A 50,500-nucleotide genomic window follows, 5' to 3' on the forward strand; every position below is an offset into this window, starting at 1 on the left:
TTACTGCGATGTTTGCCATTCGGCATTCCTTTCAGGGTTTGATCAAACCTGAAGCGACGAGATATTCGCCCCCTCCGGAAACTGTTCCATCACGCATTAGCGCCTCACACGGATCAGCGGCTTTTCGCCACGCGCCTTCACGTTGCAGGATCAAGGTATTCTTGCTGCAGCTGCAAAACAGTCGGGAGAAACCCTCTTTGTGTCAGGATTGCGCTTATTTTTTGTGGTAACTTTTCCCACAAAAGCTCCATTTTCCTGACGTCGTGGCGAAATCATGTCAGGAAAATCCTTAGGCGGGAACTTTCCTACATCTGGCGTGTTTAGTGACATTTCACGCCGACGCAGGCACAAAAAAAGACGCCTCTGGCGTCTTTCTTCAGATCAATATTTTCGGCTGGTGGCCCTACTGCTGTGTCACCCATCCCGAACGGAGCGCATGTCCGACGATATCCTTGCGCGTCCGCAGGCCCAGTTTCGAAGCGCCCCTGGCCTTGTAGGTCTCCACCGTCTTGGAGGAGAGGTCCAACTCGTGACCAATCTCTTTCATACTTTTGCCGAACGCGACGGCGCGCAGGACAAAAGCTTCTCGTTCCGTCAGTTCCGCCTCCATCGGGGCCTTCCGGACCCGGTCGATGAGGATCGGATCAGCGTCGACATCCGGACCGGCTTGAAACATTGCCTCTGCAAAGGCCTGTTCGACATGAACCAGCCCATGGCGCACCGAGGCCACCGCGATCCTGACCACCTGCAGGTCGACCTGCTTTGACACCACCCCGCTGAAACCGAGCGTCAGCAGCGCCCGCACGGTCTCCTGATCACCTGCTTTCATCACGCCGCAATAGGCAATGTACCTGGGCTTCTTCGAGAGCCCGGCGCCGATGATGTCCATCGCAGCTTCCAGCTGGTCACCGAACTGGCATGGATCGATGATGATCAGATCGGTTTCGGGATCGATGTTTGCGGCAAGCAGGTCACCGAGCATGGACTGACCTGTGGACACAGTCAGCGCCTTGGCAGCCACACTTCCGTCTTCCTGGAGCAGCATCGAGATCCCGGCAACCAACACCGGGTTTGTGTCCATAATGAGCACATTATGGATCGTATTGTATTCGTTCATAAAAGTATGACCCCTGAAGATGGCAGCAGCTTAGAAGTCACCAAGAGCATGTCGTATATCGCAGGGGGACGATGTGATTTCGCACCTGCAGAAATCAAGGAACAGAATCGTGATCTTTCCCCACGCCATTGTTAAACTTAGGTTAAATTTTGAAGATTTTTCACATTTCTACCACCGGTTGCACATACCGCAGCATACTCTCCCTAATTTGATGATTTATCGCGAAAAATTCCACTTATAGGTGTACGGGAAGCCCGCAAGACACCTCCGATCAAGGCGGAGATATGGCGGGCATCCCCTGCATTTATGTAAGAAATAGGCACTCTGCTCACGCCGGCGTCAGAGCGATGAGGCGTGGCGGGGACGGGTCCGACAATCGAGACCTGTGGGCGCCGGGCTGCAAGGGGCGTACGCCACCAGCGCCTCCGGAAGCGCCGGACCGCTCACCGTCCGCGTTTGCCCCGAACCTCTCACCAAGGTCGGCTCAAACGCTCATGTCGGGCGCGTTCTGCATGGGTGCCGCTGGTTGGCGAGCAGCGCAGCGCGCTGCTCGCCTTCCCGTCAGCCGAGTTCGTACCAGTCTGCGACGTAGTCGACGGTTACATCCTCCAGGAAGAGGCTCCCAGCTTCGGCAGTGACCGTCAGACCACCATCCGAAACGGAGAACCGGAAACCAGTGGCGCTTTCACCGGTTTCGAACCAGCGATAGAGACTCTCCAGGATCTGGCTATCCGATTGATTTTCAAAGTAGAAAGCATCGCCCTCACCAGCGTCGAAGTCGGTGATGACGTTTTTGCCCTCAATAATGACAAATTTGTCGGAACCACCTCCGCCTTCAAGCGTATTGTCTCCAGAGCCGCCGTTGAGCTTGTCGTCGCCATCGCCCCCTACAACCGTATCGTTACCAGCGTTGCCATAGATGGTGTCGTTGCCAGATCCGCCAAGAAGGTAATCGTCACCGTTATTGCCACGCAGGTTGTCGGCGCCCTCCCCACCAAGGAGGGTGTCGGCGCCATTGCGCCCCAGCCCGCGATCATCGCCGGCACCAAGGTCGATCCATGTCGAAACATTGGATGCAGACACCGTGTCGTCGCCGCCAAGCGCGAACACGACCGTCTGGTCGCCGTTGGCAACCAGCCGCTCGGCCTTGCCCGTGCCCGTGAGGTCACTTGTCGGAACCTCGGTCGGAGCCTCGGGTCTCTCCGCCCCTTTGGTCGGCGAACTTTCGATCGCCTCGCCATCGCCATCGGTTGATGGGCCTGAAAGCTGTGCACCGCTTTCGGACGAGGCGCCGGTCTCGGAGCCACTCGCGGTGATCAGAGAGTCGAGATCATTGGACACTCGGTACTCCTTCCCACCCAACTCGATGAATTCCACGCGGTCATCTATCAGCAGAGACCCGGTATCATACTCAAGCAGAATTCCTGCCGAGGTCTCGGAGACCGAGATCGGCCCCAGGTCCGGCCCGACGGACACCGTGTCGTTTCCATAGCCGCCGAAAACGCTATCGTTGCCGGCCGCTGCCTCGAAACGATCATGCCCGGACCCCAGGACGACATAGTCATCCCCCGCTCCGCCAGTGACCGTGTCGGAACCGCTCTGTGCATCGACCTCGGTCGCAGCACCGGACAGCACCAAGGTGTCGCGGCTCGAGGTTCCGGTGAAGACCGCAACTGCCCCCTCATCGGGCGCACCGACCGGCTCGTCTACGGCCTCTTTGTCGCTGTCAGTGTCGCCGGAGCCGTCCGACGGCGATTGACCCTCGCCTTCCGCCGCATCCTCGTCCGCAGGTAGACTTTCGGAGCCCTCTTCGGGCACTTCATCATCGACAGAAGCGTGATCATCGGCACGGTCTTCCGACCACCCGCCGTTTCCGATCAGCCAGTCGAGCTTGTCGGCAAGCGAGTAGCTCTTCCCGCCAAGCTGAAGCACCTCCACGCCATCCAGAAGCATCGATCCGTCCGAATGCGTGATGAGCACCCTCGCGCCCTTAGAAGAGACGGAAATGTCGTCGATGCTGCCGTCAAGAATGACGGTATCGGTGCCCGAGTCTCCGATCAGCGTGTCGTTTCCGCCAGAGGCGTAGATGACATCCGCGCCGGTCCCCATGTCGATCCAATCGTCGCCGGCGCCGCCGGTGACCGTGTCGGCGCTGCCATACGTGTAAGCGACCCCGCCGGCGTCGCTCAGCTCGATCTCTTCGGCCCGCACAGTACCCTGAACGTTGGTAAACAGCACCGTGTTCGCATCCCGATCCGTGGGCGCGCCGTAGCTCTTCCCGCCGTCGTTGACGAAATAGGTCAGGCCCAGGGACCGCTGCTCGGCCTCGGTGTCCCGGATGGAATTGTTAACGGTGACTGTATTGCCCGTGTCGAGACCGCCGTGGAAATTGATGTCGCGATTGGTGTAGGTGACGTGAACATCATTTCCCGACGCCGACGTGTAGGACGCGAACAGCACCGCGTGGCGCGTGTCCATGATTGTCAGGTCGCTGAAACTGCTGTCGTAGACATCCCGGATCCACACCCCGTAGCCGTTCCCGTCCGAGCCCTTGTTGTGGGAGCCCTCGACGGTAAGACCATCGATGTCGGCGTCGACGGATTTGGCGATGACCAGGCCACTGGAGCCGGCCTCGTGCATGGACACATTGCTGAGCGAGAACCCCGACGAGGTGTTGACGAGGATCATCATTCCATCGTCTTCGGCCGAAATCGTATTCGAGAAATCGGTGGGGTCGGAGCTGCCGTAGTCCCCCTCCAGAAACAGGTTCTGGATCGTAACATCGTCGACGGTATGCACGCGCTGCACGGTCGCAGATCTGTCGAAGTCGAAATCAAGCTCGTTGTCGAAGCCGATCTTCCTTCCGTCGACAGAGGTGACCGTCACCATCTGCGTGCGCAGGTCCTTGCTGTCCTTCTGCCACGCGGTGTCCCCGATGTCGTCGTACAGCGCGTCATCGTTGGGCATGGTGATCCAGATCACGTCCCCGACCTGAAGGCCATGATTTGCCTTGGCCAACGTCAGACTGTCCGCACCCTTGCTCGCGGCGGACACCGCAAGCTCGGTGCCAAGCTCCTCTTCGAAGAGGTTCTCGCCGACCTGAAACGCGGGGTCTCCTGCCATCGAGTCGTCCAGAGTGATGACGGTGCCGCCCGCGGCATCGCCCTCGATCGTCACGCCATCGGTGGTGATCTTCACCGTGGACGTGAACCTGTATTCGCCGGCAGCAAGACGTATCACCGTCCCTTCGGAAGCGGAGTCCACTGCGCGCTGTATTTCGGCGGAGGAAGCCCCCGCCTCTATTTTTATGACCATTGCCACTACAATCCTTAGTCATGAGGGTTCTAGGGGTGGTCTTCGCTCGCCGGTGGGGTAGCACATAAAAAGTGAGGAATTTATGGTCTGGCCGTGACAAAAATCGGCGAAAGTGCGGTTGACAGCGGGATTTTGCCTTGATCTTGCGCGCTTTCGGCCTACGAGAGATTTTGTCGATGCTCAGAGCAACAAACTTCAGTGCGAGAACAATCTGACGAGGCTTCTTCTGACACCTGCCGCCGCAGGTTAGCGAAAGCCTGCAGGTTAGTGCGCTGCGCGCCAAGGCTGGCATTTTCCGGCTGTTTCACGATGACGGGCTGACGTCGCAACCTGATCGGTGCCTGGATCGAAAAGACGGAAGCCGGCGACCTAGACGCGGGAGTGGCGGCAGTCGATTTGATGGCCGAGTATGAAAGCCCGCATCGTTGCGCTCGAGGGGCTTGCCGGGCACCAGGCGCTGAAGATCGCGGTTCTGAAGGAGACTCAACGCTCCGGACGCTTGCCGAGAAACGGGCCTAAATCCGGGGCTGCCTGCCTTGGGGACTCTCGATCCGGCGGGGATGCCAACCGATGGACGTCGCGACGTCCGGCTTCTATGGCGACCGCCGGGTGGATGCCGAGTTCCGGCATCGGGGCATGGTCGCGAATTCGAAGTTCAGGACCCGGACCAGCTCTGGATGGCCGACCTGACCTACACCACCATCGCCGGAGGCTTTCTCCATGCCGCGCTTGTACTCGACGCGCGGTCGCGCCGCGATGTCGGCTGCGCCATCGACCGCCGCCCGACAATATCCACCCGCAGGGGCGCGCTCCCATCGGCGTCCGTGTTTGGACGCAGATTGACGTCATCTGCATAGAAACCGAGATGGTTGCATACGCATGCCATTTTTGCGGCTCGATTCGCGCGACGGGGTCCAATGCAGACATCCGAGCCCGCCTTGCATCGATCTTTCGCGCGAAGTGATTGGCACCTCGGAGGGGGCTTCTGGCGCAAGGGTGAGCCCCTACCGGAGTTTTCATGCCATCAAGAAGCGATCAGCCGCGCTCAACAGTGGCCACCCAGCAGGAGCCGAACCGCCCCAATTCTGGCGGGAAGTTCCACAATATACTGTCATATATAGAATAGTTTTGACCCTCAGGACGAGGATGTGGTGTCGCTCGCTCTGGCCACCCCAGTGGATGCGTCCTTGGTGCCGAAGATCGCCATTGGCGCAATTCTTGGGTCCGCCCCGCTCGGTGACTGACCTCTCCTGTCGGCTCTGCGCGTACAGGATCGCGCGTCGCGAAGGACAGGTGCACACAAAAAGATTGCACACGTATTCATTCATGACTACCGTCATGGTTACGTAACGCCAGCCGGCGGAACACATGCCTATCGAAAAGCGCCAAGCCGCCCCTGGAGGCGCGAAAGAGCGCAACCACCTGACGGGAGTTTCACATGACCTTCTTCATCAAGACCTCGGTTGCCGTGTCGGCGCTAATTGCCTCGGCCGGGCTCGCCTCCGCCGACTGCGGCATCGAGAGCGGCTCGGTGCGCATCCTCTCCAACGACTTCACCGCCGCGCGGGTGGTCGCGGACTGGGCCGAGAAATGCGCCTCCGACACCGTCCAAGTGACCCGCAACCAGACGCAGGAGCACAAGAACATCCAAGTGCCGGCGCTCTCGACCAATCCGGCGAAGTACACGGTGGCCATGGTGGCCTCGAACTCCGTGGTGCCGCTGTTGAACGACGACCTGATCCGCCCGCTTGACGACCTCATCGCCAAGTATGGCCAGCAGCTGACCGACAGCCAGAAGATCGTCGTGGACGGCAAGATCATGGCGATCGCCTTCATGGCCAACTCGCAGCAGTTGTTCTACCGTGACGACATCCTTTCCGAGAACGGCATCGAGCCGCCGACCAACTACGCCGAGTTCTTCGCCGCCGCGTCGAAGCTCCAAGAGGCAGGTGTGTTGGCGCATCCGGTCTCGTCGAACCTCAAGCCGGGCTGGAACGTCGCGGCGGAATTCATCAACACCTACCTTGGCACCGGCAAGGACTTCTTCGAACCGGGCAGCGCGAAACTGGCGATGGACCAGGACGCCGCCATTGAAGCGCTCGAGAACATGAAGACCATGACGGACTATATGAGCGCGGATTGGGCAACCTACGATTCCAATGCGCAAAAGCCGGTCTGGGAAGCGGGTGAAGTTGCTCTTTCGATCGGCTGGGGCTCTATCGCGGGCTCTTACATCGCCGAGGACAGCCCCTCGCCGGATATCGCCGCGCATACGTCCTTCGCTGCCGCGCCGAGCCTTGGCGATCACGGCATCCCAGCGGTCGCGCTGTGGTGGGATGGGTTCACCATCGCGAAAAACATCTCGGACGAGGATGCGGAAGCCTCCTTCCGCGCGATGATGAACGGCATCTCCGGCGACATGCTTGCAGAGAACCAAGACGCGGCGGTCTGGCTGATCGATGGCTATACGCCGACGAAGGCCTCCTCGGGCGTTCTGGAAAACCTCAAGGCCGGCGCGCGCCCCTACCCGATGCTGCCCTACATGGGCCTGCTGCACACGGCGCTGGGTGACAACCTCAACGAGTTTCTCCAGGGCAAGGAAAGCGCGCAGCAGGCGCTGGTGGATGTCAATGCCGCCTATACCGCGGCGGCGACCGAAGCCGGTTTCCTGAACTGATCCGACCCTCTGCCCGAAACCCCTTCCGCAAGGAGCCCTGCGCCCCTTGCGGACCCAGGAAACCTGTGCCCGGGGACGCACCCGGCGACACAGCGAGCGAGTTGTCATGAAACACAAGACATTCATGGCCTTTATCTGGCCATCCCTGCTGGCGATGACCCTGTTCATCGCGCTGCCCATTCTTTCTGTCGGCTACCAGTCGCTGTTCGTCGAACATGAACAGATCCTCAAGACGGCCGAGACCTGCGGCCCCTTCGGCTGCAACTCCCAGGTCAGCATCGACGCCGAAGCCATGGCAAAGCAGCGCGCCGAGCAGCCCGCCGGGCGCTACAACGGCCTTGGCACTTACACGAATGCCAGCCATCTGGCCTTCGGCGAGATTTCCGAAATTGTGGCCACCTCGAAAGACTTCAACGAGATCCGCAACCGGATCATGAACCTGCCATTCTACAAGGCGTTGGTTTTCACGCTGGCCTATACGTTCATCGTGACGCCGCTGGTGATCGTCACGGGTTTCTTCATCGCCATCGTGGTCGACTCGATCCCAAAGCTCTTCAAGGGGCCGGTGATCTTCTTTTCGCTGCTGCCCATGCTGGTCACGCCGCTGGTAGGCTCGCTGGTGCTATTCTGGATGATCGACAGTCGCGGGATCATCGGCGCGGCGTTGCAGGCGCTTTTCGACGATCCGGGCCTGTCGCTGAAAGCCTCGCCGACGCTGACATGGATCACGCTGTTTACATATGGTGTTTGGCACAACGCGCCCTTCGCCTTCGTCGTCTTCTACGCCGGTTTGCAGACCGTGCCGAAGGACACGATGGAAAGCGCGATGGTCGACGGTGCCAGCCGCTGGGAGCGCATCCGCTTCGTGACCATCCCCTACCTCATGCCGCTGGCGACCTTCATCGCACTGATGCAGCTGATGGACAATTTCCGCGTCTTCGAGCCGATCATCGGTTTCTCGGCCGCGGCGAGTGCGACGACGCTCAGCTACCTGATCTACAACGATCTGCGTGCCGCTGAATCGCCGCTCTTCGGCTCCGCCGCAGCGACCTCAATGCTGACGATCCTCGGCGTTGTCATTCTGCTGCTGCCGGTGCTGCGCCGCAACTGGCGTGAATTCAACCGCAAGTCCTAAAGGAGGCGCCCATGTCATCTCCCGCATTGCGCAAGCCACCGTCACTGGTGGCGCTCTCCACCGCCTTCGTGCTGTTCTGGCTGATCGTGGCCGCTTTCCCCTTCCTGTGGACCATGTGGGGTTCGTTCAAGGTCGAGGGGGATTTCTTCTCCCGCGCTGATTGGATGAATGCGCTGACCGGCCCGGTTACTCTAAAGCAGCACGGCAGCCCGTTCACGCTGGATGGCTACGAGGGTGCCTGGATCGAACAGGAGTTCTGGAAGGCAGTCATCAACACCGGCATTGTCACATTCTTCGTGGTGACGATCTCGCTGACGCTCGGCACGCTCGGCGGCTACGCGCTTGCCCGCTCAGGCTACAAGTACACCTTCTGGCTACTGATGGCGGCACTGGTGTTCCGCGCCATGCCGCATGTGACGCTGGTCTCCGGCTACCTGCTGCCCTTCTTCCAGATGAATATCTGGGGTTACCTGCCGACGACCATCATCGTGCTCGTGGCGATCAACCAACCCTTCACGCTCTGGATGCTGCATTCATTCTTCCTGTCGATCCCCAAGGATCTTGATGAAGCGGCGATGGTGGACGGCTGTACCCGCTTCCAGGCCTTCCGCCTCGCCATCATCCCGGTGATGTGGCCCGGCGTGATCACCACGGGGCTCTTCAGCTTCCTGCTCGCTTACAACGACTTCACCGTGACATCGATGCTGCTCAGCCAGGACAACCTGACCATGATCCCGAAGCTCAACGGCTTCCTTGGATCGACGCAGGAAGACGGCAAGGTGATGTACGCGGTGGCCGCCGTGGTGTCGGCGATCGTCCCGCTTTTCGTGCTCATTCTCTTCTTCCAGCGCCAGATCGTCAGCGGTCTGACCGCCGGCGCTGTCAAAGGATAAGGAGGCCCCATGGCCAGACTGCAACTCAAAAACGTCCACAAGCGCTGGGGCGCCTACGTCGGTGTGGACGACTTCGACCTGGATATCGCCGACCAGGAGTTTCTCGTGCTGTTGGGGCCGTCGGGCTGCGGCAAGTCCACGACCATGCGGATGATTGCCGGCCTGGAGGACGTGACCGAGGGCGAGATCTGGCTCGGCGACCGGATGGTCAACAAGCTCGAGCCGAAGGATCGCGACATCTCCATGGTGTTCCAATCCTATGGTCTCTACCCGAACCTGACTGTCTACGAGAACATCCGCTTCCCGCTCAGAGTCCGGAAGGTGCCGAAGGAGCAACATCACGAGATGGTCATGCGGGCCATTGAGATGGTGGAACTCAAGGACTTCATGGACCGCCGCCCCGCCGAGCTTTCAGGCGGTCAGCGCCAGCGGGTCGCGCTCGGCCGGGCCATCGTGCGCAAGCCAACGGTCTTTCTCATGGACGAGCCGCTGTCGAACCTCGATGCCAAGCTCCGCGTCTCTACCCGGGCGCAGATCAAGAACCTGCAATCCAAGCTGAAAACGACGACCGTCTACGTGACCCACGACCAGATCGAGGCGATGACCTTGGCCGATCGCGTGGTGGTGATGAACAAGGGACGCATCCAGCAGGTCGGCACGCCGACCGAGATCTACGACAACCCGGCGAATACCTTCGTGGCCAGTTTCATCGGCTCCCCGGCGATGAACCTCGTGGAGGGCCGTCTTGCGGATGGCGTCTTTACCTCCGAGGGTATCCGTGTCGAAGGCCTGCGCCGCGACGTGACGGCCGATGTGACGCTCGGGTTCCGCGCCGAGGACTCGGTGATTGCCGCGACCGGCGGACAGATCGCCGCGCCGATCTACTCGATCGAATTGCTGGGCGAGGCCTCGATGATCTCCTGGCGGCTCGGCGGCTCGCTGATCTCGGTGCGTGCACCGAAGGATTTTCGCGCCGAGATCGGCGAGACCATCTGCGCGTCCGTGCCCGCCGAGATCTGTCACCTCTTTGATACGGCATCGGGTCAGCGTCTGGCCTGAGCTGCTCGCCCCGCGTCCCGCTTCCGGGTGCGGCATCCCTTTCCTACGAAACCACGATCAAGGACCGGATATGACTTCCCGCTTCGCCAACTTGCCCGACTACATCCAGGGCGTGACCTATGAAATATGGGAAGGTCGCCAGATCTCCTCTCTGCACGAGTGCTATGGGACGGACATCATCGTCCGCAACACCACCGGGCTCTCCATCGGCAACGAGTTGGTGATCAAATACACGCTGGCCTCCATGGCAACCTTCCCGGACCGCGAGATCCTTGGAGACGACGTGATCTGGTCGGGCACCGAAGAAGAGGGTTACCTCTCTTCGCATCGCTCGATGATCATCGGCACTCACGCGGGCTGGGGCCCATTCGGCGCGCCGACCGGCAAGAAAATCTACATGCGCTGCATCGCGGATTGCTATGCCAAAGACGACGTGATCACCGACGAATGGTTGTGCTGCGACTACTCCTCCTTGGTGCAGCAGATGGGCCATACCCCTGAAAACTGGGCGCGGATCGCCATCGAGAATGAGGGTGGCCCCGAGACGGCCAAGCGCCCCTTCACGCCCGACCAGGACCGACCCGGTCCCTACCTTGGCCGTGGCAACGATCATGAGGTGGGACACCGGCTGGCGACGATCCTCACCCGGATCATGGATACGGACTTTGCCGTGATCCAGTCGGATTACGACCGCGCCGTGCATGTCTATCATGCGGGGAACAAGAGCGATTGGGGCATTCCCTTCGCTGAAGCCCAGTGGATGCAGTTGCGCACCGCTTTCCCGGATGCGGAGTTCAAGATCGAGCACCAGATCGGCCGCGCCGACGCGGGGCAACCGGACCGCGCCGCCGTACGCTGGAGCCTGACTGGCACGCATTCCGGTTTCGGCGTCTTCGGCAAACCCACCGGCGCTCCGGTGCACATCATGGGCTTCACCCACGCGGAATTCGGGCCTTGGGGCCTGCGCCGCGAGTGGAGCCTCTGGGACGAAGTGGCGATCTGGAAGCAGATCCACCTGCACACGATGATCGCCTGAACAAACGAAGACGCCCGCACGCGGGCATTTCTGACTTTCCGAAGCCATACCGCCCGAAGCGGTGTGGCCTCCCTGCCCCTTTGCCAATCAAGGACCTGACATGACCATTACCTATCTCAAGCGCGGCAAGCCGGAGACCGAGCGCGCCGAGGACGACGCGAAGGTACGTGCCACCGTCGAGACCACCCTTGCCGCAATCGAGCTGCGCGGCGACGCCGCCGTCCGCGAACTCTCCGAGAAGTTCGACAAGTACTCGCCGGAGAGCTTCCGCCTCAGCCAGGAACAGATCGACGCATTGATCGCCGAGGTCTCCCCGTCCGATTTGGCCGACATCAAGTTCGCGCAGCAGCAGGTGCGCGCCTTCGCCCAGGCGCAGCGCGACTCCATGCTCGATATCGAGGTCGAGACCCTTCCCGGCGTTATCCTCGGTCACAAGAACATCCCCGTGCAGTCCGTGGGCTGCTACGTGCCCGCAGGCAAGTTCCCGATGGTGGCGTCGGCACATATGTCCGTCGCCACCGCATCCGTCGCCGGTGTGCCGCGCATAATCGCCTGTACCCCACCGTTCCAAGGCAAGCCCAACGCCGCCGTCATCGCCGCGATGCACCTTGGGGGTGCGCATGAGATCTACGTGATCGGCGGCATCCAGGCCATTGGCGCCATGGCCATCGGTACCGAGACCATCGCGCCGGTCGACATGCTGGTCGGCCCGGGCAATGCTTTCGTCGCGGAGGCTAAGCGCCAGCTTTATGGCCGTGTCGGCATCGACCTCTTCGCCGGTCCGACAGAGACCATGGTGATCGCGGACGAGACCGTGGACGCCGAGATGTGCGCCACCGATTTGCTGGGCCAAGCGGAACACGGCTACAACTCGCCCGCCGTGCTGCTGACCACTACGAAGAAGCTCGCGGAGGAGACGCTCTCCGAAGTCGAGCGCATCCTGACGATCCTGCCGACCGCCGGGACGGCGAGGGTTTCTTGGGAGGATTACGGCGAGGTCATCGTCTGCGACACCTACGATGAGATGCTCGAGGTCGCCAATGACATCGCGTCCGAACACGTGCAGGTCATGACGGATCGCGACGACTGGTTTCTTGAGAACATGCACAGCTACGGAGCGCTCTTCCTCGGCCCGCGCACCAACGTGGCCAATGGCGACAAGGTGATCGGCACCAACCACACTCTGCCGACGAAGAAGGCGGGCCGCTATACCGGCGGGCTCTGGGTTGGCAAGTACCTGAAGACGCACAGCTATCAGAAGGTCATGACCGACGAGGCGGCGGCGATGATTGGTGCCTACGGATCCCGGCTGTGCATGCTGGAGGGTTTTGTCGGTCACGCCGAGCAGTGCAACCTGCGCGTTCGGCGCTACGGCGGCGTGAACGTGCCTTACGGCACCGGCGCCATGCTGCCCACCGCGGCGGAGTGAGACCAGAATGCGCCCTGGCCGCGGCTGACGCCGCCAGGGCGCGATTTCAAGACGGCGAAACCGCGAAGATCAGCCATGCGACCTATGTGAAAGACCGCTGCGCCGGTTTCGACGGCGAAATCCCATGCAATGCGCCCGCCGACCACTAACGACTTCCCGCCTTCCGCGGGCGCATCGCGGACGAGGGCCGCACGCCGCAATACGCGCGTCCGATATGCGTCCCAGAAGTGACCTCCAAGGGCCAGCGCGATTGGGGCAGGATATCGCCAACCTCAAAGTGGCGATGGTGGACCCGTGCCCCGAGCGCGCCATCATGAATGACGCCTCGCCCGGGTGATCTCGCTCTTCCTGCACAACGCCTTCTGTCCGAAGCGAGACGCCAAACTTGGTGCGCTGGCTGAAGGGGCGCGGATGGCCTCTGTCTGCCGCGGCGTCAGGGGTCACGCCTCTTCTTCGCCCTGCGAAGCAGGTCTACCCCTGCCCGTTCCCCTACGGCCAGGGGCACTTTTCAGGCCACGGCCTCGATGGCGGCGCGCAGGGTGCTCATGAGCTGCGCCACCTGCTCCTCGGAGATGATCAGCGGCGGCGACATGACCATGATATCGCCCACCGCGCGGATCAGCGCCCCGTTGGCGAAAGCATGCAGGTGCGCGTCGAAACCACGCTCCCCCGGCTTTCCTTCGCGCGGCGCCAGCTCCACCGCACCGGTGAGACCGATGTTGCGGATGTCGACGACGTTCGGGCAGTCGCGGAGCGCGTGCAGCGCGTCTTCCCAGAGCGGTGCCATGGCGGCGGCGCGCGCGACGAGGCCTTCCTGATCCATGATGTCAAGCACCGCTTCTGCCGCGGCGACACCCGTAGGATGGCCGGAGTAGGTGTAGCCGTGGAACAGGTCGATGCCGTGAACGGCGTCGCCCCTGAAGGCCTGCCGGACCTTGTCGGAGACCAGCGTCGCCCCCATCGGAAAAAGCCCGCCGGTGATGCCCTTGGCCACGCACATGATGTCCGGCGTGACGCCGAACCATTGCGCGGCGAAATTCGTGCCGAGACGCCCGAAGCCAGTCACCACTTCGTCGAAGATCAGGAGGATGCCATGCGCGTCGCAGATTGCGCGAAGACGTTCCAGGTAGCCCTTCGGCGGCACAAGCACGCCAGTCGCACCCGCCACCGGCTCGACGATCACGGCCGCGATGGTCTCCGCGCCATGGAGAGCCACCAGCCGTTCGAGATCATCGGCCAGTTCCGCACCGTGCTCCGGCTGGCCCCTGCTGAAAGCATTCTGCACGAGGTGCGTGTGACAGATATGATCGGTCCCGGGCAGCAACGGGCCGTAGTTCCGCCGGTTGTTGACGATGCCTCCCACGGAAACCCCGCCGAACCCAACGCCATGGAACCCGCGCTCGCGGCCGATCAGCCGGGTGCGGCTGCCCTGGCCGGTCTTCTTGTGCCAGGCGATGGCCATTTTCAACGCGGTATCCACCGCCTCCGAGCCGGAACCGCTGAAGAAGACGTGATCGAGGCCCTCCGGCGCCATGTCAGCCAGCCGGTTCGCCAGACGGAAGGCCGCCGGGTGCCCGGTCTGGAAGGAGGAGGCATAGTCCAGCGTCATCATCTGCGCATGCACCGCGTCCGCCACCCTGCGGCGTCCATGACCGATGTTGCAGCACCACAGGCCGGCCGTGCCGTCGAGCAGCTCTCGCCCTTCGTCGGTGGTATAGAACATGCCCTTGGCGGAGGTGAACATGCGCGGCGCGGCCTTGAAGCGGTCGTTGGCGGTGAACGGCATCCAATAGGCGGTGAGATCGTCTAGGGCAGTCGTCATGATTTGGTCTATCCCTGCGTGTTAACGGGCATCTTCGAGGATCATCTGCGCGCCCTTCTCGGCGATCATGAAGACCGCTGCCTGAGTATTGGCACTGACCATCTCGGGCATGATGGAGGCGTCGACCACGCGCAGGCCGGCAAGGCCGCGCAGCCGCAGACGCGGGTCGACCACGGCGGCGGAGTCGCTGCCCATACGGCACGTACCCGCCATGTGGTAAATCGACTGGCCGTTGGCGCGGACGAACGCATCCCAGTCAGCATCGCTCTCGCAGGCCGGCCCTGGAGTCTGCTCGCGGACCCGGAAGGCATCCATCGGCGCCTGTTCGAGGATGCGGCGCCCGATCTTCATGCCTTCGCGAATGGTGCGGACATCGTCTTGGGCGGCAAGGAAGTTCGGCCGGATCTCCGGTGCCTCCGCAGGATCGGCGCTGCGGATGTGGATGCTGCCGCGCGACTGCGGGCGCAGTCCGGTGACGCCAAGTGTCATGCCGGGATGGGCGTCGAGCTTGCGTGTTGCAGCATTGGCGTAAGAGGCATGCATGAAGAAGAACTGCACGTCCGGGCCGTCGAGCCCCTCGCGCGTCCGCACGAAGCCGTTGGCAAGGCCGGTGCCATAGCTCAGCACTCCCTTGCCCGCCAGCCCGTAGCGCAGCACCTCGCGCACCAGCCGCCAGCCTCGCGTCAGCTCGTTCAGCGTAACCTTCTGCGAAACCTCCCAGTTCATCCGGGTGCAGTAGTGATCGAGGTAATTCTCGCCCACGCCGGGAAGCGCGTGCCTGGTCTCGATGCCTGCATCCCGGAGCACCCCAGGGTTGCCGATGCCGGAGAGTTCGAGGATCTGCGGCGAATGCACGGCACCCGCCGCCAGCACGATCTCGCACCGGGCATGCCAGAGGCGCGCGCCCGCTTTCGTGGCAGCGCGGACGCCGATCGCCCGTCCCTCCCTCGTCTCGATGCCGGTCACCCGAGCGCGGGGCACCACAGCGAGGTTCGACCGGCTGCGCACCGGGGAGAGGTAGGCCTTGGCCGCGCTCACCCGCCGGGAACTGCGCTGGTTGACCTGGTAGATGCCGACGCCGTCCTGCGTCTCGCCGTTGTAATCGTGGTTGAAGGGCACATCCGCAGCGGCGGCGGCGTCGAAGAAGGCGCGGGCAATGGCCGGGGTTTCGTGCACCGGGGAAATGGGGAGCGGCCCGCCCCTGCCGCGCAGACCGTGAGGATCCGGCCCTTGCCAATCCTCGATCGCTCGGAACACCGGCAGGACGTCGTCAAAGGACCAGCCGGGGCAGCCCCGCTGCGCCCAGAGGTCATAGTCCTGCCGTTGGCCGCGCACGTAGATCATGCCATTGATGAGACTAGAGCCACCGAGACCTTTGCCCCGCGGCATGGCGATCACGCGGTTGCCGGTGGCGGGTTCGGCCACACTCCTGAGCGACCAGTTGTAGCGCGGGTTGGTCAGCAGCTTGTAGAAGCCTGCAGGGATGGTGACCCAGGGGCTGCGCGCCTCACCGCCCGCTTCGATCAACAGGACGCGGGTCCGTGGGTTGGCCGAGAGCCGGTTGGCCAGCACGCAGCCAGCCGTGCCGCCTCCGACGATGATGTAGTCGAACCTGTCACCGTCCTGCGGAATCTTGGTGCTGGTCATGGTCTCCTCCCGATCCCCGTCAAACACCCGGTGCGCCCATGTGCCGTGCCATCAGCACGGCCTGCGCTTCCAGCATCGGCAAACCGGGATGCACGCGCGCCCCCGCCTGCCGGGCCGCGGCCATCAGGGCAGTTTCCGCCGGATCCATGATGATCTCGGCTATCGTCATCTCCGGGCGCAGGCGCTCTACAGGCAGCGGCAACGGATCGCCTGCGTGCATACCGAGCGCCGTGGCATTGATCAGCACCTCGCCCTCCGCCACGTCCGGCGTCCCGGTACGGATGTCCAGCGTTGGAAATCGCGCCCTCACGCGGCGGGCCAGGTCTTCGGCATTGGTCGCCGATCGGTTGAAGATGCTGAGCCGCGCAGGACCCTGCGCGGCCACGGCGAAGGCAATGGCCTTCGCGGCTCCCCCAGCGCCGAGCAGGCAGACCTCCTTCTCCTTCAGCACATGACCCGCGCCAAGAAACCCTTCGACGAAGCCGATTCCGTCGAGCATCGCCCCGACGAGCTGCCCATCCGTTTCACGCCGGATGCAGTTCACCGCGCCAATCAGCTCGGCATCCGGCGTCAACCGATCGCAGAGCGTGACCGCAGCGGTCTTGTGCGGCACCGTCACGACGAAGCCCTTGAGATTTTCTATGGCGCGCAGCCCATCCATGGCCTGCGCCAGTCTGCCGGGAGGCACATGCAGCGGCACGAGCACCCCGTCGATACGGCGCTCGACAAAGGTCCTGTTGACGACCTGCGGCGTCTTCACGTGGTGGATGGGGTCGGCAATGATGACATAGAGGCCAGTCCGCCCAGTAATCGCTGTTGTGTGCATGTGGTCCCCTCAGGCGAGCGTGTAGCTGGTTTTCACGGCAGTGTAGAACTCGCGCGCATAGGTGCCCTGCTCACGGGAGCCGTAGCTCGATCCTTTCCGCCCGCCGAAAGGCGCGTGGTAGTCGACGCCAGCGGTTGGCAGGTTCACCATGACCATGCCCGCGGCGGACATCCGGCGGAACGCCTCGGCGTATTTCAGGCTGGTGGTGCAGATTCCCGAGGAGAGACCGAACTCTGTGTCATTGGCCACCGCGACCGCGTCTTCGAACCCGTCCACCGCGATGACGCAGGCCACCGGGCCAAAGATCTCCTCACGGGCGATTGCCATATCGTTCGTGGCCTCGGTGAACAGCGCGGGGCGCAGGAAAAAGCCCTCGGTGTCACGGCTCACGGTCTCACCACCCGCCACGAGCTTCGCGCCTTCGTCAGTGCCGCGCGCGATGTAAGACAGGTCGATCTCCAGCTGGTTGCGGTCCACCACCGGGCCGATCTGGGTCGCCCTGTCCAGTGCGTGGCCGACCGTCAACGCAGTCATGCGCTCGGTGAGTCGGGTGACGAAAGCATCGTAGATGCCCTTCTGCACGAGCAGCCGCGAGGAGGCGGTACAGCGCTGGCCTGTCGAATAGAAGGCACCGCTGAGTGCCGCCTCCACCGCGATGTCGGGATCGGCATCGTCGAGCACCACCAGCGGATTCTTTCCGCCCATTTCCAGCTGCACCTTCTTCAACGGAAAATTGGCCACGCAGTTCTGCGCGATCCGTCGTCCGGTGGCCACCGAGCCGGTGAAGGAGATCGCTGACACCTTCGGGTGCGCTGCAAGCGCCTCGCCGACAACCGAACCCTTGCCCAGAACGAGGTTCAGCACGCCGTTGGGGAGACCCGCCTCGTGCAGGATTTTCACCAGCAGCCAGGCCGAATGCGGCGCACTCTCTGCTGGTTTCAACACCACGCAATTGCCCCAGGCGAGTGCGGGAGCGATCTTCCATGCCGGAATGGCGATCGGGAAATTCCAGGGTGTTATGAGGCCGACGACTCCAAGCGGCTCGCGCGTGACCGTGACGCCGACACCGGGCCGGGTCGAGGGCAAGTGCTCGCCGCCCGCGCGCAGGCATTCGCCGGCGAAGAAGCCCAACACATGACCCGCGCGCGTCGCCTCGCCGATGCCTTCGGCAAGTGTCTTGCCTTCCTCGCGCGAGAGCGCGTGGCCCAATTCGCTGGCGCGCTCCAGCACAAGCTGCGAGGCGCGGGCAAGGATATCGTGTCGCTGCTGAGGCGTGGTGGCGCTCCAGGCCGGGAAGGCAAGGGCGGCTGCCTCGATGGCCGCATCGGTGGTCGCACGATCCGCTCGGGCAAACTCGCCGATGACATCCGAGAGGTCGGAGGGACTGACGTTACAGAGCCGATCGGCGGAGGCAATGTCCTGTCCGTCAAGAATGCTGTCGAAGATCATGGGCGACTCCTTGGCTGGCCGCCAATCTTTATATGTTATTTGTTATAACAAGCAAGCCAGAAAAATGTCACGACGGACGGGTCGCGAAACGGTCCAGTCCCGCGCCCATTCTGAGGATGTCTGCCTGCAGGTGCGCCCTTGCGCGTTCTGCGTCCCCGTGACGGATGGCCTGGATGATCGACAGATGCGGATGTTCGCCGTCATGCGGAGGCAAACCGTCATCATAAAGATGCGACAGGATCGGCCCGCAGCGCACCCAGAGTCCTTCGATGATGTCATAGGTGATTGGAAGTTCCGCGAGCCGACACAGAGACAGGTGGAACGCAGTGTTGAGGTTGACGGCTTCCGCGAAATTGTCCGCCGCCAGAGCGGCGGGGATGCCGTCGTGGATCTCCTTCAGTTCCGTCGCGCCGCGCACTCCGGCCCGGACCGCCGCGCGCGCGGCACAATCGCCCTCAAGCATCAGACGGATGCCGCGGATTTCGTGCAACTCGTCGAGCGTCAGCTCGGGGACGACGGCGGTGCCACGCGCATCGAGATGCAGCGCCTTTTCCTGCACGAGCCGGATGAGGGCTTCGCGCATGGGTGTCGCGCTGATCCCGAACTCCTCGGCCAGCTGCCGCAGGCGCAGCTTCGTACCAGGCAACAATCGGGCATGCATGAGCGCGGTGCGGATCGACTGGTAGGCCGTCTCGCTCAGGTTTTCACGCGAGATTTTGCGAGTCCATGTCCCGGTCGTTGCGCCCTGCTCTGTCATGATCCTGCCTCCGATGCGCGGTGGCTTACAGGTACCCGTCCTGCGCCCTCCCCTCAAGGCAGCAGTGAGAGTGCGCTGCGAAAGGTCTCCATGGCGGGGACGCGGAGGTGGCGTGCGATCTCGAGAAGATCGCGTCACGCGATGAGCGCGATGCCCTGCCCCGCGCCAAGGAGGCAGAGGTTCGCAATGGTGGAGCAGCCCATCACAGGGTTCGACTTGCATGGTGACGGAAGCGTCGGACATTCCGCCCGCTTTCTGTCACTCGCCCCGCTGCTGCACCTGATTTGGCCCCCAGCGCCGACCGTCGCCAGACGGATGTTCGGGCTGGGCGACCTGCTGTTCCAGACCGCCAGCTCGCGGCCGGTGACGGGGCCGTTTCCGGACGATATGTGCGGGTTGAAATCGCTCCGCCACGCACCGCAGCCACTTGAAATGCACCCCCGGTACGCTGGCGATGGATCTCGATGCCCGCGCAGGCCTTGCCCAAATGAGCGAGGCTCCGCTCCACGGGTGGCGCGGGGGCCGGAAGCGCGGTGCGACTGGGGGCAGTCGTCGCGGCCCCCGGACTGACTGCGGCACGCTGGGTCATCAGGCGTTGCGGTCTGGCGCGCATGTTCGGGCGCAAGGCGCGGCATCAGGAAGCCTCGTTGACGCTGTTCGAGACGCCATGACGACAGGCGTTCGCAGGCGCAGGCTACATTGCGCACACGGGATGTTCCCGCCGGTGTCAGTTCCGGCGCACCGCGCAGGTGCCCACCATCATCCGCTGGAAGGAGTCACGGATCGGCCTGCTACTTTGGATACGCATGCAACCCGTCATGATTCACATAGGGCCGTTGCGAAATATCTCTTTTCATCCCTGTGAAATTGCGTCAGATTGATTTTGCAATCGCATGCAACTTTTCTGCGGATCACATGCTCCGCGAGGAAAGCGCTCCGCAACGACCACGACGCGAGGCAAAGATTCAAGTGGATACGCCGATGATCGCCCTTCCTACTCCGCCATCTCTCGACCTAAAAGGCAAACGCGCGCTCGTGACCGGCGCATCGTCCGGGATTGGCCAAGGCTGCGCGGTTTCGCTGGCTGCTGCAGGCGCCCATGTCACCTGCGCTGCGCGTGGTGCCGACCGGCTTGCGGAGACCGTCGACGCCATGACCCGCACCGGCTATGCCGCGAAAGCGCTGGTGCTCGATCAGAACGACCTCGGGGCGCTGGAACCGGTGCTGATGGACGGAGCCTTCGACATCGTGGTGAATTCCGCAGGTCTCGCCCGCCACACCCCCGCTCTGGACACCACGCCCGAGGACTACGACGCGGTGATGAGCGTCAATCTGCGCTCGGCATATTTTCTCTCAGCCTGGGCAGCGAAGGCGATGATTGCGGCTGAGAAGCCCGGCTCGATCATCCACATCTCCAGCCAGATGGGCCATGTCGGAGGACTTGACCGCGCGGTCTACTGCGCCTCCAAGCACGGGCTCGAAGGCATGGTGAAGGCCATGGCGATCGAATGGGGCAAGTCGAACGTTCGGATCAACACGGTGGCTCCAACCTTCATCCGCACCCCGCTCAGTCAGCCGACATTCGACAACCCGGAGCGCGCTGCCTGGATCATGGAAAAGATCAAGCTGCCGCGCCCGGGCGAGGTCGAGGACATCATGGGGGCGGTGCTCTATCTCGCGTCAGGGGCGTCGGCCATGGTCACCGGCACATCGCTGCTGATCGACGGTGGGTGGACCGCGGGATGAACGAGAAGGTCACCTCCCTCCAAGTCGCGGAGCGCGCGGGCGTCAGCCAGTCCGCCGTCAGCCGCTACTTCACGCCCGGCGCCTCAGTCAGCAAGGCCACAGCCGCCAAGGTTCAGAAGGCCGCCGAAGAGCTCGGTTATAGGCCGAACGTGCTGGCGCGGGCGATGGTCTCGGGCCGGTCGCGGATCATCGGGTTGATCATCGCCGACCTGAAGAACCAGTTCTACCCGCTGGCGCTCGAACTGCTCGGGCGCGAGTTGCAGGAACGGGATTACCAGGTTCTGGTCTTCTTCGCCGCCAACTCGACCGAGGGGATCGAACCGGTGGTGCAGAAGCTGCTCGATTATCAGGTCGACGGGATTATCACCGCCTCGGTCGCCATGTCCAACAGCCTGACGGAGCGCTGCGCCGCCGCCGGCATTCCAGTGGTGATGTTCAATCGTGGCCAGGACGATCCCCGCCTGAGCTCCGTGACCACCGACAATGTCGCCGGGGGCCGGATGGCGGCCAATTTCCTTGTCGCGGGCGGGCACGAGCGCATTGCACATATCGCGGGCTGGCAGGGGGCAACCACGGGCCGCGACCGGACGCTTGGCTTCCTGGATGGGCTGAGGGATCTTGGTCGCGAGGTCTTCGCGATGGAGGACGGGATGTACCAGCGCGAGCACGCCGCCGAGGTGGCGCGCGCTATGTTCTCAGGTGCGGAGCGGCCCGATTCCGTCTTTGTCGGCAACGACTATATGGCCACCGCCGTGATGGACGTGCTCCGCTTCGAGTTGGGCCTGTCGATCCCCGAGGATGTCTCGGTGCTGGGCTACGACGACGTGCCGCTGGCCGCCTGGCCCACCTACCAGCTCACCACGATCCGCCAGCCGGTGACCCGCATGGTGACGGCGACGGTCGACACGCTGCTGGACCGGATCGAGGGCAATCCGGAGCCGAAGCAGATCAAGATTACCGGGGCGCTGAAAATCCGCGCCTCCGCCCGCAAACCGAAAGGATTCACCTCATGAAGGGTTTCGATCCGAAATTCAGCGATTTCCCAGATTACATCATTCGGATCACCAAGGAGATCTGGGAAGATCGCGGCATCGAGACGCTGAACCAATACTACGCGCCCGAGATCCCGGTGCGCACGCCGATGGGAGTGAGCGTCGGCAACCAGCCGGTGATCGCCGCAACCATGGCGACCTGCCACGAGTTCCCCGACCGGCAGATTTACACCGAGGACGTGATCTGGTCGCAAGACGAATCCGGTCATTTCCTCTCGTCGCACCGTCTGTGCACCACCTCGACCCACCTGCGCGATGGGCTTTTCGGCCCGGCAACAGGAAAGGCGTTCAAGGTCAACGTGATCGCCGATTGCGCGGCGCGAGAGAATGCCATCGACGACGAATGGCTGGTGCGGGACTATGGCGGCATCGTGGCGCAGCTTGGGATGGAGCCGCGCACCTTCGCGCAGGACTTGATCCGGGCCGAAGGCGGTCCGGAAAAGGCACGGCCCGCCTTCACCCCGGCCATGGACGTGCCGGGCCCCTACAAGAGCACCGGCAACGGCAATGCTTGGGGTCAGCGCTACGCCGACAGCCTCCAGCGCATCATGGGCGCCGATTTCAACCACATCCTCGAAGATTACGACCGCGCGGTGATGGGCCACTACCCCGGTGCGCGCAGCGTGGTCAGCCGCGAGGAGGTCTCTGCCTTTTGGCTCGGGCTGCGCTCATCCTTCCCCTCGGCTACCTTCACGATCCACCACAAAATCGGTATGGACGAAGGCAATCACATGCCGCCGCGCGCCGCGATCCGCTGGTCGCTCGACGGGGTGCATGACGGCTGGGGCACGTTCGGCCGCCCGACGGGCGCGAAGGTCCACGTTATGGGCATGTGCCACGCCGAGTTCGGCCCCTGGGGGCTTCGGCGCGAATGGGCGCTTTACGACGAGATCGCGATCTGGAAGCAGATCCTCATGCAGACCGGAGAGGCCTGAATGCCGCTTCGCCTGTTCCTGAAGCTCGATGCCCGCGAGGCGACCCGCCGGTATCACGCGCATCGCGCAGCACTGCGGGCGCGCAGGCTCAGCAGGCGGCCGCCGCCCGATGGCGCCTGACCGGTCAGTCTGACCGCGCCGCTTTATTTTCGCGAACTTATTCCATGGACTAACAAAATGACCACCCTGACCGAGCGCATCGTCCGATACGGCGAGTTGCGCCCCTGCAAGACTGCCTTCATCGACGCCCACACCCCCGGCTCGAACCAGAAAGAAAACTTCACCATCATTGGCGGTGGCGTCTCCGAGAGCCCCGACCAGCACGTCCACATTCGCGACACGCCCGGATTCAACATCGGCGCGGCGGGCCAGCCGCCGAAATGCCGCAACTCCCTTCATAGCCACACCACGGCAGAGGTTTTCTTCGTCCTCAAGGGCCGCTGGCGGTTTTTCTGGGGCCGCAACGGCGACGCGGGCGAGTTCATCGCCGAGGAAGGCGATATCTTCAACATCCCGACCGGCATCTTCCGTGGTTTCGAGAATGTCGGCACCGATTACGGGATGATCATGGCGATCCTAGGTGGCGACGACGCGGGCGGAGGCGTGACCTGGGCACCCCAGGTGATCCAAGAGGCCGCGGCGCATGGCCTCGTTCTCGGCAACAATGGCGTGCTCTACGATTCAAAAAAGGGCCAAACCCTGCCGCACAACGTCAAGCCGATGCCGGTGCTGACTGAGGAGCAGATGGCGGCCTACCCGGAAGTGCCGGTCGAGGCCGTCGTGCCGCGTTACGTAGCGCGCTACCAGGACCTGATGGCGCTCTCCGGCAAGAAGCCCGCGAAGGTCATCGGCACCGACGCGCTGCTGAAGGACAAGCCCGGCTTCGAGGTCGACTTCCTTTCGCGCAACTCGCTTGGCGAAGACGTCATCACCCCGGAGAAGCACGTTGTCCTGATGCCGATGCGCGGCACTTGGGCGCTCAAGGTCAGTACTTCCGAGACCGTGCTGAACGCGGGCGACACCTGCCTGCTGAAGCCGGGAGAAGCCTACACGCTGGCACCCTCGATGACCGGCGAGGCCAGCCTCTACCGCGTCAGCGAAACCGACGATCCCGCCGGGGCCACCTGGACCGAGGCGTGAAACAGCAGGGGCAGCTCTCGGGCTGCCCCGCCATCGGGAGGAGCCCGTGACCCCACTTGTTTTCCTGCCCGGCATGATGTGCGATGCCCGCATATTCGCGCCGCAGATCGCGGCGTTTTCCGCCGAGCGCTTCACCGCCTGTGCCGCGTTGACGGCACATGACAGCATGAAGGCACTGGCGCAGGACGTGCTGCGCCTGGCCCCGGAGCGCTTTGCGCTGGCGGGGCTCTCCATGGGCGGCATCCTCGCCATGGAGGTCCTGCGGCAGGCGCCGGGGCGCGTGGCGGCGCTGGCTCTGCTAGACACCAACCCGCTGGCCGAGCGGCCCGAAATACAGGCGAAGCGCCAGCCGCAGATCGACGCCGTGCGGGCGGGCGGACTCTCTGCGGTTATGTCCGAACAGATGATCCCGAACTACCTCGCAACGCCTGACCCCGACCACAAGATCAATGCGCTTTGTCTCGACATGGCTCTGGCTCTGGGGCCGGAGGTCTTCGTGCGCCAATCGCTGGCGCTCAGAGACCGGCCCGACCAGACGGACGTGCTGCGCCGCTTCGGTGGCCCGACCCTGATCCTGTGTGGTGTGCAGGATCGCCTTTGCCCGCCTGAGCGCCATACGCTCATGAAGAGTCTGATGCCGCAGGCAAAGCTCGAGATCCTTGCGGATTGCGGTCACTTGACGACGCTCGAGAACCCACAAGAAACGACAGCGGCCATGTCCCGCTGGCTGGAGGATACATGACACCTGAATTGCTTGCGGTTTTGCGCCGCGTGGACACGCCTACCGTCTGCAACGCCATCGAGGTTGCCCAGGGGAAACGCGGCTTCGATGCCTTCACGCGTGGCACGATGCTCTGTTCTGCCCCAGACGCACCTGCCATGGTTGGGTATGCCCGCACCGCGAAGATCGCCGCCGTCGCTCCGCCGGAGGAAGCGCCCGAGATCATCAAGGCGCGCCGCATGGCCTATTACAAATATATGGCCGAGGCCCCTGCCCCCTCCATTGCCGTGGTGGAAGATGTGGACTTCCCGCATGCCATCGGCGCCTATTGGGGCGAGATCAACACCACGGTGCACAAAGGCTTCGGCATGTCCGGGGCACTCACCAACGGGGTGATGCGCGACCTCGGAGACCTGCCGACGGGCTTCCCGGTGGTGGCCGGCTCCATCGGACCGAGCCATGGCTTCGTGCACGTGAAAGAGATTGATACACCGGTAACGATTTTTGGCCTGACCGTCGCGCCAGGCGATCTGGTGCATGCCGACAGGCACGGCGCGCTGGTGATCCCGGTCGAAGTAATCCCGGTGCTTGAGCGTCGCATCGCGAAACTGCTGGAGACGGAAAAGGTCGTGCTCGGCCCGGCTCGCGCCGAAGGATTCGACTTTGCTGCCTTCGAAGCGGCATGGTCCGCTTTCGAGAAGGCCCGGACCTGAGCGCGTAAAATATGGAGCGACGCGGGCGAGCCTCAGCCCCGCGTCGTACCCCGTATCACCGCCTCCGGCATCAGCCGACGCTTGCGGATCTCGGTCCCGCCCTCGATCGCCTCGACCATATCGGCCACCGTCACGCCGACCATCTCGTCCAGCGGCTGGCGGATCGTGGTGAGGTTGAAGGACGGCATCGAAGCCTGGGGAATGTCGTCGAACCCCACAACGGCCACGTCCTCCGGCACGCGCAGACCGAACTCGAAACGGATCACGTCCAGCGCCGCCATCGCCATGTGATCGTCACTGACGAAGAGCGCATCGGGCGGCTCGGCAGCGGAAAACATCCGCCGCGCCGCCGCCACCGCATCAATGTAGTGGAAATTGCCATCATCCAGGGCATGCACCTTGCGCCCGGCCTCCGCCAGGGTGTCGCGGAAGCCCTTCTCGCGGTCGGTCTGCGTCGAGGTATTGCGATAGCCCGACATATGGCCGATGCGCTCCGCCCCGCCCCTGAGCAGGATCTCGGCCGCCATGCGCCCGCCCTGATAATTGTCGCTCGTCACCGCGCGCAGGCTGTCGCCCGGCTGGTCGCGGTTGAACAGCACGACTGGAATGTTGTTGTCGCGGCAGCGGTCGGCCAGCGTCGAGGAGAGCGAGACGGAGACCATGATGATTCCGTCCACTCTGTAGCCAAGGAATTCCTGAATGATCGGCTCCACGTCGCCGATGGTGTTCTGCGCCATGAAGAGAAGGACGTGATAGCCTTCCCTCTGCAAGGCGATGGAAAGCTTCTCGACCGACTCCGGGTAGAACTGGTTCTCGAAGTAGTAGACCATCAGGCCGATGATCCGACTGCGCCCCGTGATCATGGCGCGGGCGAGCACGTTGGGATGATAGCCAAGTTCCTCGGCGGCCTTGCGGATCTTCTCCGCCATCTTGTTTGAGACCGAACCACCGGGCGTATAAAAGCGCGACACCGCCGATTGGCTGACGCCCGCGCGCTTGGCGACGTCGATTGATGTGACCGGTCTGGTGTTCACGCTCGCCTCCGAATGTGCATTCCGTCAGTATCGGCACCCGGCGGGCCTGTCATCCGCAAAAGGCGAAGGCCGGCGCGCTGGCCGGCCTTCGGGAAATCGCTCAGGCGTCGAGCGCTTCGGCGGCGGAGGGTTTGTCCGCCAACTGTGCCAGCTTGATCTGCACCAGCAGCGACAGCTCATCGTATACGGTCCATTCGTCGACGATCTTGCCGTCCTTGTAATGGTAGTGGCTCATGCCCATGAGCTGCACCCGCTTGCCTGTCGGCGCACCGAGGCTGTCGAACATGCCGAAACCGAGGTGATGGCCTTCCATGACCCAGCGCACGGCGACCTTGGTGCCGCCCTCGTTACAGGGGGTGGAGCAGATGTGTTGCGGCGCGAAGACCGCATCGGGGATGGCCGCCACGAGGCCAAGCACCTGATGCATGACAGAGGCCTGACCGTAGAGCTCCTTCATCAGCGGCCCGTGCCACATGACGGTCGGGGCATAGTCCTCACGAATACGGCCGAACATCTTGCGATTGAAGGTGTCATGCAGCCAGGTCAGCGTGTGACGCTCCAGGTCGGTGCTGGCGATCGACAGGTCCGCCTTTTCGGCGGGCGGGTACTGGCCCAGCATTAAGCCGGTTTCGCCGATGTCCAGCGCCTTCAGCCCGCGCGCCAGGCGCGCCTCGGCGAACTGCGTGGCATAGGCATCCACGTCGAGCCCCAGCTGCTGGATGATCGACATCTGATCCGAGACCACCCACTCGCGGTAGATCTTGTTGCGGTGGATCATGCAGTCCGCCACGGTGCGGCTGACGAAGGGCTTGCCACTGGCCGGGCCGTAGTGGCCGTTCTGCGTATAGCGGCCAGAGCCGGTCACGAGGTGCGAAGTGTAGTACCCGTCCTTGTCGTCACCGCCCCATACGACGTGCGTCGCCATGCCGTGCCGTTCCGGCAGAGAGGCCAGTCGCTGGATCGTGTCACGCACCACATCCTCGCGGTTGAAGATGGTCGCCAACGGTGTGTAGAGAACGATGTTGTGCGTGTAGTGCGTGTAGATCAGGCCCACGTCGCGCTCATCCCAGATCTTGTGGGTGCAACGCACGATGTAATCCACGATATCGCTGTAGCATGGATCGAAGCCGTCCATACCCTGAACCGGAGCACGGCCCTCGGGCACCAGCTCGGTGAAATCCGCCCGCTCGACACTCATCACCTGGCCGTTGTGGGGAGCATCATCGCGCTTCGCGCCTGCGGGCTTCGCGGTCTTCGCGACCGTCATCGTCTCATCCTGGCTTGCCATTTGTCCTGTTCCTCCTGCGGCTCAAGCCGCTTTTGCATACATACCCAAAAACAGGGTGACGCAGGATCAGCCCGTCTTCAATGAAAAAATGAATACTTATTCAAAATTGTGCCAAGTGGCACCGGAGGCCGGGTTTTGCGTGTACGTGCTGCACGCAGCGGGCTATGAATACGCATGCAGAATCAACAGATGGGTGCGATGGAGATGTCCGACCTGACGCCAGAGAAACTCGACGCAGCCCTGCGCGACGCCGGAATCACCCTTCCCCCGCAGGAGCTTCGAGCCGCCTTCGACGGGGCTCGTAAAATGCTCCAGCTCGCGTCTCAGACGAAGGAGAGGGCCGGTGACTGAACTGATCGACCTGCCGCTACGCGCCCAGCTCTCCCTGATCGACAGCGGCGCTGCGCAGCCCCAGGACATCGACGCCGCCACCTGCGCCCGAATCGCGCGCCGGGATCCCGACTTGCGGTCGATCGTCCACATGGGCGCCACCGACGCGCGATGCCCTATCGGCATAAAGGACATTTTCGACGTCGACGGCATGCCCACACGTTGCGGCTCTCATGCCCATCGCGGCACGGGAGTAGAGGCGACCGCCGTCACCCGCCTGCGCGCGGCGGGACTGACTCCGCGCGCGAAACTTGCCACCTATGAGTACGCGCTGACCGGCCCCGCCTGGGATCAGCCCAACCCACCCGCCCGCAATCCGTGGAATGTCGAACACATCACCGGCGGTTCTTCTTCCGGTTCGGCGGCGGCCGTGGCGGGCGGTCTGTTCCGTGCCGCCCTCGGCACCGATACAGGCGGCTCGATCCGCGCACCGGCAGCCTATTGCGGTATCGTCGGACTGAAACCCACGCATGGGTTGGTGCCCGAGGATGGCTGCTTCCCGCTTTCGCCGAGCCTCGACGTCATCGGCCCGCTCGCCGCCTGCGTAGAGGATGCTGCCTTCGTCATGGAGGCACTGGCACCGGAGAGCGCGGCGACGCGCGACCTGGGACAGGGCATCGCCGGGCTGAGGATCGGTTACGCCCGGGACTGGTTCGCCACGGACAAGGATTGCCACCCGGACCTGCTGCGCGCCATGGACGACGCGGCGGCGCTGCTGACGCGACTTGGCGCTCGCATCGATTTGGTGACGCTCTCTCCTTACGCCCCGCTCGAGGCGGCAGGTTGCGTCATCATTCAGGCCGAGGCCTGGGAAATTCACAAGGGCCGGCTCGCCACGTCTTGGGAGGAGTACGGCGTTGACGCCCGGCGCAACCTTTTCACGGGCGCGATCCTGACACCGGAGCACGTTACGGCGGCAATGCAGCTCGCGCGCAGCTTCCGCGCCGAGGTGGATGAGAACCTGGCGGAATACAGCGCACTTCTGGCCCCGACAACGCTCGCACCTGCGCCGAAGTTTTCCGATTTCGAGGACGGGCCGTTTTGGACCGCGATGCGCACCCTGCCGTTCAACATGACGGGGCATCCGGCCATTTCCGTCCCCTGCGGCTTCGCGGGCAACGGGCTACCGCTCGGGATGCAGTTGATCGGCGCGCGGAACGCCGAGGCGCTGCTCTGTCGTATCGGACACGCCTTCGAACAGGCCAGCGACAGCACCGCGCGCCCCGCGCTCGCGCCCGACCCGGCAAACGCCTGACGGAAAACTCCGGGCGCCTCGAGCGCCCGGAGTTCCTTTTGCCACCGTTTATCGTAGATCTTCAGGCTTTCACCTGCATCCGGTCCAGCCGCAGTTGCGCTGCGCGGTAGTGGCCTTCCAGCGTCTCAGACGCAGCTTGCCGTGCCGCGGGAGGGGCCACCTGGCGCACGCCTTCTTCGGTCAGCCACTGATGCGTCACGGTCTTGATGTAGGTTCCGACCCAAAGACCGCCGGTATAGCGCCCCGCGCCCATGGTCGGCAGCGTGTGATTGGTGCCGGAGCACTTGTCGGAATAGACCACGGAAGAGTTCGTACCGATGAAGAGTGAGCCGTAGTGGCGCAGCTTCTTCGACAGTCCGTGCGCGTCCTTGGTATGGACCTGCAGATGCTCCGCCGCCACGATATCCGAATAGGCGATCATCGTCGCCTCGTCGCGGCAGACCACGATCTCGCCGTAGTCGCGCCAGGCCTGTCCAGCTGTCTCCGCTGTTGAAAGGGTCTCGAGCTGGACATCCACCTCCTTCAGCACCGCCTTGGCCAGCGCGGCATCGGTGGTGATCAGGCCGACGCGCGTGCGCGTGTCATGCTCCGCCTGCGCCAAGAGATCTGTCGCCAGCATCTCTGCGTCGCCGGTGTGATCCGCCAGCACGAAGATTTCTGACGGCCCCGCCAGCTGATCGATCCCGACCGGGCCGAAGACCTGCCGCTTGGCCTCGTTGACGAAGGCATTGCCCGGGCCGACGATCTTGTCCACCGCCGGTACGCTTTCCGTTCCCAGCGCCATGGCGGCGATCGCCTGCGCGCCGCCGATGCGAAAGATCCGGTCAGCGCCGGAAAGGTGACAGCCGGCGATCATCGCCTCGTGGGCGTTCGGCGGCAGGCAGGCGATGACCTCTTCGCAACCGGCAACCTTGGCCGGAACGATGCTCATGATCGGCGCCGAGAGCAGCGGGTAGCGCCCGCCGGGCACGTAGCAGCCGACCCGCTCCAGCGGGATGTTGCGATGGCCCAAATGAACGCCTGGCCGCACCTCAACCTCGATTTCGGAGAGCGAGCCGAGCTGCGCCTCAGCGAAGGCGCGCACGTTGGCGATTGCGAATTCGGTGTCGGCACGGGTCTGCGGATCCATCCGGGTCACGGCGGCCTCACGCTCTGCCGGCGTCACCTCGAACCGCTCCAGATCCGCATTGTCGAAGCGTGCAGAATACTCGCGCACGGCAGCATCGCCTTCTGCCTTCACGCGCGTGAGGATTTCGGAGACCAGCGCCTCGATAGGCGCATTGTCGGCCCAGGCATCGCGGGCCGGAGACTTGACGAAGGTGAGACCTTCGGGAAGGGGGAGACGGGGCATGCTACCTCCTACGGGCAAATTGAATACGTCTGCAATAGCGGTAGTTCCACATGCTCGAATCTGCAAGAAGAGTTTGCATGCGTATGCATTTTTACCCCTGACGCTGCTCCGGCATGCCTGTCAGGGCGCCGCAAGCTCAGCAGAGCGGCTCACGGCCACCGCGGCTGCGAACCTGTCCAGATAGTCCTTCGCAAGCCGTCTTGGCTCGAAACACCCGAAGGTGGGCCGATACTCCATGCCACCCCCCTCTGCTTCCGAGGCCAACAAGAGGGTGCCAAGGCCGGTCAGCTCCGGCATCTGCGCAGGGCGCACGACGCGGCCCGTGACATCGGAAAGAAATTGCGTGAAATACCGGTTGCGGCTCATGCCCCCGTCGATGAACAGGTCTCCACTGACGGGAATGCACAGGTCCATCGCCGCGATAACTTCCGACGCTCGGAATGCGATGCCTTCCAGCATCGATTGCATCATGTCCTGCCGCGTATGCTCCAGCGAGAGCCCAGTCCAGAGCCCGCGTGCACGCGGCTCCCAATGTGGGCAGCCAAGCCCAGTCAGCGCCGGCACGAAAACAAGGCCGCGCGACACCGCCGGGGGCGCCGCGGGCTCGTTCAGTTCCGCATAGTCATCGAAGAGCCGCAGCGACCGCGCCCAGTCTATGGCCGCCGATGCGGTGAACACGCCGCCATCCACGGCGTAGACCGGCGGAGCGTCTTGCCTGCGCCACGCGACGGTGGGTAGGAGCCCGAGGTCCGGGCGGTCGACAATCTCCGCCCCTGTGGTCATCAAGGCAAAGGCTCCGGTGCCGAAAGTGATCTTTGCCTCTCCCCGGTTCCGGCAACCGAACCCGAAGAGGGCCGCCTGTTGATCGACCACGCTTGCCGTGACCGGGACCGGGCCGTGCGCGGTATTCATCGCGCCGAAGTCACCGGTGGTCGACACGATCTCCGGCAGGCACTGGATCGGCACTCCGAAGATCTCGCAGAGCGTTTCATCCCAGTGCAGCGTGCGCAGGTTCATCAAGGACGTGCGGCTGGCCGTCGAGACGTCGGTGACACATCGACCCGTCAGGTGCTGCAGGAAGAAGGCGTCCGTGGTGCCAAGCCGCAAGCGACCCCGCCGCAATGCGTCCTGCGCGGCGGGATGGTTGCGAACGATCCAGCCGAGCTTCGCCGCGCTGAAGTAGGGTTCGAGTGGCAGGCCCGCCCGCGCCTGCACATCCCCAGCGCATCCGTGCCGGCGCAGCCTATCAAGATCCGCCAGGGTCCGGCTATCCTGCCAGGTGATCACCGGCGTCAGGGCTTCTCCGGTCAGCGCATCCCAGGCCAGGCAACTTTCGCCCTGGTTGTCGATCCCGATCGCCTCTGCGGGCCCGGCCGCGTCCGCGCAGCTCCGCAGGTTGGCCAGCAGTTCCGCCGGGTCCTGCTCAACACAGCCACCGTGCAAAAGGCGCTGCGCATGTGCGACCGCGTGGAGGACCACACAGTGGCCCTGATCGTTCAAGGCAATGGCCCGCGTGCTCGTGGTCCCTTGGTCGAGTGCCACCACCCGCATCAGCGCACCTCCACACGAGAAACCACGATGTCCGCCTCGGGTCGTGCGGCGAGTATCTTGTCCAACGGAAGATGCACGCGGCGCACCGGCCGCGCCTTGCCAGCACCCGACCACAGCACGCGTCCGGCGCTGGTCGCCTGCAAAACGCCGTTTAGCGGAAGCGCGAGGCCGACATGCAACGGGCCGCTGGCGGACGATTCACGGCCGATGACCACCCGCTGCGGCGAGACGAAACCGATGGCCGGGTCTTCCGCGCGGATCGCGACCGTGTGCCGGTCCATGTCCCTTGGCCGCGCCAGATCGGCCACCACATGCGCCGCCGCCCGCCGCCCCTCGCGCCAACAGAACCCCGAGGTTTCGGCGGGGCGGAGCAGATTCCCGGCGGCGAAAAAGGCCGGGTCGGAACAGCGGCCGTGCTGATCGGTTACCGGCCCTCCACTCAACGGATCGACCTCGAGATGTGACGCCCGCAGCAAAGCGCTTTCCGGGAGGAACCGGCCAGAGATGATGACGCCGTCCGTCTCGATGGCCAGCCGCTGGCCCGTCATGTCGGTGAAGCTGACCGCCTCTACCCGGCCCTTACCCCTGATTGCGAGGTCCGAAACCCCGGTATGGAGAGGCACGCCCCGAAGCCGGAGGTAGAGCTGCAGTTGGCCGGGGGCGAGCGTATTCGGTTCTTCTTCGACCATCGCGACGGGTCGGATGCCGAGGTGCGCGCAGGTCTGGATCGCCGAGTAGCTGACAAGTTCGGAGCCGAGAATTATCGGGCGTCGAAAGGGAGCTTGTCCCGCGAGATAGACCATTCCCTGCAACGCGCCCGTGGTGACTATCCCCGAAGGTCTGTCGCCGGAAATCATGCGCTGCGCCCGCGAAGCCTCACGCACCCCGGTGCAGAGCACCACGCGCTCGGCCCGGACCGTGTAGGCATACCCATCCTGCACCACCTCCAGCCCACCTCCCGGCAACAGGCGGCTGACGGTGGCACCCGTGCGCAGATCGACGCCGACAGCACAGGCAGCGGCGACGTTGCGCCGCGCGTAGTCTGGCCCCTTCATCAAGCGCCCGTATTCGCGCAGACCGAAAGGATAGTGCCCGCAGTGACGTGGGACACCGCCTGCCGATTGCTCGCGCTCCAGGACGACGACGTTTTTCGCGCCTAGCCGCCGAGCCTCCGCCGCAAGCGCAAGACCGGCTGACCCGCCACCCACAATCGCAATGCAGCACTGTTCCGTAGCGATTGCCCGCTCAGTCATGGTCTTTTCCTTCCGACATTCCCGTGGGCACATCCATCGGCACCTCGAGGCGTCCGGTTGTTATTCGGGCCAGTTCCGGCAGGCAGTAGAAGCCCTGACATCGGCCCATCGTCACCCGAGTCCGCCGCTTCAGCCCCTGTAGACTTGCCGGAGGCATCGGACCGGTCAGCACACGTTCGATCTCGCGCCGAGTCACCAGCTCGCAATGGCAGACGATCCCGTCATGCCCATCACATTGCCAGTCTCTCGGGTGATGTTCGGAAAGCCGATCCACCAGTGGGATGACAGGCTCGGTCAGTGGCGTGCCGAGCGGCCCGATCATTTCAGCCACGTGACGAGCAATGCCAAGCGCGGCACTCAGGCCGGTGGAGCGGATCGCACCGACGGTCACGTAGCCGTCCTCCTGCATCACCTGGTACTCCGGGAATTCGCAGGCGGGGCGCAGGCCCGCATAAGTTGCCGTTATCTCGCAGTCGGCCAGTCCCGGCAGCATCTTGATGCCCTGCCCACGCAGCGCTTCCAGCGTCGCGCGGTCCGTGGATGCATCCTCTCTGTCGTCCTGGTCTTCGGCAGTTGGCCCCACGAGCAGATTTCCGAAGATTGTCCGGCAGACCACGATCCCTTTGGTCGTCTTTGACGGAACAGGCAACAGGATGGCGGAGGCCAATGCCGAGGCGGGCTTGTCGAAGACAACGAACTGCCCCTTGCGCGGCCGTATCTTGAAGGTCGATCGGCCCAGCAGGCGCCGGTCAACCACGTCGCCGTAAAGACCCGCGCAATTGATCACATAATGGGCGTGCACGTCACCCGTGCTTGTGTTCAGCGTCCAGATTTCCTTCCCTCGGTGCCCGCCCAGGACTTCGGCACCGCGCCGCAGGCTCGCCCCGTTCGCCAGCGCCTGGAGAATATAGGCATGCGCCGTGGTCCATGGGTCGATGAGATATTCCCCCGGCACCTCGAAGCCCCCCAGCACATCGCGCGAAAGGTTCGGCTCCCGTCGCAGGATCTCGTCCCGTTCAAGGGGCGCGACGTCAGGAACCCCGTTGCGATGTGCCTTCCCGATCAGCCCCGGCAGGGCCGCCAACTGCTCGGTCGTCCACGCCAACACCATGGCGCCGCTTTTAAGGATCGGTAGGTTCAGCGCGGGCGCAATGTTCAGGTACTCGGCATATCCGGACGCCACGCAAGCCTGTTCGAGCGAGCCCGGCGGCGCATCGAACCCGGTGTGGAGGATCGCGCTGTTCCCTTTCGACGCGCCGTCCAACACGTCGCGCGCCTTCTCGAGCACCACAACGCGCGCGCCATCCAGCGTCAACCGCCGCGCAATGGCGCACCCGACGACCCCGGCGCCGATGATCGCGACATCAAAGGGCGCGCCCCCGGGGCTTCGACCGTGATCTGACATGAAGGACCCTCCGTCAATGTGCTGACTGTCATGGCTCATTTTGACCGTTCGGGCAAATGATTCTCGACATAACGCTCCTAACGGGCACGAACTTCGCGAATTCCATCCCGATAGCGCATCGATAAATGCCCGATCAGTCATTATTGCATGGACCCGCCGCGCCCCCTGCGATAGGTTGGGACAACCGCACGGAGGAACGCCATGCCCGAGCCATTTCCATCTCGCCCGACCAAGCCGGAGTTGCGGCGCGCGAAAATGCTGGACATGATCGAGCAGGCTGGTCGCGCCTCTGTGGAGGAGTTGGCGGACCGCTTCTCGGCTTCGCTCGAAACCGTGCGGCGCGATCTGGGTGCGCTGGCCGAAAGCGGTGCCGTCCGCAAGGTGCATGGCGGTGCGGTGCGTGTAGAGTGGCGCGGCGAAGACTCGTTTGAAGACCGACTCGCAGCCAATGTCGGCGCGAAGCGCGAGATCGCGAAAAAGTTCGCCCGGATTGTCACGCCCGGTCAGTGCATCATGATGGACACCGGATCCACGACTTTGGCCTGTGCCCAGGCGCTGACGGGCATCCCGAACCTAACCGTGGTTACCAATTCGACGCGGATCGCCGACGCTGTGGCGCGCGCGGACAATGGATCGCGCGCCCAGCTTGTCGGCGGCACCTACCGGCCCGAAAATGCTCAGACGGTCGGCCCCCAGACCTGCAGCGAACTCCTTCGCTACCGGCCCGACATCACCGTTCTGACAATCCACGGTGTCGACAATGATGGGTGCTACGACTTCTCCGAAGACGAGGCGCAGGTGGCACGGGCCATGGTGTCGGTCGCGCGCAAGGTTGTCCTGGTCTGCGATGCGTCAAAGCTTGAGCGGACGTCAACCTATCTGGTCTGCGGCCTAGACCGGGTTTCCCACGTGGTCACCAACCAGCTGCCTCGGGACCGATTGAGAAGCACCTTCGAGGCGGCTGGCATTGCCCTGCTTTGAACACGTCCATCGACTGGTGTTCTGATCAATTCCAGAAAGGGCAGAAACACGTGCTTCACGCTCCAGGCTCATCGATTTTCACAGCCAGAAGATGACGGTTGCGGCGAGGGCAATGGCCGAGAGGAAGACTTTCGGACTTCGATCCTGGCGGGTTGCGACGCGGCGCCGGTCCTTGAGCCTGCCCAACATGATCTCGATGCGGTGGCATCGCTTGTAGCGGCGACGATCATGTCCAAGACTTCTAGCACACGACTGCGGTTCGGCTGTTGCCAAGCCTTAGCCGTGGGCAGCCGGCCAGCAAGCCGCCCGCCTCCCCAAAAGCCTGTCCGTTGCGCCCGACCACGCGCGCCATCCGGTCGATAATCTCGTCTGGAATGGGCTGCGACGTCGCGACATTCATTCACGCGAGACCCTCGCCACCTGGGATGACGTGCACGCCCGTTAAAAGGACGATGCGGGCATCAGCCTCGTCCCAAGCGCCAACCATGACGTCGATCCTCAGGGGGCTCGGAGGTCCCGCGACACGGACAGGAAGGCTGTGGCGGAAGCCATCGAACAATTCTGCGCAGCCGAAATGCCTGACCGCCGTGCAAAGCGAAGGGACTGGGCCAAAGCCCTGATCTGCTCGCGCAGGCTTTGAAATTTTTGTGCGCCAACGCCGAACCTGATGCCGGGCGGACACTTGCGGAACCACGAAACCCGCTCCAGCCATCCGACCCAGCACCGTCCCTTGTAATATCTTACGCGATATCTTATCGTGACCTTGAGACCGGGTTCCGCCAAATGGGAGGGGTAATGGACAGCATTTTGGCGAGAGCCGCGGAGAACACACCATCCAAAGATGGTAAGCGCAAGCAGATGTCCCTGACACGGACAGTCTATCTGCGTCTGCGGGACGAAATCCTGACCTGCAAACTGGCGCCCGGCCTCGAGATCTCCGAAGCCGAGCTCGCGCAGCAGTTCGAGGTGTCCAAAACCCCGGTACGCGAAGCCTTGGCGCAACTGCGGCAAGAGGGATTGGTCCGCACCTTTCCGCGCCGTGGCTACCAGATTTCGCCCATCACCTTCGGCGACATGAATGAACTGTTCGATCTGCGCACGATTCTCGAGGCAGGTGCCGCCGAGCTGGCCTGCGAACAGATTACGGATGACATGCTCGTTGAGCTCAGAGAGCTGGCCGTGGTCGCCTACGAGAAGGAAGAAACTCAGACGATCGCGAACTTCATCGCCGCGAACCGTCGGTTTCACATAGCCATCGCCGCCGCTTCGGGCAATTCGCGACTGGTAAACATCCTGGCCCGTCAGATCGACGAACTGGAACGCTTTTTCTATATCGGCGCTCAGATGAGAGACGTGAACTCCGAGACCAACATCGATCACTTGGAGATTGTCGATGCGCTCGCGCGCCGCGACAGAAAAGCCGCGCGCGACCTGATGGTCCGCCACAATGACCTGACGCGCCAGGGCCTGTTCCAATCTCTCGCAATGTCCCGCCAGGCCGGAACCATCAGCCTCTGAGGAGGCCGCAGAATACGTAAGACGAACGGCGACGGCCCGCACCGATGTGCGGGCCGTCTGCGTTTCTGGGCACCTGCCACGCCTGGTTTTTTTTGTGATATTTCTATGAGCAGTTTGCGCTGCGATTGCGCGAAAAATCACGAAAATATAAACGAATTTACGATTGCTAACTGAAATATCACGGGTAACACTAGATGGCATAGCAAAGACGTTTCCAAGGAAACATCATGACTCGTTTCAGCGCAAACACCCTCATCGTTCATGGCCCGCCGGGCAGTGCTCCCCCGGTCATGGCCGACGCCCTGCGCAGCGCGCAGGCCGAGCGATTTCCCGAGATGGCCGCGCTCGCGTTGCTGCCCAAGGGCGACGATCCAGGAGTGGACTCGATGCACGTCATGGACAGCTGCCATGGCGACGAACACCTCGTCTCGACCTGCACTCCGGTCTTCCTGCAGGCGCCACTGCTGCGCGGAATGTCTCTGACCCATCGTGACCTGACGCCGATCGCCCGCCTTGTGGCAGACCGCTTCTTCGTGGTTGCGCGGACGGACAGTCCACTCGCCGAGCCCGGTGCATTCCTCGAAACACTGCCGCAGGCCACGACCCGAACAGGCGGCTACTTCCTAGGGGGCATCAACCACTTGCTCTCGCTGGCCATCGCCGAAGGCGCGAAGGCGGATGTGGAATTCATCGTGACCGAAAGCGAGCCCGCGGTCTGGAACGCGCTGATCGAAGGCCGGATCGACTGGGGCTGCGGTGTCGCCGCGGAAATCCTGCCGCATGTGGAGGCGGGTACGATGGCTGTCGTCGCGGCGCTCGACATGCAGCGCCAACCCAGCTTCCCCGACGTGCCGACGCTCGCCGAGCTGGGCCTGCCGGTGACTTTCCAGCTCTGGCGCGGGCTCATGGCGCCCGGAGGTCTCTCGGCCGAGGCGCAGCAGCGCTGGCACGACCACTTTGCCGCGCTGCGCGACACGCAGGCATGGCGCGACTACCTCAGCCGGAACGGACAAGCCGACGCTTGGCTGCCCGGCGATGCCTTCCGCACGTTCCTCGAAGAGGAATGGAGCTGGTACGAAAAGCATCTGGGTCTGGCGCGGCTTTTTCCGGAACCAGCCTGACCCGATACGGGCATATCGCCCCAAACCGGACATCCGGGACCACAGCCCGGAGCCACCCATATCCCGACACGGAGACTCCCAATGACCACGATCCTTCGGACGGGGCTGATGGCCCCTGCCCTGCTGTGCGCCGCGATGACTCACTCGGCGTTTGCGCAAGATGCGGCAAGTGACGCGGCAGCCGCCTTCGAGGCGGCGATCGGCGACGCGCAGCCCGTCAAGAACTACCCCTCTCCATGGCCGCTCCGGAACCTGCTGAAAGAGGGTGTCCTGACGGTCGGCACCACCGGCACCTCTCCGCCCCGCACCTTCGTCGATCCGGCGACCTCGGAGCTTACCGGATCCTACGTGGAGCTCTTCGAAAAGCTCGCCGAGGACCTCGGGCTGGACATCGAGTTCGTGCAGCTCGAATGGGCGGGTATCCTGCCGGGGCTGGCGGCGAAACGTTTCGATATCGCCTGCGACGGCGCGTCCTGGAACCCCGAGCGTCTTGGATCGGACCAGTTCCTGATGACCTCGCCGACCGGCCTCAACGCCACCGTCGGCATCGCCCTCAAGGACGGAGGGCTCTCGAGCTTCGACGAGATCGGGGACGCGGTGATCGGCGGCGTGCGCGGCGAGATCTACTTCGAAGGCGCGAAGAAGGCGCTGCCCGACGCCGAAACAACCGACTTCCCCGGCCTGCAGGAATCGCTTCTGGGTCTGCAGAACGGTCAGGCGAACGTTGTGGTGATGAACCTGTCCAACGCGCTCTCGGTACTCGACAACGCGCCGAACAAGGACGACCTGATGATGGTCGGTCCGGCGCTCGAGGTCTTCCCGCAGAGCCTCTGCGTCAACGCCAGCGAGCCCGATCTGCTGGTCGCGGTGAACACGCTTCTGGGCAACTACCGCGCAGACGGCTCGCTGTCGGGTCTGATCGGCAAATACGCGACCTCCACCGCAGAAGTCGATCTGCTGGGCAAGATCGGCTACTGAGGCACGTCACGTGACACTCGATTTCAGCACGATCCCCGAGGTCTGGCCCGCACTCATGAAGGGTGCGGGCGTCACCATCCAGCTGACGCTGGCTGTCCTGATCCTCGCGACACCGGGGGGCTTGCTGGTCGCGTTTCTCAGGCTGGCGCCGCAGCCATGGCTGCGCGCGCTGGTTCTGGCGCTGAGCTGGGTTTTCCGCGGCATCCCGCCGCTGCTGCTGCTGTTCTTCGCCTTCTTCGGCCTGCCCATCATGGGGCTGACACTTCAGCCGCTGCCGGCGGCAATCCTCGCGATGACCACCTACATGTCGTTCTATTTCGGCGAGATTTTCGCCTCCGGCCTGCGTTCGGTCCCGCCGGGGCAGGCACAAGCGGCCGCCGCACTCGGCATTCCGGCGCACCGCACCCTGATGCGGATCATCCTGCCCCAGACCATCCCCGCGGCGCTGCCGCCCTACATCTCGCATGCCACCGAAATCCTCAAGGGCACCGCGCTGGCCGCCGCGGTGGCAGTGCCTGAGCTGTCCAATGCGGCGAAGAAGATCTTCGTCGTCACCTACCGGCCGCTGGAGGTGCTGATCGTCGCCGCCGCGATCTACGCCCTGCTCGACGGGGTGCTTCTGCTTCTGCAGATGTTTGGCGAGCGCTGGTCGAACCGGCGCCGGGCGGGACGGTAGATCATGGATTACGCGCTTATCGCCCCCTACCTGCCGGACCTTCTGTCCGGGTTCTGGATCACCGTGCAGTTGTCGGTCATCACGCTCGTGCTGGCCACGCCGATCGCCACCGCGATTGCACTCGGACGTGACCTTGGCCCGCGTCCGCTTGCGCGCGCCCTTGCCGTGCTGGTGAACGCCGTGCGTCTGCTGCCGGCGCTCATCGTCCTGTACTTCGTGTTCTACGGCGGCCCGCAGCTCGGCCTGCGGATGAAGCCGATGACCGCGGCGACCATCGGCCTCGTTGCCATGGGGGCCGCCTATATGTCCGAAGACATCCGCGGCGGTTTTTCGGCGCTCGATCGCGGTCAGTTCGCCGCCTGCCGCGCGCTCGGGCTGCCGTTTGGCCACGCATTGCGCCGCGTGTTGCTGCCACAGGCGCTGCCTCTGATCGTGCCGCCCTACATGACCCGCGCCATCATCATGGTGAAAGGCACCTCGCTGGCCTCCATGGTGTCCGTCGCAGACCTTACCGCCGAGGCCACCCGCGCCTCTTCGATCACTTACCAGCCCTATGTCTTCGTGCTGCTGGCCGGGGTCCTGTACCTCGCGCTCAGTGGTGTGCTCGTCGCCTTCCAGGCGTGGGTCGAACGGCATCTCCGGCTGCGCTACAGATTGGCCCGCTGACATGCCCTCTCCTTTTGTCTCCGCAAGCAATCTCCGCAAGACATACGGCGATTTCACCGCGCTCGACGGCGTCTCGCTGACCATGGACCGCGGCGAGGTCGTGGCCGTGATCGGGGCCTCGGGCTCGGGCAAGTCGACCCTGCTGCGCTGCATCAACTATCTCGATCCGCCTGACAGCGGCGAGGTGCGGGTCGACGGCGTGCGGATCGGCTTTGGCGAGGGTGCCCGCAGGGATCGCGTCCTGCCGGAACGCGACATCCGCCGCCAGCGCGCCGAGATCGGCATGGTTTTCCAGCATTTCAACCTCTTCCCGCACTTCACCGTGCTGCAGAATCTGATCGAAGCGCCAATGGCAGTGCGCGGCCTCAGCCGCGCCGAGGCCACCGAGCGCGCACGGGATCTGCTGAACCGTGTCGGCCTGTCGGGTCGTGAAGGGGCCTTTCCGGCTGAACTCTCGGGCGGCCAGCAGCAGCGTGTCGCCATCGCCCGCGCACTGTGCATGAAACCTCGCCTCATGCTGTTTGACGAGCCTACATCGGCGCTCGACCCTGAACTTGTCGGCGAGGTGATCGCGGTCATGCGCAGCCTTGCCGAGGAAGGGATGACCATGCTCGTTGTCACGCACGAGATGGATTTCGCCGCACAGACCGCCAGTCGCGTCGCCTTTTTCGATGCCGGAAAGATCGTCGAGACCGGAGCGCCCGCCCAGGTGCTGCGCAACCCGCAGCACCCCCGTACCCAAGCCTTCCTGCAACGCATCCTGCGGAGCCACTGATGACCACGCCCCTCTCGCCCGCCCAGACCGCCACACTTACCGCGCTCTTTGACCGGATCTTTCCCGCTGGCGCGGATGGCAGCCCTTCGGCCTCGGAGATCGGCGCGTTGGACTATGTTTTGGGCGCGCTGAGCGGGCCCTATGCCGAACATCTTCCGCTTTACACCGGAGTGATCGCGGCGCTGGATCTTGCCGCCGGTGGCGAATTCGCCGCCGTACCGACCGAGCGGCAGGACGGCATCCTGGCGCTTTTCGAGGCCAATGACTCGGGCCTCGACACCCTGCCACGCCCCTCTGACTATTCGGCTTTCGACCTCATCTGGCGGCATCTGCGCGAGGGTCTCTTCTGCGACCCGCGCCATGGCGGAAACCATGCCTTCAAGGGCTGGGAACTGATCGGCTTTCCCGGCGCGCAGCCGGGCTATCGCGCCGAGGAGCAGGAGGTCAGCCACAAGGTCGCCCGCGCTCCGCAATCCTTGGATAGCCTCGGCCAGGATGCCCGGCTCGAGAGCGCTCCCGCCACCACCGCCGCGTCCGAGCCGCTGCCCGAGGCGGATGTGGTCATCATCGGCGGCGGTTTCGTCGGTGGCTTCATGGCCCATCGCCTGACCGCCCAGGGCAAACGCGTGGTGATCCTCGAAGCTGGCGACAGCCGCACCGGTCGGGAGCATGCGATGGACGAGCTCTCGGCCACCGCCTTCCGCAACCTCGGCGGCGCAAAGAAATTCAACAGCGAGGTGCCGACCTGGCGGCTCCGCCCCGGCGCGCCCGCGCGCCGCGCGTCGATGAGCCAAGGGCTCGAAACCGAGCTGGGGGGCAATTCGGTGGCCTGGGGCGCGGTCGCCATGCGCTTCTACGAGGATGATTTCGAGGTCCGCTCGAAGACCGTCGCCAAGTATGGCGAGACCTCGATCCCGGCGGACAGCACCTTGGCCGACTGGCCGATGTCTTACGCCGACCTCGAACCCTATTACGACATGGCAGAGGACCTGCTGGGCGTCTCCGGCCATGCCGGCGGTCCGCGCGAAAACGGGCGTACGCGGGGCAATCCCTTCGAGGCCCCTCGCAAGCGCCCCTACCCGATGCCAGCCCTGCGCCGCTCCGGTCTGGGTCAGACCTTTGCCACCGCCGCAGAAAGCCTCGGATACCATCCGTTCAACCTGCCTGCCGCGATCCTCACCGCGCCGCACAAGGGTCGGCACGCCTGCACCTATTGCAGCTTCTGCTCACGCTTTGGCTGCCACGTGGATGCCAAGGCGTCGGCGCAGAACACGGTGCTCCCCGAGGCATTGGACAGCGGGCTGCTCACCATTTTGACCGGCGCGCGCGTGACCGAAATCGTCACCGAGGACGGGCGCGCAGTGGGCGCGCGCTACCTGACGTCCGATGGCCAGAGCCACGTGCAGCGTGGCCGTCAGGTGGTTCTGGCAACCTACGCATTCGAGAACACCCGGTTGCTGCTGCTCTCGCGCGATGAAGCGCACCCGCAAGGGTTGGGCAACAACCACGATCAGGTCGGGCGCAACTACATGACCCGACAGCAGCCCTCGGTCTATGCCGTCTTCGACGACCGCAAGCTCAACCGTTTCATCGGGCCGACCGCCCAGGCCACGGCCATCGCCGACCTGTCCTGCGACCATTTCGATCATACTGGGCTCGGCTTCATCCGAGGCGGTCGTGTCGCCGCCTTCAACCAGTATCTGCCGATCGAGGCCTCGGGCGTTCTTCCGCCCGACGTTCCCCGCTACGGCGCGGCGTGGAAGGAGTTCTTCGTGGCGTCCTACAACGCCACGATGATGCTGTTCATCGATCCCGAGATCCTGCCCTCGACCAACAACCGGCTGGACCTCGATCCCGAGCAGACCGATGCGTTGGGACGTCCGGTGGTGCGCATCACCTTCGACATCGGCGACAACGAGAAGGCGATGATCCCATGGCTGCAGGACCGCGCCGAAGAGATCGCCCGCAAGATGGGGGCCGCCCGGATTTGGCGCCGCCCGGCGCTGACCGGACCGATCTCGACCCATGATACCGGCGGCACGCGCATGGGCCACGATCCGGAGACCTCTGTCACCGATGGATTTGGCCGCGTGCATGACACACCGGGCCTGACCGTCGTCGGCGGCTCGAGTTTCGTATCGCTGCCGCCGGTGAACCCGGCGCTGACCATTCTCGCTCTCAGTCTCAGAGCCGCTGATGCCATCGTCCGGGATCAGGTCGCCGCCGCTGGCAAACAGGAAGAACTCGCATGAGCACCTTCGACTGCATCGTCATGGGCGCTGGCGTGATCGGCGGCTTTACCGCGTGGAACCTTGCCCGTTCAGGCGCCCGCGTCGCGCTGGTTGACCCCCGCGGCGCTGCATGCGCGCCTTCTGCCAGCTGGGCCAGTGCGGGAGGGCTCCGGGCGCAGGGCCGGAGTGCGCATGAACAGCCCCTGAGCCGGATTGCCGCCGATCTCTGGCCGGGGCTGCAGGACGCGCTGAGCGCCGACCTCGAGCTGTCGCAGGGGGGGCACCTGCACCTTGCCGAGACCGAAGCCGAGATCCCGGCGATCGAGACCCGGCTGGCGGCGGACGCGGCGGGCGGCATCGCCACCGAGCGGGTCGATGCGGCCCAGATCCGGGACATTGCGCCCGAGGTGACCGGTTCCGCTCTGCTCGGCGCCTTCAGCCCCGGCGACGGTCAGGCTCATCCGGGGCGCACGGCTCAGGCGCTGGCCCGCGCCTGCGCAGAACTTGGTGTGGCATGCCACTTTGGCGCGCCCGCAAACCTTCTCATGGAACATGGCAAGGTTGCAGGCGCTCTTGCGGGTGGACAGGCGCTGCGGGCCCCGCAGACCGTGGTGGCGACCGGTGCCTGGACCGCGGAGCTTATCGCCCCGCTGGGCCTCGCGCTGCCGATCCGGGCACGCGGGCTGCAGATGCTGGTATCGGACCTCGCCGTGCCCGGTATTCTGGCCCCGACGGTCACCGCTGTCGGACGCAATCTGTCGCTGAAACAACTGCGCTCCGGCGCTTTCATGATTGGCGGACGCTGGTTCGCGCGGCCCACCGGGCGCGGACTGCAGACCTTGCCGCTCGATGCCCATGCCGCGGCGCAATGGGCGGGTGCCGCGGCAATCCTGCCGAGGCTGGGACGCCACAAGCTGGCGCATCAATGGGCCGGCACGGAAGCGCAGAGCATCGACGGCCTGCCGTTCATAGGACGGGCGGCAGAGGGGCTCTATCTGGCATGCGGGTTTTCCAACCACGGGTTCCAGATCAGCCCCGCCGTCGGCGCGCTGGTGGCAGAGGATATTCTGACCGGAACCGCTGAATTGCTGGCGCCCTTCACGCCCGGGCGCGCGGCCCACGTCGCGCCGGATGAGATGACTGCTTTCCGCGACGCTCCAATCCTTGCCACGGCCTGACATGACGCAGTTCCCCAATCTCACCGCCCCGATCACTCTGGGCAACGTCACGCTGCGCAACCGTGTCTGCCTGACCGGACATGGCACCGGCATGCCCACCGACGGGACGCCCAACGACCGGATGATCGCCTACTACGAAGAGCGCGCCAAAGGCGAAGTCGGGTTGATCATGCTCGGCTCGCAGCAGGTGCACCCCTCGTCGCCCGGGATCACCGGGCTTCTGTGCAATTACGACGACCGGATCATCCCAGGACTGAGCGAACTGGCGCGCCGCGTGCAGGCGCATGGCACGAAGGTCTTCGGCTACCTGTCACATATGGGGTTTGCGACGTCGGCCCGCCCCGTGGCCCTCTGGTCGGCCAGCGCCGATTACGAAGAGAAATACGGCGAAGTCGCGCATGAGATGACGGTGGAGGAGATCGCCACGGTCGTGACCGCGCATGCCGATGCGGCAGAGCGCTGCCTGCGGGCCGGTCTCGACGGGATCGAGGTGCATTGCGGGCACGGCCTCTTGGTGCAGCAGTTCCTGTCGCCGCTGTCGAACCATCGCACCGACGCCTACGGCGGCGATCTGTGGAGCCGCAGCCGTTTCGCCCGTGAAATTCTTGCGGCAGTGCGTCACCGGATCGGTCCGGAAGTGCCGCTTGGCGTGCGGGTGTCGGGCGACGAACTGGTGCCCGGCGGACTGACCGCCGCAGACATGGCCGAGGTCGTGCCCTGGCTGGTCGAGGCCGGGGCGCTGGATTTCGTCGATGTCAGCGCCGGGACCGACGGCAATCTGGTGTCGAACATGCTGCATGAACCCCCCATGGGCCTGCCGCCGGGGCCGTTCCGCTCTTTGGCGCGGCAGATCAAGGACCGCGTCGATATCCCGATCATCCACGGCACGCGCATCCATACCGCCGAATTCGCCGAGGAGATGCTTGCGCAGGGCGATGCCGACATGGCAGGCATGGCCCGCGCGCTCATCGCCGACCCGCATCTACCTGCCAAGGCCCGAGCCGGCCAGCCAGAGCGCATCACCCCCTGCATCGCCTGTGAGCAGGCCTGCTTCGGGCGGCTCTACCGCGGGCGGCACATCAGCTGCATCGCCACGCCAAGCACGGGCCGCGAGGTGGAACCGGTCACCGCCGCGCGGCCTCGGACCGGCCCCGTGGTGGTGGTCGGCGCCGGTCCCGGCGGCATGGAGGCGGCCCTGCAGGCTGCCCTGCGCGGTCACGAGGTGATCCTGATCGAGGCCACGGCGCGTCTCGGCGGTCGCCTCGATCTTGCGAGGCGGCCGACTGGCCGCAGCGAGTGGAGCCGGCTCATCGCCTTCAAAACGGCAGAGCTCGAACGGCTCGGCGTCGACATCCGCCTGAACAGCCGTGCCGATGCCGCCTTGATTACCGCCCTCGCGCCCTCTGCGGTGGTGCTTGCAACCGGCGCGCAGAACCGTCCGCTCGAATTGCCGGGGGCGGCGCCGGACAGGGTACTCTCGCTCGACGAGGCGGTGCGGTCCTGGTCCGAAGGGTCCGACAAGATCGGTCACCGGGTGCTGATCCTCGACGGGATGCACCGGGCGCCCGCTATGGTCACCGCCTTGTCGCTGGCGCACTCGGGTCATGAGGTGACGCTCGCCTCCGCCGCGCTGCACGTCGGCCAGCATCTCGAGATCCAGAACCTCACCTATCTGACACGCGAGGTGCTTTCTGCCGGTGTCAGGCTTGCGCCGATGCTGAAACCGCGGCGCATGACCGACGGGCGCGTCGAATTGGAGAATATCTTCACCCGCACGGTGACCGAGCGGATCGCGGCGGACACGGTCATTGCCGCGTTGCCAGGCCTGCCGGACACGCGCCTCTCGTCCGATCTGCAACACCTGCCCTGCCCGGTCACGGTGATCGGCGACGCCTATGCCCCGCGCGACGCCGAGGCGGCAATCCTCGACGGCTGGACGACGGGACGCGCGCTGTGAGCGAGGACAACGGTTCGCTCTGGACGGGTCTGGCGGCGCCCGCGCCCAAGGTGTCGCCCCTGCAGGGTGAGCGGAACGCCGATCTTCTTGTCATCGGCGGCGGCTTCCTTGGGCTGTCTTCTGCGCTGCACGCCGCCGAAGCCGGGCTCTCCGTCACGCTGATCGAAGCGCAGGGACCGGGCTTCGGCGCTTCGGGGCGCAACACCGGGTTCGTGGTCCCCAGCCTGAAGTCCGCGCTGGGTCCGGCCGAGGTCGAAGCGGCGCTCGGCCAGCCTCATTCCGAACGCCTGCTCAGGTTGGCTGCCGGGTCGGGAGACGCGGTTTTCGGGCTGATCGATCGCTTCGGCATGGACGTGGCCACGGCCCGCAACGGCTGGCTGCAGCCCGGTCACAGCGCGCAGGCCGAGGCGATGCTGAAGGGTCGTCTGCCCGCCCTCAGGGCGGCGGGTGTCGCGGTCGAGTTTCTCGATCGGAGCGAGATGCTGGCACTGACGGGCCTGCCGGCCCTGCACGGTGGCCTGCGCGTGGCGAGCGGCGGGCAGATCAATCCTCTGTCCTATGCGCGAGGGCTGGCGCGGGCCTGTCTCTCCACCGGCGTCGCCCTGCACTGCGACAGCCCGGCGCTGCGCCTTGAACGCCACGGCGAGCAATGGCGCGCCACGACCGCGGGTGGCAGTGTCACGGCCCCGCGTGTGCTGCTGGCCACCAACGCGATGATCGGCGGGCTGAAGCCTCGGATGCGCGACACCATCGTTCCGGTGAAGGTCTACCAGGTAGCAACCCAGCCCCTGCCAACCGAGCTGCGCCAGCGCATTCTTCCTGCCTGCGCGCCGGTCGCCGACACAAGGCGCCACACCTTTGCGCTGCGCTGGACCGAAGATGACCGGCTGATCACCGGTGGCATGGTCGCGCCGCTTCCGGGGCGTGACAGCCTCGCCCGCCGGGGTTTTCTGGCGCGGCTCAGGGCCTTTATCCCCGACTGCCCACCGCTTCGGGCCGAGCACGTCTGGACCGGCACCATCGCTGCGACGCTGGATGCGCTGCCCCGGATCACCGAGCTCGCACCCGGCCTCATCGGCGTGATCGGCTGCAACGGGCGCGGCGTTGCCCTGACCACCGCCCTGGGGCGCGATCTCGGGCGCTGGCTGGCCGGTGCCTCGGGCACCGAGGCGTTGCCGCTGCCGATCACCCCGCCTCGCCCGATCCCGATGGCCCGTCTGTCGGGCCTCGGGCCGCATCTCTGGCTGCCGTGGTCGTCGCTGCGCGACCGGTTCGACAGCCGCCGTACCTGACACCTATCTTCAACAAGGAAAGACCCGATGACCGAAGAAAAAATCCAGTGGTCCCGCCAGGAAGACGTTGCCTTCACCTGGGTTCACGAGGGCAAGGAATTCAGCCACCGGCTGATCACCAAGAAGCTGCATGGCTCGCCCATGTCGTTCCACATCACAACCTACATGCCGCATTTCGACGTCTTGGTCGAAGGCGATGGCGAGCATGAGGTGATCCTCTACTGCCTGCATGGCTGGTCCGAACAGATCGTCGAGGCCACCGGCGAGACCCATCACTTCAAGCAGGGCGACGCGATGTACCTGCCGAAGACCTACCGCTACCGCCACATCATCGGCGAGGCCGGGCTCGTCGTCGCGGTCTGCGCGACGCCGTCCAAAGAAGCCGGCGACATGTAAGGCCCTCCCGATGCCCGCACGTTTCCTGACCTCACTGGCCGACCTTCCTGCCCGTCCCGATGTGACCATTGTGGGCGGCGGGATCGCCGGGCTCGCCACCGCATGGGCGCTGTCGCAGCGCGGCGTGCGCCCGCTGTTGATCGAGCGCCTCCCGGCGTTGGCGATGCTCGCCTCGCGACGTTCGGGCGAAGGCGTGCGGGCGCAATGGGAGCACCCCGGTTCCATCGCGCTGGCGCGGCCCTCGATCGATTTCTACCGCGACTTCGCCGGACACACCGGGCAGGACGCGGGGTACCGGCCGATCGGCTATCTTTACGCGAGCCGCAGCGCGACCGGCGCTGCGCTCTTGCGGGACCGGGTTCTGCGGCAGCAGACAGCCGGGCTCGACGACGTCACCTTTCTGGAGCCGACCGCACTGCGCGCGAAGGTCCCAAGCCTTTCGGAAGATGTCGCGGGCGGCGCGTTTCGCGCGGATGACGGCGTCGTCGAGATCGACCGCATCATCAAAGGCTACCTTGCGACCATGGAGGCGGATATTCTGCTCGGCTGCGATCTGCTCGTGACCCGCCCCGGCAAGGAATCCGTCACCCTGCGCACCACCCTCGGCGAGATTCACACAGGCCAGATCGTGCTTGCCACCGCCGCGCGGCTCCCCGGGCTGCTGGTCGGACTGAACCAATCTCTGCCATTGCGGCTGTCACGTTCGGCAATCCAATATGTCACGCTCGACGGCGTAGACCCGGAGCATCCGGCCACCATCGATTCCGATCTCGGCTCTTTCTGGCGCCCGGATCATGGCGGCGCGCGGATGACCGCCTCGTTCCGCTCGACGCTGTTTCTGGACAGTTTCACCGACGATCCGCCGGTCGATCCGGACTATCTTGCACAGGCCATCGCGACCGTGGCACCGCTGGTCCCGTTCTGGGGCCGCCGCAGCCATGAGATCCACGGCGGGCACATCCGGTCGGGCAGCTTGCTGGTCACCGGCGACGGCTTGCCGCTGATCGGTGCCCTGCCCGAGACGCCGCGGGTCATTCTCAACACCGGATACGGCGGACACGGCGTGATGATGAGCCCCGAGGGCGCCGCGCGAACCGCCGGAATCGTACTGGGTGCCGCGCCGGATCCGCACACCGATCCCGCCCGTTTTGCCAACCCAGACAACCTTCCGCCCGCGGAGCCGATGACCGTCAACCTCGCCGGCTGAACCCCCTTACCAAGACCAAGAACGAGTTTCCAAATGTCCAAAGCGAAGCGCCATATCGGCATCATCACCACGGGCCACGGCCCCCGAGACGAGTATCTGCATTACCACGGGCTGTTCCTCAAATCGCTCGGGGCGGATGTCACGATCACCCTGCGCCACATCTACGACGGGCTGTCGCTGGCCGAGCTCGACCCGCATGAGGTCGACAAGTCCACCCCCAACCTCGGGGCGCATGTCCACGTTCCCGGCGCCAAGGGCAACCACATGGGCGATGGCTGGGAGCACCGGTTCTACGACCTGCAGTTCGCCACCGGACTCGTGCAGCAGGCGATCGAGAAACTGGAGGAGGAAGACGGCGTGGACATGGTCCTTCTGGCCTGCGCCGCAGAGTTTCCCGAAGGCGCACTCAACGCCCGCACGATGCTGATCCACCCGCGCGAGATCATGTTCGGATAGTGCCCCGCGGCGTGGTGTAGGAAGCCGCGAGCGTCGCTGATCGCGAGGCTGGCGGTCATCGTCGATCTTCGG

General features: G+C 64.3%; 42 protein-coding genes and 1 pseudogene (1 of these 43 running past the window's edge). 28 read left to right on the forward strand and 15 right to left on the reverse strand.

Features of this window, described 5'->3' with window-relative positions; genetic code table 11:
- From IQ782_RS18325 to IQ782_RS18335, 3 genes are all read right to left on the reverse strand, one after another.
- Positions 1 to 19, reverse strand: the 5' portion of a protein-coding gene (locus IQ782_RS18325; protein WP_194136113.1) for a nucleotide sugar dehydrogenase. Its footprint begins 1,301 nt before the window's first position; 19 of the gene's 1,320 nt are visible here — the first part of the coding sequence; it begins with the start codon at positions 17 to 19; the stop codon falls past the left edge of the window.
- A gap of 384 nt (positions 20 to 403) precedes the next feature.
- Positions 404 to 1,117 (reverse strand): response regulator transcription factor, encoded by a 714-nt coding sequence (locus IQ782_RS18330; protein WP_194136114.1) that lies wholly within the window; start codon positions 1,115 to 1,117, stop codon positions 404 to 406.
- A gap of 561 nt (positions 1,118 to 1,678) precedes the next feature.
- Positions 1,679 to 4,315, reverse strand: a complete 2,637-nt coding sequence (locus IQ782_RS18335; protein WP_194136115.1) for a calcium-binding protein — start codon at positions 4,313 to 4,315, stop codon at positions 1,679 to 1,681.
- A 1,555-nt stretch (positions 4,316 to 5,870) separates the two neighbouring features.
- Between IQ782_RS18335 and IQ782_RS18340 the strand changes: the two genes are divergently transcribed.
- From IQ782_RS18340 to hisD (IQ782_RS18365), 6 genes are all read left to right on the forward strand, one after another.
- On the forward strand, positions 5,871 to 7,109 hold the full coding sequence (locus IQ782_RS18340; RefSeq protein ID WP_194136116.1) for an ABC transporter substrate-binding protein: 1,239 nt from the start codon (positions 5,871 to 5,873) through the stop codon (positions 7,107 to 7,109).
- A gap of 106 nt (positions 7,110 to 7,215) precedes the next feature.
- Entirely contained in the window at positions 7,216 to 8,244 is a 1,029-nt protein-coding gene (locus tag IQ782_RS18345) for a carbohydrate ABC transporter permease (protein ID WP_194136117.1), read from the forward strand.
- Between the two features lie 11 nt (positions 8,245 to 8,255).
- Positions 8,256 to 9,137, forward strand: a complete 882-nt coding sequence (locus IQ782_RS18350) for a carbohydrate ABC transporter permease (protein ID WP_194136118.1) — start codon at positions 8,256 to 8,258, stop codon at positions 9,135 to 9,137.
- Between the two features lie 9 nt (positions 9,138 to 9,146).
- Positions 9,147 to 10,196, forward strand: coding sequence for an ABC transporter ATP-binding protein (locus tag IQ782_RS18355; RefSeq protein WP_194136119.1), 1,050 nt, complete (start codon positions 9,147 to 9,149; stop codon positions 10,194 to 10,196).
- 70 nt (positions 10,197 to 10,266) lie between these two features.
- On the forward strand, positions 10,267 to 11,232 hold the full coding sequence (locus tag IQ782_RS18360; protein WP_194136120.1) for an ester cyclase: 966 nt from the start codon (positions 10,267 to 10,269) through the stop codon (positions 11,230 to 11,232).
- 100 nt (positions 11,233 to 11,332) lie between these two features.
- Positions 11,333 to 12,661 carry a histidinol dehydrogenase gene (hisD, locus tag IQ782_RS18365; protein WP_194136121.1) on the forward strand — a complete coding sequence of 443 codons (1,329 nt, stop codon included), beginning with the start codon at positions 11,333 to 11,335 and terminating at the stop codon, positions 12,659 to 12,661.
- 508 nt (positions 12,662 to 13,169) lie between these two features.
- Here hisD (IQ782_RS18365) and aptA read toward each other — a convergent pair.
- From aptA to IQ782_RS18390, 5 genes are all read right to left on the reverse strand, one after another.
- Entirely contained in the window at positions 13,170 to 14,483 is a 1,314-nt protein-coding gene (gene aptA / locus IQ782_RS18370; protein ID WP_194136122.1) for an omega-aminotransferase AptA, read from the reverse strand.
- Positions 14,484 to 14,504: 21 nt separating this feature from the next.
- Positions 14,505 to 16,130: a GMC family oxidoreductase gene (locus IQ782_RS18375; RefSeq protein ID WP_194136123.1), complete on the reverse strand. Its 1,626-nt coding sequence runs from the start codon at positions 16,128 to 16,130 to the stop codon at positions 14,505 to 14,507.
- A gap of 19 nt (positions 16,131 to 16,149) precedes the next feature.
- Positions 16,150 to 16,956: a shikimate dehydrogenase family protein gene (locus IQ782_RS18380; RefSeq protein ID WP_194136124.1), complete on the reverse strand. Its 807-nt coding sequence runs from the start codon at positions 16,954 to 16,956 to the stop codon at positions 16,150 to 16,152.
- Positions 16,957 to 16,965: 9 nt separating this feature from the next.
- Positions 16,966 to 18,405 (reverse strand): aldehyde dehydrogenase family protein, encoded by a 1,440-nt coding sequence (locus IQ782_RS18385; RefSeq protein ID WP_194136125.1) that lies wholly within the window; start codon positions 18,403 to 18,405, stop codon positions 16,966 to 16,968.
- A gap of 67 nt (positions 18,406 to 18,472) precedes the next feature.
- Positions 18,473 to 19,162 (reverse strand): GntR family transcriptional regulator, encoded by a 690-nt coding sequence (locus IQ782_RS18390; RefSeq protein ID WP_194136126.1) that lies wholly within the window; start codon positions 19,160 to 19,162, stop codon positions 18,473 to 18,475.
- Positions 19,163 to 20,143: 981 nt separating this feature from the next.
- On the opposite strand from IQ782_RS18390, the gene IQ782_RS18395 reads away from it, so the two are divergent.
- From IQ782_RS18395 to IQ782_RS18420, 6 genes are all read left to right on the forward strand, one after another.
- Positions 20,144 to 20,908 carry an SDR family NAD(P)-dependent oxidoreductase gene (locus IQ782_RS18395; RefSeq protein ID WP_194136127.1) on the forward strand — a complete coding sequence of 255 codons (765 nt, stop codon included), beginning with the start codon at positions 20,144 to 20,146 and terminating at the stop codon, positions 20,906 to 20,908.
- Complete coding sequence (locus IQ782_RS18400) at positions 20,905 to 21,921, forward strand: LacI family DNA-binding transcriptional regulator (RefSeq protein ID WP_194136128.1); 1,017 nt, start codon at positions 20,905 to 20,907, stop codon at positions 21,919 to 21,921. Before IQ782_RS18395 ends, IQ782_RS18400 begins: the two co-directional genes overlap by 4 nt.
- Entirely contained in the window at positions 21,918 to 22,895 is a 978-nt protein-coding gene (locus tag IQ782_RS18405) for a nuclear transport factor 2 family protein (protein WP_194136129.1), read from the forward strand. The genes IQ782_RS18400 and IQ782_RS18405 overlap by 4 nt, the downstream gene beginning before the upstream one ends.
- A 177-nt stretch (positions 22,896 to 23,072) precedes the next feature.
- On the forward strand, positions 23,073 to 24,035 hold the full coding sequence (locus IQ782_RS18410) for a cupin domain-containing protein (protein WP_194136130.1): 963 nt from the start codon (positions 23,073 to 23,075) through the stop codon (positions 24,033 to 24,035).
- Positions 24,036 to 24,081: 46 nt separating this feature from the next.
- Positions 24,082 to 24,777, forward strand: a complete 696-nt coding sequence (locus IQ782_RS18415; RefSeq protein WP_194136131.1) for an alpha/beta fold hydrolase — start codon at positions 24,082 to 24,084, stop codon at positions 24,775 to 24,777.
- Entirely contained in the window at positions 24,774 to 25,469 is a 696-nt protein-coding gene (locus IQ782_RS18420) for an RraA family protein (RefSeq protein ID WP_194136132.1), read from the forward strand. Before IQ782_RS18415 ends, IQ782_RS18420 begins: the two co-directional genes overlap by 4 nt.
- Positions 25,470 to 25,501: 32 nt before the next feature.
- On the opposite strand, the gene IQ782_RS18425 is transcribed toward IQ782_RS18420, so the two are convergent.
- Both IQ782_RS18425 and IQ782_RS18430 read right to left on the reverse strand, forming a co-directional pair.
- Positions 25,502 to 26,503, reverse strand: coding sequence for a substrate-binding domain-containing protein (locus IQ782_RS18425; RefSeq protein ID WP_194136133.1), 1,002 nt, complete (start codon positions 26,501 to 26,503; stop codon positions 25,502 to 25,504).
- Between the two features lie 100 nt (positions 26,504 to 26,603).
- On the reverse strand, positions 26,604 to 27,791 hold the full coding sequence (locus IQ782_RS18430) for a nuclear transport factor 2 family protein (protein ID WP_194136134.1): 1,188 nt from the start codon (positions 27,789 to 27,791) through the stop codon (positions 26,604 to 26,606).
- A gap of 174 nt (positions 27,792 to 27,965) precedes the next feature.
- Between IQ782_RS18430 and IQ782_RS18435 the strand changes: the two genes are divergently transcribed.
- Positions 27,966 to 28,142, forward strand: coding sequence for a hypothetical protein (locus IQ782_RS18435; protein WP_194136135.1), 177 nt, complete (start codon positions 27,966 to 27,968; stop codon positions 28,140 to 28,142).
- Positions 28,135 to 29,436, forward strand: coding sequence for an amidase family protein (locus tag IQ782_RS18440; RefSeq protein WP_194136136.1), 1,302 nt, complete (start codon positions 28,135 to 28,137; stop codon positions 29,434 to 29,436). The genes IQ782_RS18435 and IQ782_RS18440 overlap by 8 nt, the downstream gene beginning before the upstream one ends.
- A 61-nt stretch (positions 29,437 to 29,497) precedes the next feature.
- Here IQ782_RS18440 and hisD (IQ782_RS18445) read toward each other — a convergent pair whose 3' ends face one another.
- The 4 genes from hisD (IQ782_RS18445) to IQ782_RS18460 all read right to left on the reverse strand — a co-directional run bounded on the left by hisD (IQ782_RS18445) (position 29,498) and on the right by IQ782_RS18460 (position 34,996).
- Positions 29,498 to 30,787, reverse strand: coding sequence for a histidinol dehydrogenase (gene hisD / locus IQ782_RS18445; protein WP_194136137.1), 1,290 nt, complete (start codon positions 30,785 to 30,787; stop codon positions 29,498 to 29,500).
- Positions 30,788 to 30,907: 120 nt separating this feature from the next.
- A complete protein-coding gene (locus IQ782_RS18450; RefSeq protein ID WP_194136138.1) occupies positions 30,908 to 32,338 on the reverse strand; it encodes an FGGY family carbohydrate kinase in 1,431 nt (476 codons plus the stop codon).
- Complete coding sequence (locus tag IQ782_RS18455; protein WP_194136139.1) at positions 32,338 to 33,591, reverse strand: NAD(P)/FAD-dependent oxidoreductase; 1,254 nt, start codon at positions 33,589 to 33,591, stop codon at positions 32,338 to 32,340. Before IQ782_RS18455 ends, IQ782_RS18450 begins: the two co-directional genes overlap by 1 nt.
- Positions 33,584 to 34,996: an NAD(P)/FAD-dependent oxidoreductase gene (locus tag IQ782_RS18460; protein WP_194136140.1), complete on the reverse strand. Its 1,413-nt coding sequence runs from the start codon at positions 34,994 to 34,996 to the stop codon at positions 33,584 to 33,586. Before IQ782_RS18460 ends, IQ782_RS18455 begins: the two co-directional genes overlap by 8 nt.
- 201 nt (positions 34,997 to 35,197) lie before the next feature.
- On the opposite strand from IQ782_RS18460, the gene IQ782_RS18465 reads away from it, so the two are divergent.
- Positions 35,198 to 35,977: a DeoR/GlpR family DNA-binding transcription regulator gene (locus IQ782_RS18465; RefSeq protein ID WP_194136141.1), complete on the forward strand. Its 780-nt coding sequence runs from the start codon at positions 35,198 to 35,200 to the stop codon at positions 35,975 to 35,977.
- Positions 35,978 to 36,055: 78 nt separating this feature from the next.
- Here IQ782_RS18465 and IQ782_RS18470 read toward each other — a convergent pair.
- Positions 36,056 to 36,205: pseudogene (locus IQ782_RS18470) on the reverse strand (IS5/IS1182 family transposase); the annotation flags it as partial.
- 567 nt (positions 36,206 to 36,772) lie between these two features.
- Here IQ782_RS18470 and IQ782_RS18475 point away from each other — a divergent pair.
- The 13 genes from IQ782_RS18475 to IQ782_RS18535 all read left to right on the forward strand — a co-directional run bounded on the left by IQ782_RS18475 (position 36,773) and on the right by IQ782_RS18535 (position 50,428).
- Complete coding sequence (locus tag IQ782_RS18475) at positions 36,773 to 37,495, forward strand: GntR family transcriptional regulator (RefSeq protein WP_194136142.1); 723 nt, start codon at positions 36,773 to 36,775, stop codon at positions 37,493 to 37,495.
- A gap of 227 nt (positions 37,496 to 37,722) precedes the next feature.
- Positions 37,723 to 38,616: a tripartite tricarboxylate transporter substrate-binding protein gene (locus IQ782_RS18480; RefSeq protein ID WP_194136143.1), complete on the forward strand. Its 894-nt coding sequence runs from the start codon at positions 37,723 to 37,725 to the stop codon at positions 38,614 to 38,616.
- An 81-nt stretch (positions 38,617 to 38,697) separates the two neighbouring features.
- Positions 38,698 to 39,594: a substrate-binding periplasmic protein gene (locus tag IQ782_RS18485; RefSeq protein ID WP_194136144.1), complete on the forward strand. Its 897-nt coding sequence runs from the start codon at positions 38,698 to 38,700 to the stop codon at positions 39,592 to 39,594.
- Between the two features lie 10 nt (positions 39,595 to 39,604).
- The gene (locus IQ782_RS18490; protein WP_194136145.1) at positions 39,605 to 40,270 is read left to right on the forward strand and encodes an ABC transporter permease subunit; all 666 of its coding nucleotides are present in this window, start codon (positions 39,605 to 39,607) and stop codon (positions 40,268 to 40,270) included.
- A gap of 3 nt (positions 40,271 to 40,273) precedes the next feature.
- The gene (locus tag IQ782_RS18495) at positions 40,274 to 40,936 is read left to right on the forward strand and encodes an amino acid ABC transporter permease (RefSeq protein ID WP_194136146.1); all 663 of its coding nucleotides are present in this window, start codon (positions 40,274 to 40,276) and stop codon (positions 40,934 to 40,936) included.
- Between the two features lies 1 nt (position 40,937).
- Entirely contained in the window at positions 40,938 to 41,711 is a 774-nt protein-coding gene (locus tag IQ782_RS18500) for an amino acid ABC transporter ATP-binding protein (RefSeq protein WP_194136147.1), read from the forward strand.
- On the forward strand, positions 41,711 to 43,963 hold the full coding sequence (locus tag IQ782_RS18505; protein ID WP_194136148.1) for a GMC family oxidoreductase: 2,253 nt from the start codon (positions 41,711 to 41,713) through the stop codon (positions 43,961 to 43,963). Before IQ782_RS18500 ends, IQ782_RS18505 begins: the two co-directional genes overlap by 1 nt.
- Positions 43,960 to 45,120, forward strand: a complete 1,161-nt coding sequence (locus IQ782_RS18510) for an NAD(P)/FAD-dependent oxidoreductase (RefSeq protein ID WP_194136149.1) — start codon at positions 43,960 to 43,962, stop codon at positions 45,118 to 45,120. Before IQ782_RS18505 ends, IQ782_RS18510 begins: the two co-directional genes overlap by 4 nt.
- Position 45,121: 1 nt before the next feature.
- Positions 45,122 to 47,077, forward strand: coding sequence for an oxidoreductase (locus IQ782_RS18515; RefSeq protein ID WP_194136150.1), 1,956 nt, complete (start codon positions 45,122 to 45,124; stop codon positions 47,075 to 47,077).
- A complete protein-coding gene (locus tag IQ782_RS18520; protein ID WP_194136151.1) occupies positions 47,074 to 48,369 on the forward strand; it encodes an FAD-dependent oxidoreductase in 1,296 nt (431 codons plus the stop codon). Before IQ782_RS18515 ends, IQ782_RS18520 begins: the two co-directional genes overlap by 4 nt.
- Before the next feature lie 27 nt (positions 48,370 to 48,396).
- Positions 48,397 to 48,765 (forward strand): hypothetical protein, encoded by a 369-nt coding sequence (locus IQ782_RS18525; protein ID WP_194136152.1) that lies wholly within the window; start codon positions 48,397 to 48,399, stop codon positions 48,763 to 48,765.
- Between the two features lie 10 nt (positions 48,766 to 48,775).
- Positions 48,776 to 49,972: an NAD(P)/FAD-dependent oxidoreductase gene (locus IQ782_RS18530; protein ID WP_194136153.1), complete on the forward strand. Its 1,197-nt coding sequence runs from the start codon at positions 48,776 to 48,778 to the stop codon at positions 49,970 to 49,972.
- A 33-nt stretch (positions 49,973 to 50,005) separates the two neighbouring features.
- Positions 50,006 to 50,428: an AroM family protein gene (locus IQ782_RS18535; protein ID WP_194136154.1), complete on the forward strand. Its 423-nt coding sequence runs from the start codon at positions 50,006 to 50,008 to the stop codon at positions 50,426 to 50,428.
- Positions 50,429 to 50,500: the final 72 nt, after the last annotated feature.

Source organism: Salipiger mangrovisoli (genome assembly GCF_015223355.1).
Lineage (GTDB): Bacteria > Pseudomonadota > Alphaproteobacteria > Rhodobacterales > Rhodobacteraceae > Salipiger > Salipiger mangrovisoli.

Excerpts from the sequence above, each read along its gene's own strand:
- IQ782_RS18460 (WP_194136140.1), bottom strand. The coding sequence starts at position 34,996 with ATGTCAGATCACGGTCGAAGCCCCGGGGGCGCGCCCTTTGATGTCGCG.
- IQ782_RS18400 (WP_194136128.1), top strand. The coding sequence starts at position 20,905 with ATGAACGAGAAGGTCACCTCCCTCCAAGTCGCGGAGCGCGCGGGCGTC.
- IQ782_RS18515 (WP_194136150.1), top strand. The coding sequence starts at position 45,122 with ATGACGCAGTTCCCCAATCTCACCGCCCCGATCACTCTGGGCAACGTC.
- IQ782_RS18350 (WP_194136118.1), top strand. The coding sequence starts at position 8,256 with ATGTCATCTCCCGCATTGCGCAAGCCACCGTCACTGGTGGCGCTCTCC.
- IQ782_RS18375 (WP_194136123.1), bottom strand. The coding sequence starts at position 16,130 with ATGACCAGCACCAAGATTCCGCAGGACGGTGACAGGTTCGACTACATC.
- IQ782_RS18430 (WP_194136134.1), bottom strand. The coding sequence starts at position 27,791 with ATGGCAAGCCAGGATGAGACGATGACGGTCGCGAAGACCGCGAAGCCC.
- IQ782_RS18405 (WP_194136129.1), top strand. The coding sequence starts at position 21,918 with ATGAAGGGTTTCGATCCGAAATTCAGCGATTTCCCAGATTACATCATT.
- aptA (WP_194136122.1), bottom strand. The coding sequence starts at position 14,483 with ATGACGACTGCCCTAGACGATCTCACCGCCTATTGGATGCCGTTCACC.
- IQ782_RS18385 (WP_194136125.1), bottom strand. The coding sequence starts at position 18,405 with ATGATCTTCGACAGCATTCTTGACGGACAGGACATTGCCTCCGCCGAT.
- IQ782_RS18480 (WP_194136143.1), top strand. The coding sequence starts at position 37,723 with ATGACTCGTTTCAGCGCAAACACCCTCATCGTTCATGGCCCGCCGGGC.
- IQ782_RS18465 (WP_194136141.1), top strand. The coding sequence starts at position 35,198 with ATGCCCGAGCCATTTCCATCTCGCCCGACCAAGCCGGAGTTGCGGCGC.
- IQ782_RS18340 (WP_194136116.1), top strand. The coding sequence starts at position 5,871 with ATGACCTTCTTCATCAAGACCTCGGTTGCCGTGTCGGCGCTAATTGCC.
- IQ782_RS18505 (WP_194136148.1), top strand. The coding sequence starts at position 41,711 with ATGACCACGCCCCTCTCGCCCGCCCAGACCGCCACACTTACCGCGCTC.
- IQ782_RS18395 (WP_194136127.1), top strand. The coding sequence starts at position 20,144 with ATGATCGCCCTTCCTACTCCGCCATCTCTCGACCTAAAAGGCAAACGC.
- IQ782_RS18360 (WP_194136120.1), top strand. The coding sequence starts at position 10,267 with ATGACTTCCCGCTTCGCCAACTTGCCCGACTACATCCAGGGCGTGACC.
- IQ782_RS18450 (WP_194136138.1), bottom strand. The coding sequence starts at position 32,338 with ATGCGGGTGGTGGCACTCGACCAAGGGACCACGAGCACGCGGGCCATT.
- hisD (WP_194136121.1), top strand. The coding sequence starts at position 11,333 with ATGACCATTACCTATCTCAAGCGCGGCAAGCCGGAGACCGAGCGCGCC.
- hisD (WP_194136137.1), bottom strand. The coding sequence starts at position 30,787 with ATGCCCCGTCTCCCCCTTCCCGAAGGTCTCACCTTCGTCAAGTCTCCG.
- IQ782_RS18390 (WP_194136126.1), bottom strand. The coding sequence starts at position 19,162 with ATGACAGAGCAGGGCGCAACGACCGGGACATGGACTCGCAAAATCTCG.
- IQ782_RS18530 (WP_194136153.1), top strand. The coding sequence starts at position 48,776 with ATGCCCGCACGTTTCCTGACCTCACTGGCCGACCTTCCTGCCCGTCCC.
- IQ782_RS18380 (WP_194136124.1), bottom strand. The coding sequence starts at position 16,956 with ATGCACACAACAGCGATTACTGGGCGGACTGGCCTCTATGTCATCATT.
- IQ782_RS18345 (WP_194136117.1), top strand. The coding sequence starts at position 7,216 with ATGAAACACAAGACATTCATGGCCTTTATCTGGCCATCCCTGCTGGCG.
- IQ782_RS18510 (WP_194136149.1), top strand. The coding sequence starts at position 43,960 with ATGAGCACCTTCGACTGCATCGTCATGGGCGCTGGCGTGATCGGCGGC.
- IQ782_RS18455 (WP_194136139.1), bottom strand. The coding sequence starts at position 33,591 with ATGACTGAGCGGGCAATCGCTACGGAACAGTGCTGCATTGCGATTGTG.
- IQ782_RS18535 (WP_194136154.1), top strand. The coding sequence starts at position 50,006 with ATGTCCAAAGCGAAGCGCCATATCGGCATCATCACCACGGGCCACGGC.
- IQ782_RS18500 (WP_194136147.1), top strand. The coding sequence starts at position 40,938 with ATGCCCTCTCCTTTTGTCTCCGCAAGCAATCTCCGCAAGACATACGGC.
- IQ782_RS18485 (WP_194136144.1), top strand. The coding sequence starts at position 38,698 with ATGACCACGATCCTTCGGACGGGGCTGATGGCCCCTGCCCTGCTGTGC.
- IQ782_RS18435 (WP_194136135.1), top strand. The coding sequence starts at position 27,966 with ATGCAGAATCAACAGATGGGTGCGATGGAGATGTCCGACCTGACGCCA.
- IQ782_RS18355 (WP_194136119.1), top strand. The coding sequence starts at position 9,147 with ATGGCCAGACTGCAACTCAAAAACGTCCACAAGCGCTGGGGCGCCTAC.
- IQ782_RS18525 (WP_194136152.1), top strand. The coding sequence starts at position 48,397 with ATGACCGAAGAAAAAATCCAGTGGTCCCGCCAGGAAGACGTTGCCTTC.
- IQ782_RS18495 (WP_194136146.1), top strand. The coding sequence starts at position 40,274 with ATGGATTACGCGCTTATCGCCCCCTACCTGCCGGACCTTCTGTCCGGG.
- IQ782_RS18330 (WP_194136114.1), bottom strand. The coding sequence starts at position 1,117 with ATGAACGAATACAATACGATCCATAATGTGCTCATTATGGACACAAAC.
- IQ782_RS18410 (WP_194136130.1), top strand. The coding sequence starts at position 23,073 with ATGACCACCCTGACCGAGCGCATCGTCCGATACGGCGAGTTGCGCCCC.
- IQ782_RS18475 (WP_194136142.1), top strand. The coding sequence starts at position 36,773 with ATGGACAGCATTTTGGCGAGAGCCGCGGAGAACACACCATCCAAAGAT.
- IQ782_RS18420 (WP_194136132.1), top strand. The coding sequence starts at position 24,774 with ATGACACCTGAATTGCTTGCGGTTTTGCGCCGCGTGGACACGCCTACC.